This window comes from uncultured Alcanivorax sp. (assembly GCF_947258575.1).
Classification (GTDB): domain Bacteria; phylum Pseudomonadota; class Gammaproteobacteria; order Pseudomonadales; family Alcanivoracaceae; genus Alcanivorax.
This window is the reverse complement of the sequence record NZ_CAMYIV010000005.1, coordinates 226,862-283,214: the sequence shown is the minus strand read 5'-3', so window position 1 is coordinate 283,214 and position 56,353 is coordinate 226,862. Positions and strand designations below refer to the sequence as shown.

At 59.3% G+C, this 56,353-nt stretch carries 51 protein-coding genes (1 of these 51 only partly in view); 28 read left to right on the top strand and 23 right to left on the bottom strand.

From position 1 onward, the window contains the following. Window positions 1-349, bottom strand: the 5' portion of a protein-coding gene (locus Q0Y02_RS06325; protein ID WP_272961611.1) for a VOC family protein. It extends 68 nt beyond the left edge of the window; 349 of the gene's 417 nt are visible here — the first part of the coding sequence; the start codon lies at window positions 347-349; its stop codon lies off the left edge, out of view. Between the two features lie 93 nt (window positions 350-442). Between Q0Y02_RS06325 and Q0Y02_RS06320 the strand changes: the two genes are divergently transcribed. Continuing rightward, window positions 443-1,027: a TetR family transcriptional regulator gene (locus Q0Y02_RS06320; RefSeq protein WP_297765984.1), complete on the top strand. Its 585-nt coding sequence runs from the start codon at window positions 443-445 to the stop codon at window positions 1,025-1,027. Further along, window positions 1,024-1,464, top strand: a complete 441-nt coding sequence (locus tag Q0Y02_RS06315) for a YchJ family protein (protein WP_297765982.1) — start codon at window positions 1,024-1,026, stop codon at window positions 1,462-1,464. The genes Q0Y02_RS06320 and Q0Y02_RS06315 overlap by 4 nt, the downstream gene beginning before the upstream one ends. Window positions 1,465-1,639: 175 nt before the next feature. Here the strand turns inward: Q0Y02_RS06315 and Q0Y02_RS06310 are convergent, their stop codons facing one another. After that, window positions 1,640-3,106 (bottom strand): NAD(P)/FAD-dependent oxidoreductase, encoded by a 1,467-nt coding sequence (locus tag Q0Y02_RS06310; protein ID WP_297765980.1) that lies wholly within the window; start codon window positions 3,104-3,106, stop codon window positions 1,640-1,642. Window positions 3,107-3,431: 325 nt separating this feature from the next. Here Q0Y02_RS06310 and Q0Y02_RS16270 point away from each other — a divergent pair, with 325 nt between their 5' ends. Next, on the top strand, window positions 3,432-4,853 hold the full coding sequence (locus tag Q0Y02_RS16270) for a fatty acid desaturase (RefSeq protein WP_366516908.1): 1,422 nt from the start codon (window positions 3,432-3,434) through the stop codon (window positions 4,851-4,853). 50 nt (window positions 4,854-4,903) lie between these two features. Here the strand turns inward: Q0Y02_RS16270 and Q0Y02_RS06295 are convergent, their stop codons facing one another. Then, window positions 4,904-5,932: an AraC family transcriptional regulator gene (locus Q0Y02_RS06295; protein ID WP_297765977.1), complete on the bottom strand. Its 1,029-nt coding sequence runs from the start codon at window positions 5,930-5,932 to the stop codon at window positions 4,904-4,906. A 165-nt stretch (window positions 5,933-6,097) separates the two neighbouring features. Between Q0Y02_RS06295 and Q0Y02_RS06290 the strand changes: the two genes are divergently transcribed. After that, complete coding sequence (locus Q0Y02_RS06290; protein WP_297765974.1) at window positions 6,098-7,279, top strand: alkane 1-monooxygenase; 1,182 nt, start codon at window positions 6,098-6,100, stop codon at window positions 7,277-7,279. A gap of 315 nt (window positions 7,280-7,594) precedes the next feature. Next, entirely contained in the window at window positions 7,595-8,824 is a 1,230-nt protein-coding gene (locus Q0Y02_RS06285) for a saccharopine dehydrogenase NADP-binding domain-containing protein (RefSeq protein ID WP_297765972.1), read from the top strand. A 193-nt stretch (window positions 8,825-9,017) separates the two neighbouring features. Here the strand turns inward: Q0Y02_RS06285 and Q0Y02_RS06280 are convergent, their stop codons facing one another. Together Q0Y02_RS06280 and Q0Y02_RS06275 are read right to left on the bottom strand one after the other, a co-directional pair. After that, window positions 9,018-9,779 carry an ABC transporter permease gene (locus tag Q0Y02_RS06280; RefSeq protein ID WP_297766145.1) on the bottom strand — a complete coding sequence of 254 codons (762 nt, stop codon included), beginning with the start codon at window positions 9,777-9,779 and terminating at the stop codon, window positions 9,018-9,020. A gap of 5 nt (window positions 9,780-9,784) precedes the next feature. Then, on the bottom strand, window positions 9,785-10,747 hold the full coding sequence (locus tag Q0Y02_RS06275) for an ABC transporter ATP-binding protein (RefSeq protein ID WP_297765969.1): 963 nt from the start codon (window positions 10,745-10,747) through the stop codon (window positions 9,785-9,787). Window positions 10,748-10,889: 142 nt separating this feature from the next. Here Q0Y02_RS06275 and soxR point away from each other — a divergent pair, with 142 nt between their 5' ends. Together soxR and Q0Y02_RS06265 are read left to right on the top strand one after the other, a co-directional pair. Further along, window positions 10,890-11,339: a redox-sensitive transcriptional activator SoxR gene (gene soxR, locus Q0Y02_RS06270; protein ID WP_297765964.1), complete on the top strand. Its 450-nt coding sequence runs from the start codon at window positions 10,890-10,892 to the stop codon at window positions 11,337-11,339. A 123-nt stretch (window positions 11,340-11,462) separates the two neighbouring features. Beyond that, window positions 11,463-12,482: an isocitrate dehydrogenase gene (locus tag Q0Y02_RS06265; RefSeq protein WP_297765962.1), complete on the top strand. Its 1,020-nt coding sequence runs from the start codon at window positions 11,463-11,465 to the stop codon at window positions 12,480-12,482. 100 nt (window positions 12,483-12,582) lie between these two features. Here the strand turns inward: Q0Y02_RS06265 and hemH are convergent, their stop codons facing one another. The 3 genes from hemH to Q0Y02_RS06250 all read right to left on the bottom strand — a co-directional run bounded on the left by hemH (window position 12,583) and on the right by Q0Y02_RS06250 (window position 15,059). After that, a complete protein-coding gene (gene hemH, locus Q0Y02_RS06260; RefSeq protein ID WP_297765960.1) occupies window positions 12,583-13,674 on the bottom strand; it encodes a ferrochelatase in 1,092 nt (363 codons plus the stop codon). Between the two features lie 108 nt (window positions 13,675-13,782). After that, the gene (locus tag Q0Y02_RS06255; RefSeq protein ID WP_297765956.1) at window positions 13,783-14,190 is read right to left on the bottom strand and encodes a thioesterase family protein; all 408 of its coding nucleotides are present in this window, start codon (window positions 14,188-14,190) and stop codon (window positions 13,783-13,785) included. 98 nt (window positions 14,191-14,288) lie between these two features. After that, complete coding sequence (locus Q0Y02_RS06250; protein WP_297765953.1) at window positions 14,289-15,059, bottom strand: hypothetical protein; 771 nt, start codon at window positions 15,057-15,059, stop codon at window positions 14,289-14,291. 130 nt (window positions 15,060-15,189) lie between these two features. Between Q0Y02_RS06250 and Q0Y02_RS06245 the strand changes: the two genes are divergently transcribed. After that, the gene (locus Q0Y02_RS06245) at window positions 15,190-15,492 is read left to right on the top strand and encodes a DUF1244 domain-containing protein (RefSeq protein ID WP_297765950.1); all 303 of its coding nucleotides are present in this window, start codon (window positions 15,190-15,192) and stop codon (window positions 15,490-15,492) included. 178 nt (window positions 15,493-15,670) lie between these two features. On the opposite strand, the gene Q0Y02_RS06240 is transcribed toward Q0Y02_RS06245, so the two are convergent. The 3 genes from Q0Y02_RS06240 to Q0Y02_RS06230 all read right to left on the bottom strand — a co-directional run bounded on the left by Q0Y02_RS06240 (window position 15,671) and on the right by Q0Y02_RS06230 (window position 20,336). Beyond that, window positions 15,671-17,599, bottom strand: a complete 1,929-nt coding sequence (locus Q0Y02_RS06240; protein WP_297765947.1) for a choice-of-anchor I family protein — start codon at window positions 17,597-17,599, stop codon at window positions 15,671-15,673. 186 nt (window positions 17,600-17,785) lie between these two features. Next, window positions 17,786-19,339: an NAD(P)/FAD-dependent oxidoreductase gene (locus tag Q0Y02_RS06235; protein WP_297765944.1), complete on the bottom strand. Its 1,554-nt coding sequence runs from the start codon at window positions 19,337-19,339 to the stop codon at window positions 17,786-17,788. A 70-nt stretch (window positions 19,340-19,409) separates the two neighbouring features. After that, window positions 19,410-20,336: a ferritin-like domain-containing protein gene (locus tag Q0Y02_RS06230; RefSeq protein WP_297765941.1), complete on the bottom strand. Its 927-nt coding sequence runs from the start codon at window positions 20,334-20,336 to the stop codon at window positions 19,410-19,412. Between the two features lie 146 nt (window positions 20,337-20,482). On the opposite strand from Q0Y02_RS06230, the gene Q0Y02_RS06225 reads away from it, so the two are divergent. Next, window positions 20,483-21,094, top strand: coding sequence for a TetR/AcrR family transcriptional regulator (locus tag Q0Y02_RS06225; RefSeq protein WP_035246220.1), 612 nt, complete (start codon window positions 20,483-20,485; stop codon window positions 21,092-21,094). Between the two features lie 94 nt (window positions 21,095-21,188). On the opposite strand, the gene Q0Y02_RS06220 is transcribed toward Q0Y02_RS06225, so the two are convergent. From Q0Y02_RS06220 to Q0Y02_RS06210, 3 genes are read right to left on the bottom strand one after another with little or no spacing between them, the layout of a single operon-like run. Further along, a complete protein-coding gene (locus tag Q0Y02_RS06220) occupies window positions 21,189-22,700 on the bottom strand; it encodes an NAD(P)/FAD-dependent oxidoreductase (RefSeq protein WP_297765933.1) in 1,512 nt (503 codons plus the stop codon). A 15-nt stretch (window positions 22,701-22,715) separates the two neighbouring features. Continuing rightward, a complete protein-coding gene (locus Q0Y02_RS06215; RefSeq protein WP_297765930.1) occupies window positions 22,716-23,555 on the bottom strand; it encodes an SDR family NAD(P)-dependent oxidoreductase in 840 nt (279 codons plus the stop codon). Between the two features lie 38 nt (window positions 23,556-23,593). Further along, the gene (locus Q0Y02_RS06210; RefSeq protein WP_035246213.1) at window positions 23,594-24,523 is read right to left on the bottom strand and encodes a metal-dependent hydrolase; all 930 of its coding nucleotides are present in this window, start codon (window positions 24,521-24,523) and stop codon (window positions 23,594-23,596) included. Between the two features lie 494 nt (window positions 24,524-25,017). Here Q0Y02_RS06210 and Q0Y02_RS06205 point away from each other — a divergent pair, with 494 nt between their 5' ends. Together Q0Y02_RS06205 and Q0Y02_RS06200 are read left to right on the top strand one after the other, a co-directional pair. Then, entirely contained in the window at window positions 25,018-25,509 is a 492-nt protein-coding gene (locus Q0Y02_RS06205) for a DUF4282 domain-containing protein (protein WP_232222025.1), read from the top strand. 115 nt (window positions 25,510-25,624) lie between these two features. Further along, window positions 25,625-26,590, top strand: coding sequence for a nitronate monooxygenase family protein (locus Q0Y02_RS06200; RefSeq protein WP_035246212.1), 966 nt, complete (start codon window positions 25,625-25,627; stop codon window positions 26,588-26,590). A 133-nt stretch (window positions 26,591-26,723) separates the two neighbouring features. Here the strand turns inward: Q0Y02_RS06200 and Q0Y02_RS06195 are convergent, their stop codons facing one another. Beyond that, window positions 26,724-28,232 carry an NAD(P)/FAD-dependent oxidoreductase gene (locus Q0Y02_RS06195; protein ID WP_297765923.1) on the bottom strand — a complete coding sequence of 503 codons (1,509 nt, stop codon included), beginning with the start codon at window positions 28,230-28,232 and terminating at the stop codon, window positions 26,724-26,726. 437 nt (window positions 28,233-28,669) lie between these two features. Here Q0Y02_RS06195 and Q0Y02_RS06190 point away from each other — a divergent pair, with 437 nt between their 5' ends. Further along, a complete protein-coding gene (locus Q0Y02_RS06190; protein WP_297765920.1) occupies window positions 28,670-28,912 on the top strand; it encodes a hypothetical protein in 243 nt (80 codons plus the stop codon). Between the two features lie 159 nt (window positions 28,913-29,071). On the opposite strand, the gene Q0Y02_RS06185 is transcribed toward Q0Y02_RS06190, so the two are convergent. The 3 genes from Q0Y02_RS06185 to nudE form a co-directional block, all read right to left on the bottom strand. Then, window positions 29,072-29,956 carry an alpha/beta fold hydrolase gene (locus tag Q0Y02_RS06185; protein ID WP_297765917.1) on the bottom strand — a complete coding sequence of 295 codons (885 nt, stop codon included), beginning with the start codon at window positions 29,954-29,956 and terminating at the stop codon, window positions 29,072-29,074. 112 nt (window positions 29,957-30,068) lie between these two features. Beyond that, window positions 30,069-30,884, bottom strand: a complete 816-nt coding sequence (gene cysQ, locus Q0Y02_RS06180) for a 3'(2'),5'-bisphosphate nucleotidase CysQ (RefSeq protein ID WP_297765914.1) — start codon at window positions 30,882-30,884, stop codon at window positions 30,069-30,071. A 62-nt stretch (window positions 30,885-30,946) separates the two neighbouring features. Then, the gene (gene nudE, locus Q0Y02_RS06175) at window positions 30,947-31,492 is read right to left on the bottom strand and encodes an ADP compounds hydrolase NudE (RefSeq protein WP_297765912.1); all 546 of its coding nucleotides are present in this window, start codon (window positions 31,490-31,492) and stop codon (window positions 30,947-30,949) included. 65 nt (window positions 31,493-31,557) lie between these two features. Between nudE and yrfG the strand changes: the two genes are divergently transcribed. The 8 genes from yrfG to Q0Y02_RS06135 all read left to right on the top strand — a co-directional run bounded on the left by yrfG (window position 31,558) and on the right by Q0Y02_RS06135 (window position 40,026). Further along, the gene (gene yrfG, locus Q0Y02_RS06170) at window positions 31,558-32,211 is read left to right on the top strand and encodes a GMP/IMP nucleotidase (RefSeq protein ID WP_297765909.1); all 654 of its coding nucleotides are present in this window, start codon (window positions 31,558-31,560) and stop codon (window positions 32,209-32,211) included. Window positions 32,212-32,221: 10 nt separating this feature from the next. Next, entirely contained in the window at window positions 32,222-32,611 is a 390-nt protein-coding gene (locus Q0Y02_RS06165; protein ID WP_297765906.1) for a S4 domain-containing protein, read from the top strand. A gap of 72 nt (window positions 32,612-32,683) precedes the next feature. Then, window positions 32,684-33,538, top strand: a complete 855-nt coding sequence (hslO, locus tag Q0Y02_RS06160; RefSeq protein WP_297765903.1) for an Hsp33 family molecular chaperone HslO — start codon at window positions 32,684-32,686, stop codon at window positions 33,536-33,538. 372 nt (window positions 33,539-33,910) lie between these two features. Further along, window positions 33,911-35,455, top strand: a complete 1,545-nt coding sequence (locus tag Q0Y02_RS06155; protein WP_297765900.1) for a phosphoenolpyruvate carboxykinase — start codon at window positions 33,911-33,913, stop codon at window positions 35,453-35,455. A 308-nt stretch (window positions 35,456-35,763) separates the two neighbouring features. Further along, entirely contained in the window at window positions 35,764-37,056 is a 1,293-nt protein-coding gene (locus tag Q0Y02_RS06150; protein ID WP_297765897.1) for an NAD(P)/FAD-dependent oxidoreductase, read from the top strand. Between the two features lie 292 nt (window positions 37,057-37,348). Beyond that, window positions 37,349-38,257, top strand: a complete 909-nt coding sequence (locus Q0Y02_RS06145) for a YihY/virulence factor BrkB family protein (protein ID WP_297765895.1) — start codon at window positions 37,349-37,351, stop codon at window positions 38,255-38,257. Window positions 38,258-38,334: 77 nt separating this feature from the next. Further along, on the top strand, window positions 38,335-38,739 hold the full coding sequence (locus Q0Y02_RS06140; RefSeq protein WP_297765892.1) for a 3D domain-containing protein: 405 nt from the start codon (window positions 38,335-38,337) through the stop codon (window positions 38,737-38,739). Window positions 38,740-38,835: 96 nt separating this feature from the next. Beyond that, window positions 38,836-40,026 carry a lytic murein transglycosylase gene (locus Q0Y02_RS06135; protein ID WP_297765888.1) on the top strand — a complete coding sequence of 397 codons (1,191 nt, stop codon included), beginning with the start codon at window positions 38,836-38,838 and terminating at the stop codon, window positions 40,024-40,026. Between the two features lie 44 nt (window positions 40,027-40,070). Here the strand turns inward: Q0Y02_RS06135 and Q0Y02_RS06130 are convergent, their stop codons facing one another. Then, window positions 40,071-40,982: a LysR family transcriptional regulator gene (locus Q0Y02_RS06130; RefSeq protein ID WP_297765885.1), complete on the bottom strand. Its 912-nt coding sequence runs from the start codon at window positions 40,980-40,982 to the stop codon at window positions 40,071-40,073. A 110-nt stretch (window positions 40,983-41,092) separates the two neighbouring features. Here Q0Y02_RS06130 and Q0Y02_RS06125 point away from each other — a divergent pair, with 110 nt between their 5' ends. The 4 genes from Q0Y02_RS06125 (at window position 41,093) to Q0Y02_RS06110 (ending at window position 45,467) form a co-directional block, all read left to right on the top strand. Continuing rightward, window positions 41,093-41,848 (top strand): SDR family oxidoreductase, encoded by a 756-nt coding sequence (locus Q0Y02_RS06125; RefSeq protein ID WP_272962599.1) that lies wholly within the window; start codon window positions 41,093-41,095, stop codon window positions 41,846-41,848. A 54-nt stretch (window positions 41,849-41,902) separates the two neighbouring features. Next, a complete protein-coding gene (locus Q0Y02_RS06120; RefSeq protein WP_272962598.1) occupies window positions 41,903-42,160 on the top strand; it encodes a hypothetical protein in 258 nt (85 codons plus the stop codon). A gap of 66 nt (window positions 42,161-42,226) precedes the next feature. Continuing rightward, window positions 42,227-43,348 (top strand): PQQ-dependent sugar dehydrogenase, encoded by a 1,122-nt coding sequence (locus Q0Y02_RS06115; RefSeq protein WP_297765880.1) that lies wholly within the window; start codon window positions 42,227-42,229, stop codon window positions 43,346-43,348. A 151-nt stretch (window positions 43,349-43,499) separates the two neighbouring features. After that, the gene (locus Q0Y02_RS06110; protein ID WP_297765876.1) at window positions 43,500-45,467 is read left to right on the top strand and encodes a CocE/NonD family hydrolase; all 1,968 of its coding nucleotides are present in this window, start codon (window positions 43,500-43,502) and stop codon (window positions 45,465-45,467) included. 38 nt (window positions 45,468-45,505) lie between these two features. On the opposite strand, the gene Q0Y02_RS06105 is transcribed toward Q0Y02_RS06110, so the two are convergent. After that, window positions 45,506-45,856: a VOC family protein gene (locus Q0Y02_RS06105; protein WP_297765874.1), complete on the bottom strand. Its 351-nt coding sequence runs from the start codon at window positions 45,854-45,856 to the stop codon at window positions 45,506-45,508. 161 nt (window positions 45,857-46,017) lie between these two features. Here Q0Y02_RS06105 and Q0Y02_RS06100 point away from each other — a divergent pair, with 161 nt between their 5' ends. Next, window positions 46,018-47,238: an MFS transporter gene (locus Q0Y02_RS06100; RefSeq protein ID WP_297765871.1), complete on the top strand. Its 1,221-nt coding sequence runs from the start codon at window positions 46,018-46,020 to the stop codon at window positions 47,236-47,238. Here the strand turns inward: Q0Y02_RS06100 and Q0Y02_RS06095 are convergent. The 3 genes from Q0Y02_RS06095 to ompR form a co-directional block, all read right to left on the bottom strand. Next, window positions 47,210-47,761 (bottom strand): porin family protein, encoded by a 552-nt coding sequence (locus tag Q0Y02_RS06095; protein WP_297765868.1) that lies wholly within the window; start codon window positions 47,759-47,761, stop codon window positions 47,210-47,212. The genes Q0Y02_RS06100 and Q0Y02_RS06095 overlap by 29 nt on opposite strands. A gap of 456 nt (window positions 47,762-48,217) precedes the next feature. Further along, window positions 48,218-49,534, bottom strand: coding sequence for an ATP-binding protein (locus Q0Y02_RS06090; protein ID WP_297765865.1), 1,317 nt, complete (start codon window positions 49,532-49,534; stop codon window positions 48,218-48,220). Between the two features lie 73 nt (window positions 49,535-49,607). After that, complete coding sequence (ompR, locus tag Q0Y02_RS06085; protein WP_272962591.1) at window positions 49,608-50,318, bottom strand: two-component system response regulator OmpR; 711 nt, start codon at window positions 50,316-50,318, stop codon at window positions 49,608-49,610. A gap of 207 nt (window positions 50,319-50,525) precedes the next feature. Between ompR and Q0Y02_RS06080 the strand changes: the two genes are divergently transcribed. From Q0Y02_RS06080 to Q0Y02_RS06070, 3 genes are all read left to right on the top strand, one after another. Continuing rightward, window positions 50,526-51,860, top strand: a complete 1,335-nt coding sequence (locus Q0Y02_RS06080; protein WP_272962590.1) for an HlyD family efflux transporter periplasmic adaptor subunit — start codon at window positions 50,526-50,528, stop codon at window positions 51,858-51,860. Then, window positions 51,853-55,464 carry an efflux RND transporter permease subunit gene (locus Q0Y02_RS06075; protein WP_297765859.1) on the top strand — a complete coding sequence of 1,204 codons (3,612 nt, stop codon included), beginning with the start codon at window positions 51,853-51,855 and terminating at the stop codon, window positions 55,462-55,464. Before Q0Y02_RS06080 ends, Q0Y02_RS06075 begins: the two co-directional genes overlap by 8 nt. 419 nt (window positions 55,465-55,883) lie before the next feature. After that, on the top strand, window positions 55,884-56,246 hold the full coding sequence (locus Q0Y02_RS06070) for a response regulator (protein WP_035246181.1): 363 nt from the start codon (window positions 55,884-55,886) through the stop codon (window positions 56,244-56,246). Window positions 56,247-56,353 lie beyond the last annotated feature (107 nt).

Genomic DNA, 56,353 nt, shown 5'->3' with positions numbered 1-56,353 from the left:
ATAACCCGGACGGGTCACGCAGGCCGAAGCGGCGCTGACCGAAAGGCTCGTCGCTGAGCGGGTAATCCACCTGGCCGTCACTGGCCTGGAAATCCGCCAGCGCCTGACGGGCATCCTCCACTTCGATCTCCAGGCACAGTCCCTGCCCGCCAAAGGTCTCCGGGCCCGGTGGGGCTGAGGGATGATCCGGGCTCATGAACGCCACCACGCTGCCCTGCTGCTCGTCACCCAGCAGCACAAACCAGTCGCTGTCGAACAGCACATCCAGGCCGAAATGCTGTTGCCAGAAATCCCGGCAGGCCACTTTATGCTCGGTGACCACGATGGGGTAACGGTCGCTGATCTTCATCTGATACCTCCTTGTGAATAAAACAGACAATCAGTCTGTTTTGAGTAAATAAAAACAAACTGGTAGTCTGTTTGTCAACCAGAAGAGGACATCATGGCCACCAATGCCCAACGTCGCGCCCAGACCCGCGGCTGTCTGATCAATGCCGCCCGCCACCTGTTTGCCGAGCAGGGCTACGCAGACACCAGCACGGAGACGATTCTGTCCGGTGCCGGGGTGACCCGGGGCGCCATGTATCACCACTTTCGCAACAAGGCGGAGCTGTTCGAAGCGGTTTGCGATCTGCTCAGCCGGGAAGCCATGGCCGCCATCGAGAAAGCCGTGGCCGGGCAGCGCGGCAGCCTGGCCACCCTGAAGGCCGGCAGCCTGGCCTGGGTGGATTTCATGGCCCGGGATGATGTGCGACGCATCCTGGTCGTCGAGGCGCCCTCGGTGCTGGGTCAGGAGCGTTGGCGGGCCCTGGACGAGCGTTACAGCTTCCCGCTGTTGCGTGAGGGCATCCGTGAAGCCATGGAAGAAGGCGCCCTGCACTTTTCCGGCAGCGCCGAAGGACTGGCCGTGTTGCTCAACGGCGCCATGAATGCACTGGTACTGAATGACCCCTGGGCCGAGAATCTGCCCCGCTTGCGCCGGGATCTGCTGGCGCTGTTCGATTGCTTTAGTGGAGAGACCCCATGAGCGCCTGCCCCTGCCAGTCCGGACTGGACTACGCACACTGTTGCCAGCCCCTGCACCAGGGCAAACCGGCGGGCTCGCCGGAAGCGCTGATGCGCTCGCGGTTTTGCGCCTTTGCGTTGAAAAATACCGACTACATCGCCCGGAGTTGGCACCTGAGCCAGCGCCCTGTCGGGCTGGACCTGGATAACCACCAGCAGTGGCTGGCTCTGGAGATCATTGCCAGTGGCGAAGAGGGAGATACTGGCTGGGTACACTTTCGCGCCACCAGCAAGGACCGCCAGGGCTTGAGCGTACTCGAAGAGCGCTCGCGCTTCGTGCGCGAAAACGGCCACTGGTATTACCTGGACGGCACACCCTCGGTGAGCACGATAAAGCTGGGCAGAAACGATCCCTGCCCCTGTGGAAGCGGCAAGAAATTCAAAAAGTGTTGTGGGTGAAGGAAGTAGTTGAAAGTTCAAAGTGTAAAGTTAAAAAGCGCGGACTGAATGGTCGGGAAACGGGCAGGGCGTGCCCGCGATTCATCCTCAAAGCTCGGGCAAGGCCTTTCCGGCTAGCCCCGACCAATTCGCGCTTTTTAACTTTGAACTTTCAACTTTTAACTTACCTCCCCAGTTACTGAAACGACAGCAGCCCATCTTCCACCGGCTCTTCCAGCAGGATGTGCTTGTCCTTGCCGTAATGGTTCACCACCTTCCACGGGTGATGTCGCCCCTGGCGCGGCAGTTTATGGCTTGAACGTTTCACGTACCCGGAGGCCAGGGCATCCATGATGGATCTGTCTGCCAGGGTCAGATCGCTGTCCCCTTCCGGGGTGACGACCGTCAGCCCTTCCGCGTCCATGTAATTGAGCAAGCGGCAAATATAGGCCGAGGCGATGTCCGCTTTCAGGGTCCAGGATGCATTGGTATACCCGAATATCCAGGCCATGTTCGGCACACCTTCCATCAGTACGCCCTTGTACGTCATCCGCTCACTCACATCCAGAGGCTCGCCATCCAGGGACAGGCTCATTCCCCCCAGCACCTGCAGGTTCAGACCAGTGGCGGCAATGATGATATCCGCATCCAGCTCCCGGCCGGATTTGAGACGAATCCCCTTTTCCGTAAAGGTATCGATATGGTCGGTCACAATATCGGCTTTGCCTTCGCGCAAGTCCTTGAACAGATCCGCATCCGGCACTGCGCAGAGTCGTTCATCCCAGGGCTGATAAACGGGCTGGAAATGCGTCATGTCGAAATCCTTCCCCACATGACGTTTCACGTTGGATAACAGCATCTTGCGGGTAAAGTCGGGGTACTTTTTCGCGATCACATAGATCAGCCGCTGCAACTTGATATTGCGCCAGCGGGCCATGCGGTAGACCCAGCCGGACGGCAGCACACGATCCAGCAATTCAGAAAATTTGTCGTAGGCGGGAACAGAAAAGATATAGGACGGTGATCGCTGCAGCATGGTGATGTGGGATGTGTCCTCCGCCATGGCCGGCACCAGTGTCACTGCAGTGGCACCGCTGCCAATCACCACCACTTTCTTGTCTCGGTAATCCAGGTCTTGCGGCCATTGCTGTGGATGCACGCAGGTTCCCTGAAACCGCTCCATGCCGGGAAAATCAGGCAGATAACCCTGATCATAATTATAGTAACCGGTGCAGCCGATCAGAAAGCGGGACACAAAGGTTTCCGTTTCTCCGCTGTCTTCGCGCTCCGCCGTCACGGTCCAGTGTTTCTCTGTAGAGGACCATGCCGCCCCGGTGACTTTGAGACCATAATGAATATGTTGGCTGACGCGATATTCATCGGCGGTCTCGTGAATATAGTTGCGAATAGATGGCCCATCCGCCAGCACCTGCAGTTCATTCCAGGGGCGAAAACCGTAGCCGAAGCTGAACATGTCCGAGTCGGAGCGTATGCCGGGATAACGAAACAGGTCCCAGGTGCCACCCATGGCCTGACGCCGCTCCAGAATGGCAAACGTCTTGCCGGCGCATTCTTTCTGCAGGTGACAGGCGGCTCCGATTCCGGAAAGCCCGGCACCAATGATCAGCACATCAAATTCCTGCTGGCTGCTTTTTTTATTCATCCGCTGTCTCCCGAAAAATTCGCAAAACCCGGCCCTGCGGCTTCTGCAGGGGCAACAGTAACGCTTACGCTTCCTCCCTATCCCAACGTAATTTATCGCTGTTAACAATCCTTTTTATTCACACCACCGCACTGCAAATTCTTTCCGCGAAAAGATCCGCAAGGTTGCCAAGTTAATACAAACCATCGCTTGGCCACTCGCAACATTGGGTATAGCTTGAAACTGAAACCGCGATTTCATCGCGGCGCATGACGTGAGCCTTTGCCGCCACGCTGAAATCAGCGATTCAGGTTCAAAGTGATAACTTTGCATGCAGGGTGGAGACATGAAATCAGCAGAACAAACCACCGCGTTTACAGACTGGCATGATGGTAAACGTTACCTCTGGTTACTCAGCCCCGCCATTCCAGTGCTGGCTGTGTCGTTTCTACTCATCTACATGTTTATTTGGGACTGGCCCGGCCTGCTCTGGGGTGGCCCCTTGCTGGTGTACGGTCTCATTCCCCTCGCCGATTGGGTCATCGGCACCGACACCAACAACCCGCCTGAATCCGCCGTCCCGCAACTGGAAGACGACAAGTATTATCGCTTGATCGTCTATGCCTATATTCCCACGCAATATCTTGCCACCATCATGGGGGCCTGGCTGGTCGCCCAGGGGCAAACGCCGTTATGGGGATTGGTGGGTCTTGTCTTCAGTGTCGGCGCAGTTAACGGCATTGCTATCAACACCGCCCATGAACTCGGCCACAAGAAGGGCAAAACGGAGCGCTGGCTGGCCAAGATCACCCTGGCGCCGGTGGCTTACGGCCATTTCTTTGTGGAACACAACAAGGGCCACCACAAAAACGTGGCCACCCCGGAAGACCCGGCCAGTGCCCGCATGGGCGAATCCTTCTGGCGGTTCCTGCCGCGCACCATGATCGGCAGCGTCAAATCGGCATGGAGCATCGAAGCCCAACGGCTGGAGCGTTGTGAAGACCCGCTATGGTCCCTGAAAAACGAAAACCTGCAGGCCTGGTTGATGACAGTGGTGCTGTTCGGGCTGCTGACCCTGTGGCTGGGCTGGATCGTGCTGCCTTTCCTGCTGCTGCAGGCGTTCTACGGGGCATCTCTGCTGGAAGTGATCAACTACATGGAACACTACGGTCTGCTGCGCCAGAAGAAAGCCGACGGCCGTTATGAACGCTGCGAACCGAAACACTCCTGGAACAGCAACCACATCGTCACCAACCTGTTCCTCTATCAGCTGCAGCGTCACTCTGATCACCACGCCAACCCTACCCGGCGTTTCCAGGCCCTGCGCCATTTCGATGACAGCCCACAGCTGCCCTCCGGTTACGCCTCCATGCTGATGCCGGCCTACTTTCCCTTCGTCTGGTTCCAGAAGATGGACCCGCTGGTGTACCAGCACTACAAGGGTGACCTGACCCTGGCCAACCTGCAGCCGGACAAGCGGGAAAAGCTGCTAAAAAAATGGCAACAGCCGGCGGTTACCTATCACAGCGCCGACTCGGAACCGGATGTGGCCGAAGGCGCCGTGGCCGAAGCCCGCCAGGCGGAACAGGAAATCGATACTCCGCACCAGTTCCAGTGCCCCAATTGCGGCTATGTGTATGACGAGAGTCGCGGCGAAGAAAAAGAAGGGTTCCCGCCGGGCACCCGCTGGCTGCAGATTCCCAACGACTGGCCGTGCCCGGATTGCGCGGTGCGCGAAAAAGTGGATTTTGTCCTCAGGAAACACTGAGAGGACAACCCCGGCGAACCTATATCCCCCCCCGTGTACGCCGGGGTCTTTTACAGCGCCCCCTCCTTGCGCATGGCGAGAGGGGGCATTCCAAACCAGCGTCGAAAGGTTCGGCTGAAGTTGGATGTATCCTGGTAGCCAAGCTTCTCGGCGATACGTTCTATGGGCAACTGGGTTTCTGTCAGCCACCAGGCTGCCAACTCGCTACGCACATCATCCAGCAATTGCTGATAACGGGTGTCTTCCGCTTTCAACTTGCGGATCAGCGTGCGTGGCGACATGGCAAACTTTTCCGCCATGACTTCCAGAGAAGGGAACTCTCCCTGACAATCCAGTAGCACCAGGCTGACCTGCTGACTGAACGGCCCGCCCTTTTCCAGCTGTTTGAGCTGGTGCTCACAATCACGGATGGCATTGCGGTGCATGGCCGGGTCTGCGGTCAGGCAAGGGGATGCCAGTTGCTCTGGTGGCACCTCAATCAGAAAGCACTCCGCATCAAACGCCACTGGACAACCGAGCAAACGCTCATAGTGCTCCGCCCAGGAGGGGCGCTCAAAAGGCAGGTGAACCCGCGCGTCGCGGGAGCGCCCGGCGGACACCGCATCCGTCATCTGGAAGTAACTGCCCAGTAGAGCGCCGAGCAAAAATTCCCGGCAATCCCCCAGATCCGTTTGCTCCTTCAACTGTAGACGGCCCCAGCCATCCTGCTCTTCAAACGTTAGCTGGATCAGCTGCAGGCGCACTCCCACATAGCGGGCCACCACTGACAACAGGGTGCGTATATCCGGAGCCGACACCACCGCATAACCCAGAGCGCCGTGGGATGATACCGGCGTATTACCGCCAATCTTCACTCCGATCCAGGGTTCCCGGGTCAACCGCAAGGCCCGACGGATCAACCGTGACAGCTGCTCCAGGCTGAGGTAGCGGTGCTCGCTCAACAATTCCTGCCAGGCCAGCCGGGTACCGGAAAAGATATCCCCGTCACTGAAACCTTCCTGTTTCAGGTGCGCACAGAGCACACGGCTATAGGTCGGATGAATGGCCGGTTTCAACCGGTCCATTTCCCCAAGCGCCATCAGATCCTCTCCCGTCAGTGAGTGAGCCCCTAGCCTACCCCTAAACGCCCTGTTTAATCTGTCACTTTATGACGATTTTTTGCCACCTCAAGGGGTGCTCGGCCACGCCTTTCGAGAACACTATGAAGGAACTCAGATACCACCAATAACCAATGAGGTCATACCATGAGTCAAGCTGGCGTATTTGTCGGCCCCTCCGGCGTTGAGTACCGCGATCGCAAGCGGCACCTCTGGATTGTGTCTCTTTTTGTTCCGGGCACCGTTTTCCTCGGCCCGCTATTGGTGATGGCAACCGGCGAGCCCTTGCTGCTGTGGTTGCCACTGGCATTTTATTATCTGGCCATCCCGCTGCTTGATATGCTGATTGGCCAGGATCGCAGCAACCCGCCGGAAGAGGTGGTGCCACAGCTCGAAGCAGATATGTTCTATCGGCGCATGACCTATGCCCTGGTGCCGATTCTGCTGAGCGCCTATCTGTTCGGCATGTGGTTTGTTGGCACCTACTCACTGCCACTGCACGGCATCATTGCCATGGTACTGCTCACCGGCACCATCTGCGGCGCAGCCGGTATCAACCTGGGCCATGAACTGGGCCACAAGAAAACGCGCACCGAGCGCTGGCTGGCCAAACTGGTACTGGCACCGCTGGGTTACGGCCACTTCCCTATCGAGCACAACAAGGGCCACCATCGTGATGTGGCCACACCGGAAGATCCGGCCTCCTCCCGGCTGGGTGAAACCATCTGGAAGTTCGCCCTGCGGGAAATTCCCGGCACCATGAAACGAGCCTGGCAGCTGGAAAAAGCGCGACTGCAGAAAGAAGGCAAAGCAGTCTGGTCCCTGCACAATGAGATCCTGCAACCGGGGCTGCTCAGTGTGATTATCTGGGGCAGCATCATCGCCCTGTTTGGCTGGAAAATGCTGCCCTTCATTGCCGCCGTTACCCTGTGGTCCTATCTGCAGCTGACGTCCGCCAACTACGTGGAACACTACGGTCTGCTCCGCCACAAGGATGCCAATGGTCGCTACGAGCGTACCCAGCCGCACCACAGCTGGAACAGTAATCACATGTTCTCCAACTGGGCGTCCTTCCACCTGCAGCGTCACTCTGATCATCACGCTCATCCCGCACGCCGCTACCAGAGCCTGCGCCATTTCGACGGCCTGCCGACGCTGCCCAACGGCTATTTCGGCATGTTCCTGATCAGCTATGTACCGCCTCTGTGGTTCAAGGTTATGGACCGACGGATGCTGGAACACGCCGGTTATGACGCCGCCAACATCAATTTTGATCCGGCACGGCGCGATGCACTGATTCGTAAATACCAGATCAAACAAGCCTCTTAGTCAGCACCAGGTATGGCATTTGCCCCATCCTCCTTGGTGGGGCTTTTTTATTCGCAAACCCCCTCTCAATTACAAAGTGTAGGGTGCACTGAGCCTAAGGCGAACTGCACCAATCCAGCGTTTGATGGTGCAGTTCGCCCTAGCTCAGTGCACCCAACGCAATCATTGGCCGCGGTCAGGCATTCAGAAGCAAGGCCTCGCGAATCCGCGATGAGCCTTTTGCCGGTTACGCTTACCCCTCTCAATCCCTTAGGATAGGTCCATCATTGGACAATCGTTCCGATTTCGCTTTGCGTTCATTTCCAAGGAGCTCCCATGAGTGATGCACAGTTTGACGTGGTGGTGTTCGGCGCCACCAGTTTTGTCGGCCAGATTCTCTGCCAATACCTCACTGACACTTATGGGGTGGATGGCGACCTGAAATGGGCGGCAGCCGGCCGCTCCAAAGACAAACTGGAACAGGTAAAAGCGCAACTGGGCCAGGCCGGCAGCGCGCTGCCATTGCTCAGCGCCGATGCCAACGACGCTGCCAGCCTGGATACCCTCTGCGCCCAGACCCGAGTGGTGGTGTCCACCGTGGGCCCTTACGCGCTCTATGGTGAACCCATGATTCGTGCCTGTGTAACCAGCGGCACCGATTACTGCGACCTGACCGGAGAAGTGCAGTGGATTGCCGCCATGCTGGAAAAATACGAAGACCAGGCCAAACAGAGTGGCGCGCGCATCGTGCATTGCTGCGGCTTCGATTCCATTCCCTCCGACATGGGCACCTACTTCCTCCAGCAGCAGGCCCAGGCCCGCTTCAAGGCCCCCGCCACCCGCGTGAAAATGCGCGTAAAAGTGGCCAAGGGCGGCGTGTCCGGCGGCACCGTAGCGAGCATGATGAACATCGCCGAAGAAGCCGGCAAAGATCCCGCCCTGCGCAAGAAACTGGCCAACCCCTATCTGATATGTCCGCCGGACCATGGCTTCAGCGCCCGCCAGGACAGCATCAGCATGCCGCGCAAGGATGAGGACTTCGATGCATGGGCAGCACCGTTCGTGATGGATGCCATTAACAGCCGCATCGTGCATCGCTCCAACGCCCTTAACGGCAAGGCCTACGGCAACAACTTCACCTACAACGAAGCCATGCTGGCCGGCCCTGGCATGGGCGGGCGCATGAAGGCCCTGGGTATCGGCACCGGTACCGGCCTGTTCTTCGCCGCCGCCGCCCTCAAACCGACCCGCTGGTTGCTGAACAAGTTCGTGGTGCCACAACCAGGCGAAGGCCCCAGCCCGGAAGCCCAGAAAGCCGGCTTCTATGACATCCGCTTTTTCGGCGTTACCGACAACAACGACAGCATCCGCGTGAAAGTCACCGGCGATGCGGACCCGGGCTACGGCTCCACCGCCAAACTGCTGGGCCAGGCTGCAGCCTGTCTGGCGCAGGATCTGCCTGCGGATGCCCCCGGCGGCTTCTGGACCACCGCGTCACTGCTCGGCGATTCACTGCTGAAACGCCTGCAGGAAAAAGCCGGCATGACCTTCACCGTGATCGATTGATATCGGCCCGGCAAATGCTTCGGAGCCACTGGGCACCCCCGTAACGCCCAAGCACTGATGGCATTACGTGGCTATCAAGAAAAAAGGATAAATAAGAAAGCACAGAGGCCGCGACCACAAATTGGGCGCGGCCTCTGTCGTCTGGATCTAAAAAGGAGATTTTCGCGAGCTGTCAACTATTCACTGTTAGCTGTTAACTCTTCAACCGGTACCCCGTCCGAAAGATCCACCACACCAGAGCGATGCAGATGGCCAGGAAAAACAAGGTCATGCCGATGCTGATGGCGATATGGACGTCCGCGGTGCCGAAGAAGCTGTAGCGGAAGCCACTGATCAGGTAAACCACCGGATTGAACAGGGTCACGGTTTGCCAGAACGGTGGCAGCATGTCGATGGAATAGAAGCTGCCGCCCAGAAAGGTCAGCGGGGTAATGATCATCAGGGGAATGATCTGCAATTTCTCGAAGGTATCCGCCCAGATGCCGATAATGAACCCGAACAGGCTGAAGGTAATCGCGGTAAGCAGCAGGAAGCCGAACATCATGAAGGGATGCTGAACCTCATAGTCCACAAAGAAGCGCGCCGTGATCAATATCAAAACGCCCAGTATCGATGACTTGGTCGCAGCAGCTCCCACATAACCGATGACGATCTCCACATAGGAGACCGGCGCCGACAGCACTTCATAGATGGTTCCCGAAAACGTGGGCATATAGATACCGAACGAGGCATTGGAAATGCTCTGTGTCATCAGGGTAAGCATGATCAGGCCGGGAATAATAAAGGCCCCGTAACTGACGCCACCAATTTCCACCATGCGCGAACCGATGGCAGACCCGAACACCACAAAATACAGGGAGGTGGAAATCACCGGCGACGCCACGCTCTGCATCAAGGTGCGCCAGGTTCGCGCCATTTCAAATTTGTAGATGGCACGAATGGAGTACATGTTCAATTTCATCAGACCTCTCCGGCTGAGCTAGCGTTTGCAGCGGCAGGCTGGCCGTTGTGGACCAGATCCACAAAAATATCCTCCAGTGAGCTCTGCCGGGAATGCAGATCCTTGAACTCGATACCGGCAGCATTCAGCGCTCGCAGCAACTCGGCAATCCCGGTGGTTTCCTGGTTGGCGTCGTAGGTATAAACCAGCCCGTAGCCATCTTCCGACAGCGCCAGAGCGTCGTCATCCAGCGTGGCCGGCAGGCTTTGTAGTGGCTCGGCCAGGTGGACCGTGAGCTGCTTGCGACCCAGCTTCTGCATCAGACGGGCCTTGTCATCCACCAGGATAATTTCCCCTTGACGAATAATACCCACCCGGTCTGCCATCTCCTCGGCTTCCTCGATGTAGTGGGTAGTCAGGATAACGGTTACCCCCTGCTCGCGGAGCTGGCGCACCATCTCCCACATTTCCCGGCGCAATTCCACATCCACGCCGGCGGTGGGTTCATCCAGAAACAGGATCTTGGGCTCGTGAGAGAGCGCCTTGGCAATCATCACCCGCCGCTTCATGCCGCCGGACAACATCATGATTTTGTTGTCCTTCTTGTCCCACAGGGACAGCACCTTCAGCACTTTCTCGATATGGGCATCGTTGCGGGGTTTGCCGAACAGACCACGGCTGAAGCTCACCGTATCCCAGACCGTCTCGAAGGCATCAGTGGACAGTTCCTGGGGCACCAACCCGATGGCGCTGCGTGCTTCGCGGTAATCGCGAACAATGTCGTAACCGTCCGCCAGCACGGTGCCGCTGGAAGGATTGACGATGCCGCAGATAATGCTGATCAGGGTGGTCTTGCCGGCACCGTTGGGGCCCAGCAGAGCAAAGATCTCTCCGGCGTGAATATCCAGATTGATGTTCTTCAAGGCCTGAAAGCCACCCTGATAGATCTTGTTCAGGTCTTTCACGGAAATGACAGCACTCACCACTTTCTCCTTCGTTGGACCTGTTACGGCCGCCTCATTATGCCCGAAATAACGCCCATCCGCTGGCAACGCTGATCACGATTTGGCAGCATAAAACCTAAACCTTAGTTAAGGTAAAAGCGCATAAACAAAGGATTTCACCATGACCCTGTCCTCTACAGACGATATTCACAAGGCGCTTACCGTTGGCGAGGTGGCCGAACGCAGCGGGGTGGCCGTTTCCGCCCTCCACTTCTATGAAAAAAAAGGCCTGATCCAGAGCTCGCGCAGCGCTGGCAATCAGCGCCGCTATCACCGTGATGTCCTGCGCCGGGTCGCCGTTATCAAGGTCGCCCAGCGCATCGGCATTCCGCTGGCGGAAATTGCCGAAGCCCTGGGCGAACTGCCCGATGGCCGCACCCCCACCGCCCGGGACTGGAAGCGCATGTCGGCCAAATGGCGCGGCCACCTGGACGAGCGCATCAATGACCTGACCGTGCTGCGCGACCAGCTCAATGAGTGTATCGGCTGTGGCTGCCTGTCCATCAAGGCCTGCCGGCTGCGCAACCCCTTTGACTCCCTGTCCGAGGAAGGCCCGGGGCCACATTTCTAGAGGCTTTTCGCGTTTTCATAGCCGCTGCCGCCAACCCTTCCGACCTTGGTCGGCATTCATTTTGCCATCTGCAGCGGGCACAATGAGATTCCTGCAACACCCTTTCCGCAATCAGGAGGCAGTATGAACAAGAACACCGTAACCGTTATCCCCGGCGATGGAATCGGACCGGACATCGTGGATGCCACGGTACGGGTACTGAAAGCTCTGGATTGCGGACTCGAATTCGAATATGCCATTGCCGGCCAGGCAGCGCTGGACAAAGGACTGGATCTGGTACCGGAAGAGACCCTGGCGGTGCTCCGGCGCAATCGCCTGGCCCTTAAAGGCCCCATCACCACGCCAGTGGGGGGTGGCTTCACCTCGGTAAACGTGACCCTGCGCAAGACCTTCGACCTGTTCGCCAACGTGCGCCCGGCCCTGTCCATTCCCGGGGTCAAATCCCGCTACGACAACGTGGACATCATGACCGTGCGGGAAAATATCGAAGGCATCTATTCCGGCCTGGGGCAGACCGTCAGTGAGGACGGCGAAACCGCCGAGCTGCGCAGCCGTATTACCCGCACGGAATCCGAGCGCCTGCTGCGCTTTGCCTACGAAACGGCGGTGAAGCAGGGCCGCAAGAAGGTCACGGTGGTGCACAAGGCCAATATCATGAAGTCCACCTCGGGGCTGTTTCTCGACGTGGCCCGTAAGGTGCGTGAAGACTATCCGCAGCTGGAGCATGAAGAAATGATCGTGGACGCCTGCGCCATGCAGCTGGCCATGAACCCGCACCGCTTCGATGTAATCGTCACCACCAACCTGTTCGGCGACATCCTCTCCGACCTGTGTGCCGGCCTGATCGGTGGCCTGGGCGTGGCTCCCGGCGCCAACATCGGCGAGCACGGCGGCCTGTTCGAAGCGGTCCACGGCAGCGCCCCGGATATTGCCGGCCAGGGCATCGCCAACCCCACCGCCATCATGCTGGCCGGGGCATTGATGCTCGATTACATCGAACTGCACGACAAGGCCAAACAACTGCGCCGAACCGTGCGTCAGGTAGTGGGCGAAGGCGAGATCGTCACCCCGGACCTGGGCGGGCGCGCCAGCACCAGTGAGTTTACCGATGAGCTGGTTCGCAGGCTGGAACAAAACAGTTAACTGTGAATAGTGAACAGTTCGCGGAGCGGGCTTTCCTGTCCTGAAATGCAAGAGGCCGCGCCCATGTGAGGGAGCGGCCTCTTACGTTATGGATCATGAACTAGCGATCAGCACCTTGTTGGCGGGCTCGTTGGTGGCGTTCGTTCAGGCCCACGGCATCATTTTCCGGTAACTCCCAGCCCTGCAGGTTCTCTTCGATGAGCTGGGTGAGGGCGTCCAGGTGGCCGGGCTCGGCATTCAGTGCCGGGATGTAGCCGAAGGCCTGGCCGCCGGCTTCCTCGAAATAGCCGCGGTTTTCCACGTCGATTTCTTCCAGGGTTTCCAGGCAGTCGGAGGAGAAGCCCGGACAGAATACCTGCACGGATTTCACGCCCTGCTCCGGCAGCGCCATCAGGGTGTGGTCTGTGTAGGGCTTGAGCCATTCCTCACGGCCGAAGCGGGACTGGAAGGTGGTGAGCCAGTCGTCGTCGCCCAGGCCCAGCCGCTCAGCCAGCAGGCGCGAGGTCTTGTGGCATTCACAGAAGTAGGGGTCGCCATTGAGCAGGTATTTTTTCGGCACCCCGTGGTAGCTGAAGATCAGCTTGTCCGCCGTACCATGTTCCGCGCGAAAGGCTTCAATGTGGTTGGCCATGGCCTCGATGTAGGGCGGGTAATCCGGATAGTGGCTGATAAAGCGCAGGTCCGGTAGCCAGCGGCGTTGCATGAAGTCCTTGGCAATGGCGTCGAAGGTAGAGGCATTGGTGGACGCGGAATACTGCGGATACAGGGGCAGCACCAGCAGCTTGCGCACGCCTGCCTCTTCCATGGCCTGCAACTGGCTGGCGATGGAGGGATTGCCGTAGCGCATGGCAAAGCGCACATCGATATCATCACCAAATTTATTCTGCAGACGCTCGCGAATGCCGGCGCACTGCGCCTCGGTGTGAACCAGCAGCGGTGAGCCCGCATCCGTCCAGACACTTTTATAGGCATGGGCAGAACGCGGCGGGCGGATCACCAGAATCACCATGTGCAGGATGAAAAACCAGATCAGCCGGGGCACTTCCACCACTCGCGGGTCGGACAGAAATTCGCGCAGATAGCGGCGCAGGGCGCCGGTCTCCGGTGCATCCGGAGTCCCCAGGTTGGTGACCAACACCCCCAGTTTCTGCGCCTGGCGGTGATCAAAATTCTGTTGCCCCTGATAAGCCATCCGTTCCTCGCTGCCATTACGTTGAGCGATCAGTGTGGCCGATAGTGTAGCGTCACGACGTCAAGGTGACATGCCGACCATGACTATCGGTCTGATCGAATAGGGGAGTTACTGGTCTTCCGGCAGGGAGCCCTGATGCTCGGCGAGCACCTGACGGAATGTATCGGGGATCGGCGCTGAGGCCTGCTTGTCGTGCTCGAAGTAGACCTGCACGGCCTTGCCCCGGGCCACCAGCTTGCCGTTTTGCCAGGCCTGTTGGGCTACCACGAAGGAGCTGTTGCCGATTTTCTCGATGCCAGTACGCAGCTGCACATCACTGCCGTAATAAATCTGGCCGACGAAATCCACCTCCACCCGGGCCAGAATCAGTGGCAGCGCTGACGGATCACTGCCGCCTCCGAACAACTGGAACAGGGGCGCCCGCCCGGTTTCAAACCAGCCGGTGACCACGGTGTTGTTCACATGACCAAAGGCATCGGTTTCGTAAAAGCGGGGCGTGACGGTGAGTTCAAACATGGAGACGCTCTCATGGGGACTGTGCGGGGACAACATGATACCCGAGACGCCCCCCGGCCTGAATCTTTCAGCAGCATCCAGGCCGGCAAGCCGCCCTCTTATTCCCCGCGCAAACTGGCCAGGGCCTTTTTGCGTCGCTCCACTTGTTCGCCGAGACTGTCGCGGGATGCTTCCTGCTCTTGCACCCGCTCGATCAGGGCTTCTACCTCCTGGCTGGCCTTCTCCATGGGCTCACCAAGCCCACCGACGGCTTCGGCGTTTTCTTCCAGCACTGCCAATTCAGCGCGCGCTGCCATCAACTGCACCTGTATCTGGCGCAGGGTGTGATCTGCCTCGGCCATGGCGGACAGGCTGTCATCCAGTTTGCCCTGCAGTTCCTCTTCCAGATCAGCAAATTCATCGCTGTCTTCAGCAATCACCTGCCAGCCTTCAAAGCGTTGCTCAAAGTCTTCCGCCACCATGCCGCGGGGCAAGGCCTGTTCATCCAGGGTGGTCACCACGTTCTCTTGATCATTGCCACGAATGATCTGCACCGACGCACTCAGATCGCGCTCCTCTCCTTGCGCCAGTGCCGTACGAGTCACCACGCGCTTGCCGATGTCATCTACATAACGTACCTCACGCAGTGGTTTCTCCAAGGCCAGCACTGCCTCCACCTTGTAGGTCGTAATTTCTTCCGGGCCGGTGCTGTCCTGACGCTGATCCTGGATATCCAGATCGTCTACCTGCCAATAGCCCAGATCGCGAGTCTGCAAGGCCTGATTGATGGCTGCCGCCAGACGCTTTTCTTCACTGTTCATACCGCAGCTGACCAGCCATGCCGCCGCCAAAAACAGACCGATAACCGCTACGCCTCGTTTCAATGACATCGCCCTTCCTCCTTGCGCGTTTCAATATGGGAGTCCCAATCTGCCCTATAGTATGCACGGTAAGAGCCCGGCGTCGACGCCCGCCATTGACAGCCCGTATCATGATTGCACCCATTTGCAGGAGAAGCCCATGACCACACTGGATACCGCGACACGCACCGAACTGGAAGCTGCCGCCTTTCGCCGCTTGCTGCAGCATCTTGACGAACACAAGGAAGTGCAAAATATTGACCTGATGATTCTGGCGGACTTCTGCCGTAACTGTCTGTCCAAATGGCTGGTGGCCGCTGCGGATGAGCGCCAGGTGGCACTGGATTATGACGCCGCCAGGGAATGGGTGTACGGCATGCCCTTCGCCGACTGGAAAGCGCAATACCAGACTCCGGCAACCCCGCAACAGCTGGCCGCGTTCGAAGCGAAACAGAACAAATAGCTTGTTCTGGCGTTTACAGGCGTCGCCCTGGAAGAAAGGCTCTAACGCGGTGCTGCATTTGTCCTGGAAGCCCGGCTGTCAGCACAATGGCTCAACACCCTGATACTGATTTCCCGCCAGTCTACGGTGCACCATAAAAAAGGCGGCCCACAGGCCGCCTCGATATGGCTTACGAGAATTACTCCTCGTCGAATAGCGTTTCCACCCGGTAGATAGCGGTGGTACCACTGACTTCGTTACCCACCACCAGCAACGGCATGCCATTGGGTGAATCGGCGGCGGCGATGAACACCAGCCCTTCCGGTCCCAGATCCCCCACCACGGCACCCACATCGCTTTCTGCCAGCAGGCCATCATCGATCAGGTCTTCGATGTCCTCGCCATCACCGCCGCCGCCCCAGAAGTTGCGGCTGTTCAGGTAATCCAGCCGCTGGGGCTGCTGCGGATCGGTAATGTCATAGACCAGAATGCCGCCCATGCGCTCCAGGGCCAGGAACAGGAAAGTCTTGTCGCCAATGGCGCCGATGGTCAGGCCTTCCGGCTCCGGGCCCTTGGCATCACTGCGGCTGTCCATGGCGTTTATTTCATCATGGCCACTGTTGAAGTAATCCTGGCAGGCAATGCTGCGGTTGGTACCCAGCCGGCATTCGTCGCTGGCCAGGAACTGTTCGATGGCATCGCCGCTGTCGAATACCAGGTTGCCGTTTTCGTCCCGGATGGAGAAGGAGCGACCCCCATAGCTGTACAGGGTGTCATACATGATGCGAGTGCCAGCCGGATCCAGCTGCCCCGCATCGTTGTACATTACCGGGGCGCCGGCGGCGTCGGTCTTGTAGCCCATGGTCCAGGTAATGTTGAGACGGCCCAGCACATCGTCTTCGCGGCAATCACCGGGATCACCGGCGCTGGCACCGCAGTAATCGAACACCGCGGGGTCCAGCAGCGCACCGGCAGCCAGTTCACGCAGCTGCGGGGGCAGATCGTCGCCGCAGCGCCGATCGAAGCCGCTGGCATGCACCAGATGCTTGACGCGGAATTCTTCCACGAACCCCTGGCTGGCATCGCCAACACAACCCTCACCTTCGCTGCCCCAGTAGGCATCGTTGTCCTCACCCCAGGCACGGGCGTCGCCTTCGTTGGCGGTAACCAGATAGGTACTGCCGCCAGCGCTATAAGCATGAATGGCGTCAGGCAGGTACAGGCCCACTACCCCGTCCCAGGTCTGGATGTTGATCTCTTCATCGTCATCACTGGCATCAATGCCGAAACCTTCCACGCTGCGATCGATTTCTCCCAGCGGCAGGATATCGGTAACGGTGGCGGTATCGATATTGACCTTGGCCAGGGCATTATTTTCCTGCAGGGTCACCCAGGCGGTTTTTCCATCGGCAGACAGCGCGATATATTCCGGCTCCAGATCCATGGCCACGTCCGCGCCCGGCCCATAGATGCGCACACCCATGCTGCGTAGCGTATCGGCATCAAAGGCACTGAAACCCGCCGTGCTGACCTGAGGGTCTTGCGGATTGCTGATATCGATAATGCTGATAGAGCCCGGCGGGTCAATCTGATAATCGTCACTGGGCTCACCCTCGTTAGCAGTGAGCACCTTGCTGCTATCCGGGGTAAAGATGATCATGTCCGGCTGGGCGCCCACTTCTACACTACCCAGCAGGCTGAGGTCATCAGCACGGTAGAGGGCCGCAAAGCCGTTGTCGGTCTTCGTGGCGGCTTGAACCGCAATCGCGACCAACCCATTTTTCACCGCCACACTGTTCACGACGGCCCCGGCAGCGATCTCTTCAACACCCATCGACCCGATCAATAAGGGCTTGGCGGGGTCGCTCATATCCAGCACATCAAGCACGCCCTGCTCTGCGTTGACCACAAACAGGCGCTGACTGGCAGCGTCATAGGCAGGAATTTCAGCGGCAGACGTATCAAAACTGCCAGACTCGTAGCGACTCAGAAAAGACAGACGCAGGCTATCCGGCGTTTTTACTTGCTCGCCACCGGCAGCAGGATTGTCGTCGCTGCTGTCTCCGCCACAGGCGGTCAAGGCAGCGGCCAGCAGTACGCCGGCCCCCAGGCTATACCAGGATGTCATTGTGAACTCCCCAACGGTTCGTGTTATTTCATGATCCTGAGGTTATAGCCGTGCGGGATGAAGCCACTGCGACAAAGGCGTGATGCTTTTATGGCAAACGCAGGAAGCTGCGTGAGAACATGAGCCTTGCCGCAAAAAAAACGCGGCCAGGAGCCGCGTTCACCGGAAGAAACCAGACCGAGGAGGTCAAACGGTTTCGTAATCGCGCTCTTCAAACTCTGCCATCTGGGCCGCGTACTGGGTGGCGAAACCCGGGTACATGGTGGCGTTGAAGCCATCATCGGTCAGATACCAGCTTTTGCAGCCGGAATTCCAGTTGGTCCGGGCCAGGCGCTTTTGTATTGCCTTGTTATGCCGACGCTGCACGTCTTCTTTCACGTCCAGCATTTTCAGATCGTCCTTGAGAATCTTTTCGATCCCTTTCACCGCATAGTCGAGCTGGGATTCCATGTACACCAGCGCCGAGTTGTGGCCGGGCCCGGAGTTGGGCCCGAAGGTCATGAACAGGTTCGGGTAGCCGGACACATTGATGCTCTTGTAGGCCTGGGCGCCGCCCTGCCATTCCTCCCCCAGCACCCGACCGTCACGGCCTTTCACCGGGAATGGCGTGCCGGAATGACTGACGTCGAAACCGGTGGCAAAGACGATACAGTCCACCTGATGCTCGATACCTTCCACGGTGCGAACCCCCTTTTCGCTGAGGCGGGCAATGGGCCAGGTAATCAGCTTGGCATTGTCTTTCTGCAGTGCCGGGTAGTAATCATTGGAGACCAGCACCCGCTTGCAGCCGATGGTGAAGTCCGGTGTCAGCTGACGGCGCAGCCAGCGATCTTTCACCTGACGGCGCAGGTGCAGCCGCGCCACCCGTTCGGCAATACGCGTCAGCGGCGACTTCCAGATAACCGCCAGCGCCATGCTCTCATGGCTCCAGTAGAGCAGATTGCGCATGGCCTGCTGACTGGCTGGCAGTTTTTCAAACAACTTCTTGTTCCAGGCCGGCGTGGCAAAATCCGGGCGCGGCATCACCCAGCCCGGCGTGCGCTGGAACACTTTCACGTGACCCGCCTGTTTGACCAGTTCGGGAATAATCTGGATGCCGCTTGCGCCGGTACCAATCACGGCCACTTTCTTGCCAGTGAAATCGTACTCATGATCCCAGCGGGCACTGTGGATCTTGTGGCCCGTGAAATCCTCGATACCGGTAATGGCCGGGAAGCTGCAGTTGGACAACGGCCCCTGAGCCATCACCGCAGCCCGCCCGGCAAACTGTTCCCCCTTGTCGGTCGTGGCGGTCCAGATCCCTTTCTTTTCATCGAAGGACAGGTCTTCCACGTTCTTCTCGAAACGAATGTAGGGTTCCAGCTCAAACTCGGCCACCAGATGGTGGATATAGCCGAGAATTTCCTCGCTGCCCGAGAAGCTTCGTGACCAGTTCGGGTTGGGAGCAAACGAATACGAATACAGATTGGAGGGAATATCGCAGGCGGCACCAGGATATTGATTGTCTCGCCAGGTGCCGCCCACCGCACTGGCTCGCTCCAGAATCACGATATCCTTAATGCCGGCCTGCTTGAGGCGAATGGCCATCCCCAGGCCGGCAAAGCCCGCACCCACGATCAACACGGCTGCCGGTTTTACGGCGGGGGTTTTCTTTACCGTCGCGCGCTTGCCCGTGGTGGGCCGCTTCCGGGTCGCCGCCTTTCCTGGGGCCTTTTTCGGGGAGGCAGAGGATGTAGTCATAACAGGATCTCTTCAGCAATCAGGTGGCCGCGCCATGCAACAGGCACATGGCGCGCCGTCATGGGGTCTCTCAGGCAGTGGGCTGGTAGGTCAGCTCTCTCACCCAGGAAGGCACTGCAGGCAGTGCCCGGCGCGGGATCAGACCGGTCAGTTTGACCATGCCATCCACGGGCACGTGATAGACATGATTGCGCCGATTCACCACAAGCTTGGCGTGCTGACGAATCACCTGGAACCAGGGGTTGCGACGGCCATCTTCCGTGCGGCCGCCAATTTTTTCGAATTTGGCCATGGCGGCATACAGGCGCTCTTCCGGCAGACCCATGGTAATAATGTTATCGCGCATTTTATTGAGCAGCGGCACATAGGAGGCAATGCCCAGCATCAGGCGCGGGTCCAGCAACGGTGCCAGCATTTTTGTAGCACCAATGAAGGTTTTCCCGCGGCCCTGCATTTCCATTACGCTAAAGCCGACGCCCAGATGACGGGACTCATCGTCGTTGATCTTTTCGAACGCCTGGTGGCAAACCGGATCTTTCACCGTCTCCAGCAGGAAGGTACACAAGGCACCGTCCAGGGCAATTTCCAGCATCGGCACCACTGTGCCCAGCACATACACCGGCATGTCATCGCTGTAACGATCCAGCCATTCAATCACCAGCCGCAGGTTGATGTTGGGCTCGGGAATCTCATCTCCCTCAAGCATGCCCCAGCGCTTCATCAGTGCCATTTCGGCATTGGCATGGCGCTGCTCTTCGGCATGGAAGTAGGTATAAATCTGGCGCAGGGTATCGGTGGGGGCTTTCTTGGCCATGGCAGCAAATGCGCGGGCGCCCACGTGCTCAATCCACATCAGGTCGGCCATGAAATCTTTCAGCTTGGGCCACTGCTCTTCGGTAATCAGCTCGGCACCCGGAGCGTCCCAGTCGATATCCGACAGGGCCCACTGGGTGCTTTTGATTTTGGTCAGCATTTTGTCCAGATCGATGGAAGCCATGATGCACTCCTTACGGATTATTCTGCGAGTTGTGGCGGAAGACCCGAGGGTCCGACGCTCCGTACAGGTGACAAAAACGTTTACTGTCACATTGGTTGATGTAACAATAAAGCGAATGCTCGTTCGGATTCAACTCGGATAACCTGATGGCACGCAAACCCAAACAACAACGCTCCAGGGCCACCGTAGACGCCATTGTCCAGGCTGCCCTGATATCCATCGCCAACTACGGCCCAAGCGCTATTACCGCCAGACAGATCGCGGAAAAAGCCGGTATCGGCGTGGGTTCACTGTATGAGTATTTTGAAGACAAGGACGCCATCATTGATGCGGCCAGCAAACGCTTTGTCAGTGACACCGTGGATCTGATCAAACCACTGATCCCGGAACTGGTGCGTCTGGACATTCGCCAGGCGATTGAGAAATTGTTGTTCAGTTTTCGCGACTTTCTGGAAGAGAACAACCAGCTCTACCTGCGTTGCGCTCGCCACGCCTTCAGCATGGACATGGTGATCTACCAGTCACCGATCAACAGCGCCCTCATGGAGCTATTCACCCAGTATCTGATGCATCACCCGGAGCTTCTGAAACTGCCGAATATTCCCACCGTGGCCTATTTCTATATCAACGGCGGCATTTTCACCGTGGTCAGGCATCTGTCCGAGGACAACCCGATACAAAGCTTCGAGGAGCTGGCGACGGTGTTCGGGGACATTCTCGCCAGCTATGTGGACAAGAAAGTGGAATTGGCGGGCTGACAGCCCGCTCGGTGCTCGTCTGCCAAGCGCACAACGCATGAGGGGGAAGCCTTTCGCTTCCCCCTCAGTCAACAGACCTAGCGTCTGATGATCGTCAGGCGGCCTTCTTTTTCTCCGCGCTCTGGTAGACCACTTCGTAGTCTCCTACCTTGAAATCGCTCAGGCGTCTCTTAAGCTCTTTCAGCGACCAGGGCCAGGCGGCGAAGTTGCGGCCGTTCTGATCCAGGTAGTAGCTCTTGCAGCCACCACTGTTGAACACCGTGGTTTTCAGGTGCTTCTGGACTTTGTCATTGTGGGCTTTCAGCACCGGGGGCTTGATGGCAAAGCGGGTAATCCCCTTCTGCTTAACCTTCTTCAGACCATCAATGATGTAGTCCAGTTGGGCTTCGGCCAGACCGATAAAGGAATCGTACACCAGCACGTTGGGACCCAGCACCAGGAAGGCATTGGGCACATCCTTCATGGTGGCGCCAAGATAAGCTTCCGGTGAGGTGTCTTTCCACAGGTCAGAGAGGCGATCACCGTTGGCATCAATCACCTTTCTGCCAATCGGCGGGTGAGACACTTCAAAGCCGGTCCCCCAGATAATCACGTCTACCTCGTGGCGTTCACCGTTGGCGGCAATCACGGTATTGCCTTCCACTTCCACCAGACCATGGGGAATCAGGTTAGCATTGTCTGCCTGCAGGGCCGGGTAATAGTTGTTGGCAAACAGGATACGCTTGCAGCCCAGGGTAAAGTCCGGGGTCACCGCCTTGCGCAGGGTCTTGTCTTTCACCTGCACGCGCAGCAGCTGTTTGGCCGCCGTGCTCACCGGCTTCAGGGCTGCCGGGTTACGCAGCCCGAAGTTGATCACATTCAGGGAGGTGGCCACGGCCTTACGCCAGCTTTTCTGGATGATAGGCAGCTTGTTGATCAGCTGCTTGCTGGTGTCACCCAGATCCATGTCCGGCTTGGGCAGCACCCAGGGGGCAGTACGCTGGAAGACGTGCAGCTCTTTCACCTTGGGCTGAATCTGCGGCACAAACTGGATGGCCGAGGCGCCAGTACCGATCACCGCCACCCGCTTGCCAGTCAGATCATAGTCATGGTTCCACTTGGCGGAGTGGAACATCTCACCCTTGAAGCTATCCAGGCCCGGCAACGACGGAATCTGGGCTTCGGTGATCGGCCCGGTGGCAAAGACAACCGTACGCGCCAGGGTCTGGCCTTTATTGGTATCCAGCACCCAAAGGTGGCGACTTTCGTCCCACTCGGCATGCTCCAGTTCTGTACCGAATTCGATCAGCTCATTAATGCCAAAGTCTTCGCTAACCTCTTCCAGGTAGCTGAGAATTTCCGGCTGACGAGCAAACAGGTGGCTCCATTTGCTGCTAAGCGCAAAGGAAAAAGAGTACAGGGAAGAAGGCACATCACAGCCACAGCCTGGGTAGGTATTTTCCCGCCAGGTGCCGCCGACGCGGGTGGCTTTCTCGATGATCTTGAAATCGTGATAGCCCTCTTTCTTCATCTTGATCGCAGCGCACAAACCGGAAATACCGGCGCCAACGATAAAGGTGTCGTAAATCCTGGCCTCAGGGGTTTTGCGTTTCTTTGCTGCAGCCATGATGAAATTCCTCGATCAATTCTTAACAAAGCGGTAAGAGAACCCAAGCAGGTTCGCGTACAAATTGGGAGTGGCCCGCTTCATCATCCAGAACAGCTTGGCGTCCACCTGTGGCGTGGTGTACAGCTCTCCCTTATCAAGACGATTCAGGGTCAGTTTGGCCACGGAATCACTGGTGGTCATGGCGTAGTTCATCAACGCATGATCGGCCAGTTTGGAATAACGCGCAGGAATGCGGCCATCCTTGATGATGTTGGTGGGAACCAGAGTCGGACACAGCACGTTGACGTTAATATTGTCGCGCTTGAGTTCCGCGTACAGGGTTTCGGACAACGCCCGCACCCCGGCCTTGGTAACGTTATAGGCACTCATTTCCGGCGCAGCCGTATAGGACGCGGCAGACGCCACGTTGATGATGGCACCACGACCTTGCTTCTTGAACCCGGGCACGAAGTAGTGGCAACCGTGCACTACGCCCCACAGGTTCACATCCATCGCCCATTTCCAGTCTTCCAGGCTCAGCTCTTCGAACTTGCCACCAATACCCACACCGGCATTGTTGATGACCATGGTGACCGGATGGCCCAACAGTTTTTCAGACTGCTCGGACAGCTTCTTTACCTGAGCTGCCTTACCCACATCACAAGCCACCGCAAAAGCCTTGCCGCCGGCCTTCTTGATCAGCGCCACGGTTTCCTCGGCACTTTCCAGCTTCAGATCCGCGCAGACGACCGCACTGTTTCGTCTGGCCAACTCCAGGGCAAAACTGCGACCAATACCACTGCCGCCACCGGTGACGACAGCGTAGCCGTTATAGCTCGGCTTGCTGGAACGAAACTTGAGAATATTCAGCATTACCTTCTACCTTTTCAGGTTGAGTATTCAGTGTTCGTTCAGGCACGCTTGCCCGGCACGAATTCCTTGGTCAGATACGGCGTCAACAACCCGGTCTTCGGGTGCAGCAGCTTTTCCTTGTAGTACTCCAGATAGGCGCTGGTATCGTGGTCGCTGGGGTGAAAATCACGACGGGTGTAATCCAGAATATGCTTGATGGTGCTGCCGAAGACACCCTCTTCAGGCCCGGCCAGCACCGCCAGGCTACGCTTCACATCCTTCCAGTAACTGGGGCTCAGCAAGTTACGCGGTTTGCGCATTACCGGGATCAACGACGCCGCAACCGGAATCAGGAAAGTAAGAGTGAAGGCCGCCAGAGCAAAACCACGCATGCGCAGGTAATAGTCACCGGACAATTCCTGGAACACGTCGTAGGCAACATCCTTATGCTCAGACTCTTCCAGCATGTGCCACATCCACAGGGCCCGCTGCTTCTCGTCCAGGGACTCGTAGAAGATGTCTTCGTTCTTCATCATGTATTCCGCCAGCACCGCGGTGAAATGCTCAATGCCCGCCATCAATGACAGCTGCATGCGGTTGGACAGTTTCTTGAAGCCGTGCTCGAACACCTTGTCGGCAAGGAAACGATACAGACCGACAGGGTAACGGTGCTGTGCCAACACATCGTTGAACTCGTTGTGCATCTTGGAGTGGATGGCTTCCTGACCGATCAGGGCAGTTACCAGACGCTTGAGCTCCGGATCTTTCACAAACTGACGATGGTAACGGGCTGTGTCGATCACCAGATCTTCGCCGAAGGTCAGAAAGATGGACAGGGCCTCGAAATACGCCGACGCCAGCTCCGTGTTTCTGAAGAAGGTATCGTCCAGTTGCTCGGCGTCGAACTGAAAATCCATGTGGCGAATCGGCATCTCAGGCCGTTTCTGGGCGGTTTTCGACACGTATTGATGAATCGTTGCAGTCGTCATTAGGTCACCTGTCCAATGAGGGCAAAGCCGATAATGTTGCGCGCCATGGACGTTAGTTGGGCGCGCACTACTGTTACATTGACGAGTGACACAATAAAGCGAATGCTTGTTCGGATTCAATTCGGTTCAACATGGCTTATTCAGCCCGGCCTCCACAGCTCAGAATGCCGATAGAACGGCGCCTCGGCATGCCAGAAACAAACGCCATGAAAACATTAAATTACTGAAATAAAAGGAAATATTAATTTCCGCTTTGTCTGAAAGGCCTGACACCCTGCTTCCATGCCATAGTCACTTTTCTGCATCATGGGCAGCCCGGTTAGTGTTAATCACCAAAAACGAACACAGCGTTCGGATTTTTTCAGCCTCATAGGGCACTATTTGCCTAGGGTTTCCACCCATCGCATGCAGCAAGTGGCCCCTGGGCATATAACAGAGCATTACAATCTATGGGTAGGAAAAGCCCGGACACCCGGCAACAATGAAGCAAATCAATGGCCATCGGGGTGCCCATGCTCAACAAGGAAAAACTGAATCAGTCAAAAGTCCTGCAGCTGGTGGACTGGCAGTTCAATCGCTACCTGTCCATGCAGTTGCTGCCGTTGCTCTACCTGCTAATGATCATTGGCGCGGTATTGTTGGTGGGCTTTTTTGTGGCTGCCAGCTTTTCCAGTTCGCTGTGGTTTGGCCTGGCCACCGCCACCCTGTCGCCGCTGATCCTGCTGGTGATGGTTGCCATCGTCCGGGCCGCCCTGGAGTACCTGGTGATGGCACATCGCACCATGAGCATCGTGGAAAGCATGCGCACCTTGCCCGAGCGCGTGGAAAGCCTGGATAACAAAGTGGATGCCCTCAACGAGCACGTTATCGACCTGCATGAAATGCTGATGCAACTGCGTCCACTGCTGCGTTCTGCAGGCCTGCCCGGACGTTTTATCGAATCACTGCGCAAGGGGGACAGCAAGGAAAACGGCGGCGATAAATAGCGCCGCCTGACACGCGACGCTTTCAGCCATCGCAATTACCGGCTTTTTAAGGTGTAATTTCTCTCCTGCGGACACCCGCCTGGGCGTCCACACCCTGTTTTCGCAAGGAGTCACCATGTCGTTACCCGCGTCCCTGCAAGACCGGCTGCGCCTGCCCGCCGTCGCGTCCCCCATGTTTATTGTCTCCAACCCGGATCTGGTCATCGCCCAGTGCAAGGCCGGTATCGTCGGCTCTTTTCCGGCGCTGAACGCCCGGCCGGCGGAAGAGCTGGAAGTATGGCTCAAGCGGATCACCGAAGAACTGGACGCCTGGAACCAGGCCAATCCGGACCAGCCGGCAGCGCCCTTTGCGGTCAACCAGATCGTGCACAAGTCCAACAACCGGCTGGAACACGATCTGGAAATGTGCGTGAAGTACAAGGTGCCCATCGTGATCACGTCGCTGGGCGCCCGGGTGGACGTGAACGAGGCGATTCACAGCTATGGCGGCCTGGTATTTCACGACATCATCAACAATTTCTTCGCCAAGAAGGCCATCGAAAAAGGCGCCGACGGCCTGATCGCTGTGGCGGCCGGTGCCGGTGGCCACGCTGGCACCCAGTCGCCGTTTGCGTTGGTCCAGGAAATTCGCGAATGGTTTGACGGCCCGGTGCTGCTGTCCGGCTCCATCGCCAAAGGCGATGCCATTCTCGGCGCCCAGGCCATGGGTGCAGACCTGGCCTATATCGGCTCCGCCTTTATTGCCACCGACGAAGCCAACGCGGACGAACGCTACAAGCAGTCCATCGTCGACAGCAGTGCCAGCGACATCATCTATTCCAACCTGTTCACCGGCGTCCACGGCAACTACCTGCGCAGCTCCATCGAAGCGGCCGGGCTGGATCCGAACGACCTGCCAGAAAGCGACCCGTCGAAGATGGATTTCGGCGATGGCAGCTCCAAAGCCTGGAAAGATATCTGGGGTAGCGGCCAGGGCATCGGCGCCATCAAGAAAATCGGCCCGGCCAGCGAGTTGATCGAGCGACTCAAGCAGGAATACAGCAGCGCGCGCCAGCGGATGGATCAACTGCCCTGGAAATAAAGCGGCCAACTGCAACGCGTCAGAAACAGCAGTGAGTCACAAGGCAAGAGGCCGCGCCCGGGGATCGGGCACGGCCTCTTGCACTTCATAACCGGAACAAACCGCTTGCGGCTTGCGGCTTGCGGCTTGCGCTTCAGCCTGTCACGGAACCAAGCACCGACGCCACCAACCCTTTCTTCTTCACCGGCTGGTAATTGCTGAACTCCAGTACACCATCATCGATGGCGCCGAAACGCAGCTTCGGCAGATCCACCAGGTAATTCTGCACCACCATCCATGGCTGCTTGGAACCCTGGCGAGGTAGACGATCATCCGCACGCATGACATAGCCGGACTGCAGACCCAGGAAGTTCTCATCGGTAATGCAGTCTTCCTTGTCACGGGGGATCACGGTCTGGGCACCGGTTTTTTCCATGTGATTAAGCAGGCGACACACATACTCGCAGACCAGATCCGCTTTCAGGGTCCAGGAGGAATTGGTGTAGCCGAAAACCAGCGCCATGTTTGGCACATCACGCAGCATCATGCCTTTGTAGACCAGCGACTCGCGGGGCTCTACGGCCTTGCCGTCGATAGTGCCTTCCACACCGCCAAGCATCTGAACATTGAGACCGGTGGCAGTGATAATAATATCTGCCTCCAGCTCCTGACCTGACTTGAGCAGAATACCGTTCTCGGTGAAACGCTCGATATGGTCGGTAACGATATCGGCCTCACCCCGGCGAACGGTCTTGAACAGGTCACCGTTGGGCACCGCACACAGACGCTGATCCCAGGGGTTATAGCTGGGACGGAAATGGGTCATGTCCACATCATCACCAAGCTGACGCTTCGCCGCCGCCAACAGGGCACGACGCACCAGTTTCGGGCGCTGCTTGGACAGCTTGTACACCAGGCGCTGGATACCAATGTTACGGGCGCGGGCCAAACGGTAGACCATCATCTCGGGCATGAAGCGGCGCATGCCCACGGAGATCGGATCCACTTCCGGCACCGTGGCAATATAGGTCGGGGAACGCTGCAGCATGGTGACCTTGGCCCCTTCGCGAGCCATGGCAGGCACCAGAGTGACGGCGGTAGCACCGGAGCCGATCACCACGACTTTCTTGCCTTCATATTGCAGGTTTTCCGGCCAATGCTGGGGATGAACCACCTGGCCCTTGAAGTCTTTTTCACCGGGGAAATCCGGTTTGTAGCCTTCGTCGTAGTTGTAGTAACCACTGCAGGAGAACAGGAAGTTGGCGGTAAAGGTTTCCTGCTCGCCGGTCTTCTCATTGGTGGTTTCCACTGCCCACTGATTGTCCTCACTGGACCAGTTTGCCTTGATCACCTTACGCCCGAAGCGGATGTGCTTCTTGACGTTATATTCGTCTGCGGTGTCTTCCACGTACTGGCGGATGGAGTTGCCATCGGCCAATACCTTGGGCTCGGTCCAGGGACGGAAGCTGTAGCCCAGGGTGAACATGTCGGAGTCGGAGCGGATGCCCGGATACTTGAACAGGTCCCAGGTGCCGCCAATGCGTTCGCGACGCTCGATAATGGCATAGCTACGATTCGGGCTCTTGCGGGTCAGGTGGCAAGCTGCCCCGATACCGGAAAGGCCGGCACCAATAATCAATACATCAACGTGGTTATTAGACATTCTCTTTTACCTCCAGCCCTTGGGCCGCCTGGTCTCGGCAGTGCAAAACATTGACATCATTCAATGGCACCGTTAACTGGCAGACAGAATAGCCGTACTGGCGGGTATGAGAAAAGGCCAAAACAGGCCGTTAATTGGCCCTGGAGACGGGAAAAAGTGCCGCTAGGGACGGCAGGTGTGGCGCAGCCGGCATAAACACTGGGTCTACTTTCCCTGACCGCCTGTCTACCCGCATGGCGGCCACAGGATCCGCGGCCGACTATTACTCGCTGATTTTCATAATAAAGTGGTACGGGAGATCCAATATCATCGTGCCATCACCGATTTGTGATCTCATACACATTGCTGCCCTGCCCACTTCTGCATACTGCCTGCGCGCCACAGGGGAAAGGCGCGTACGGGGATAGATAACACACTATAATTATAAGGGTACCGGCATGTTCGATCTGACTGCCTTCGGGGATACGTTCGCCTCTCACTCCTGGCTATGGATACCGATGTCCTGCGCCGTCATTATCAGCCTGCTGTTATGGAGCGGTCGCATCCGCCAGCCCGGCATGGTCAACCTGTTCGCCGTTGGCCTGATCCTGCCCTGCATCAACCTGAGCATGATCGCCACCGGCGCACTGGTGGCTGCAGATCAACTGACTCTGGATCTGATGGCCTTGCTGCCGTTCTGAGAGTCGCAAGTTACAAGTTGAAAGTTTCAACGCGGATCAGCGCTGCTGTCAGCCGCTACGCATGAGGCCGCGCCCAATGACTGGAGCGCGGCCTCATGCGTTTGAAATCAAGGGCAAACGTATGGCGTGTTGCAACTTGAAACTTGAAACTTGCCCACGCTACAAACCCTGAAGAAATTCCAGCTGATCCGCCACACTGATATCCCGGGCCTCACCCTGATAGATATCAAAATGCCCAATGGGGTAGCGTTTCACGGTGGGCTTCGCCATCATCGCGGCGGCTTTTTCTGCGGCGGACGCGGGCGCCACGGTATCGGTTTCACAGATCAGCACCAGCGCCGGGCAAGTCACCTTGGCCGCCTGCGTCACGGGCCGGAACATTGGCAGCACCAGACCAATACGGGCGGCGACTTCATTTGGCACCCCTTCAGGCATCAGGGCGGTATAACCGTCGTAGGCATCATGGCTGGACATGGCCGCCAGCTCCCCGGGCTTGCCTGCAGATGGCAGCATGCGCGGCCCCAGCCCCAGCAGGCTGCTGATCACATCCCAGAGGCCCAGCCCCGTCATCTTGATGGCCTGGCCAATGCCTGCATAGCGCACCACTTCCAGCACTGACGACAGCCCATCCATCATCGGGCACTGGGCAATGATGCCGGCCACATCCGGCTCACGGGCTGCCACTGCAGTCACCAGGCCGCCACCAAAGGACGTTCCCCACAGCACAATGCGCTGGTTGTCCACTTGCTCTTGCTTGCGCACACAAGCCAGCGCCGCCTGCCAGTCTGCCACCTCCCGGTTGGGCAACAACACCTGACGGGGCATGCCTTCGCTTTCACCGAAGTGCCGGTAGTCGAACAGGAATACCGCATAGCCGGCCTTTAAAAAAGCATCACGAAACGGCTCCAGCCCACAGGCCTTGGTCAGACCAAAACCGTGGCCCATGACCACGGTCAGGAAAGAGCCGTCACCCTCGGGGAGATACAGATCCCCCCGGCAGGACTGGCCATCACTGACAAATCGCAGTTCACGCATTGTGCTCATGGATGACTCCTTGGTTGTTTTTTACCACAGAGGGCACGGAGAACACTGAGCCAAGACCTATTACAGGTCTGTTTTCTCTGTGAACTCCGTGTCCTCTGTGGTGAATACGCCTTTACCCTGCAATCGCCGGGGCGATAAAGCGCCATTCGTCGATGCTCTGCCCCAGCACCAGGAAGTGCGGATTGAGGATGTCTTCCTTGTTGTACTGCAGCGGTTCAAAGGCGGTATTCACCACGACCCCGCCGGCGGCGGTGACCACCGCGTGGGCCGCAGCCGTATCCCATTCGCTGGTGGGCGCCAGGCGCGGATAAATGTCCGCGCTGCCTTCAGCAACCAGACACAACTTCAGGGACGAGCCCATGGAGGCCCGCTCTACCTCACCCACTTCCTCGCGGATAAAGGCTTCCAGCTTTTCCACCGCTTCGCCGCCGTGGCTGCGACTGGCTACCATCACCACCGGGGTGGTGCGGGCGCGGCACTGGATCGGCTTGCGCTCACCGCCTTCCTCTTTATAGGCACCCACACCATGGCCACCCAGGTAGGTCACTGCCGTTACCGGTACATGCACGACGCCCAACACCGGGGTATCGCCTTCCACCAGAGCGATGTTCACGGTGAACTCGCCATTGCGCTTGATGAACTCCTTGGTGCCATCCAGCGGATCCACCAGCCAGAAACGGGGCCAGTCCTTGCGATCCGCGTAGGCAATACCGCCGGACTCTTCGGAAAACACCGGGATATCCGGCGTCAGCGCCTGCAGCCGCGCTTCGATAATCTTGTGTGCTGCCATATCCGCTTCGGTGATCGGCGATTTGTCGTCCTTGGTTTCCACCCCCAGGTCGTCACGCTCGTACACCGTCAGAATGGCATCACCCGCTTCACGGGCAATCTCGGCGAGCGGTTCCAGCAGGGTATTAAAGTCGGTCATTTCTGTTTTCCTGTGATTCAGATTTTGGCACCTGTAGGAGCGCCACTCCTACGGCGTAATTATCAGCGTTGTTCCAGCAACCGCTTGGCCATCAGCAGCGCCGCGATCACCCGGGCTTCCGTCACGTCATCCCGCTCGATCAGGCGATCCAGATCGGACAGTTTCCAGGTGAGTACTTCCAGCTCTTCCGGTTCGTCCCCGGGCAGGGATTCTTCATACAGGTCTTCGGCCAGCACCACCTTGATGCGGTGGCCCATATAACCCGGCGACAGGGTCATGTCCTTCATCAGGGTGAGGCGGCGGGCACCATAACCGGCTTCTTCCTTCAATTCCCGGTTGGCCGCATCGCGCCAGTCCTCGCCGTGTTCGTAGGCCCCCTTGGGCAGGGTCAGCTCGTAACTTTCGGTACCGGCGCCATACTCGCGGATCATTACCACGGTGTCGTCATCCAGCAGCGGCACCATCATTACCGCCGCGATGGGCGGGGTGCGCAGGCGCTCATAGGTACGTTCCACCCCGTTACGGAAACGCAGGTGCAGCTCTTCGATTCCGAACAGGCGGCTTTTTGCCACCAGTCGGGTGTCGAGAATCTCCGGTTTCTCATCCATAATCAGCGTCAGATCTCGCGGCAATCATTTAAGGCCGAAGACTAACCCGAATACGCAGGAAATTCATGATTGACTGGCAATCCGTCGACACCGTGCTACTGGATATGGACGGCACCCTGCTCGACCTGGAGTTCGATAACTGGTTCTGGCAGAAACATGTCCCCGAGTGCTACGCCCGCCAGCAGGGGCTGGACCGGGCCGAGGCCGACCGCATCATCCACGACTGGATCACCAGTCATCTGGGCACCCTGAACTGGTACTGCCTGGATTTCTGGACCGCGGAGCTGGGCCTGGAAATCGCCCGCCTGAAACGCGAAGCCGGCGATCGCATCGCTGTGCGCCCCGGGGCGGACACGTTTCTGCAGGCACTGAAGGAGTCCGACAAACAGGTCATCATGGTCACCAACGCCCATCGTGATGCCCTGGACTTGAAGGTAGAGCGTACCGGCATCGACCGCTATTTCGATGAAATCGTCTCCAGCCACGATTATGGCCACGCCAAGGAAGCCCAGTCCTTCTGGCAGCACCTGCAACGCCACCTGCCCTTCGACCCGGCCCGCGCTCTGCTGGTGGATGACTCCCTGCCGGTACTTCACAGCGCCCAGCTTTACGGCATCGGCCAGCCGGTGAGTATCCTGCACCCGGATTCCAGCCTGCCCAGGCGGGACCATACCGACCCGTTCCCGGCCATCGACGATTTTCTGCAGGTCTTACCATGAGAGAAATGCCGTGAGCGAGACCGTTCGTATCGACTCCTGGCTGTGGGCGGCGCGTTTCTTCAAGACCCGCAGCCTGGCCAAGGCCGCCATCGAAGGCGGCAAGGTGCAGATTGATGGCAGCAAGGCCAAACCCAGCAAGAATGTGCAGCCCGGGCAGACCATTGCCATTACCAAGGGCACCGAACATTTCGAGGTAATAGTAGAAGGCCTGAGCAGCAAGCGCGGCCCCGCCAGCGTGGCCCAGACTCTCTACCAGGAAACCGAACAAAGCCGCAGCCGCCGGGAACAGAGCAGCGAGCAACGCAAGCTGGCACGGGCCGCCGCCGCAGCACCGGACCACAAGCCCAGCAAGAAGGAACGCCGGGATATCCAGCGCTTCAAGAGAGACAACCTGGAATAACCGCTATCGTGCCCCCATTAAAGGCAGCTGAAAGACATAGCGAACCACAGTGACAGCCCTCAGGACACAACCATGCAAGATCACAAACAACGCTTCCTGTTCCCCGACTCCGATATCCGCGGCGAACTGGTGCAGGTGGAAAGCAGCGTCACCCGTATTATTGAAGGGCATAACTACCCACTGGCAGTACAGGGATTGATCGGCGAGGCGGTGGCCGCTGTGGCATTACTGGCCAGCACCCTGAAATTCAAGGGCCGCCTGGCACTGCAGGCCCAGGGCAAGGGCCCGGTATCCCTGCTGCTGGCCGAGTGCACCAACGAGGGCGAGTTGCGTGCCCTGGCCCGCCACAGCGACGGCCAGGACTGGAGCCACGGCGACATCCAGACCCTCATTGGCGATGGCAACATGGTCATCACCATCACCCCGGACCAGGGCAAGCAATATCAGGGCATCGTGCCCCTGGCCGGCAACTCCCTGGCCCAGTGCCTGGAAGCCTACTTCCGCCAGTCCGAACAACTCCCTACCCGCCTGTGGCTGGCCAGCGGCAACAACCGGGCCGCCGGCCTGCTGCTGCAGCGGTTGCCCAACCAGCTGGCCAGCAGCGACGCCAACACACAGATGTGGGAGCACCTGGAAGCCCTCGCCGGCACCCTGAAAATGGAAGAGCTGCTCAACCTGGACGACCAGACCATCCTCCACCGCTTGTTCCACGACACCCCGCCACAGCTGCCCGACGCCCAGGCCCTGCAGTTCGGCTGCACCTGCTCCCGGGACCGCAACCGCAATGCCTTGCTGTCCCTGGGCAGCAATGAATTGCAGACCCTGCTGGACGAAGACGGCGAAGTGACCCTGACCTGCGACTTCTGCCGCAACCAGGAACGCTTTGATGCGGTGGATCTGGCGGCGATGATCCGGGAAAGCAGTTAATAGTGAACAGTTAACAGCGACGCGAAACAGGCCCTCAGGGGCTGAAACGCAAGAGGCCGCGCCCGAGCCATGGACGCGGCCTCTTGCGTTTCAGGCGACCCCGGGCCGGATCGCGCAACTATTCACTGTTAACTATTAACTGTTCACTGACTGCCGCGCCGTGACCACCCGGTCCAAGGGGGAATCGCCACTGATTTCCTTTTCTGGCATAATCGCGCGCCTGTGCTGACTGGAGGCTTTGTCCCCCGGTCCCCTTTGGTCTTGCCCGGTGGCAGTAACGGGCACGAGACCGGCACTGTTATCCGCAATGCGAACCAGAGTTTCGGCGCCCATACACGCTGAAACGGCACGGCCACAAGCCCAGGAATGACCATGACCGACCCGATTGTTTATAACGACCTCAGCCCGGCCCAGCTGGTAGAACTGGCTGTTCAACGCAACGAAGGCCGCCTGTCCGATACCGGCGCCCTGGTAGTGGAAACCGGTCACCGCACCGGCCGTTCCCCCATGGACCGCTACATCGTTGAAGAGCCCAGCACCAGCGAGCACATCCACTGGGGTGCTATTAACCGTGCCTTCCCCGCCGACAAGTTCGATGCCCTGTGGGATCGTGTCAGCGTTGCCGTTGCCGACGCTGATGCCTTTGTTTCCCACCTGCACGTAGGTGCCGATGCGGATCATTACCTGGCAGTAAAAGTGACCGCGCAGACCGCGTGGCACAACCTGTTCGCCAACACCATGTTCATCCGCCCGGAAAAATACAATCCGCGCAGCAAGGAAGAATGGCAGATTCTGCACGCCCCGCACTTCCAGTGTGAGCCGGAGCGTGACGGCACCAATTCCGATGGCTGTGTGATCCTCAACTTTGCCCAGCGCAAGGTACTGATCGCCGGCATGCGTTACGCCGGTGAAATGAAGAAAGCCATGTTCTCCGTGCAGAACTTCCTGCTGCCGGAAAAAGACGTGCTGCCCATGCACTGCTCCGCCAACGTTGGCGAAGACGGCGACGTGGCCCTGTTCTTCGGCCTGTCCGGCACCGGTAAAACCACCCTGTCCGCCGACCCGAACCGTTACCTGATCGGTGACGACGAGCACGGCTGGGGCAAGGATGTGGTGTTCAACATCGAAGGCGGCTGCTACGCCAAGTGCATCGACCTGAGCCAGAAGAACGAGCCGGTTATCTGGGACGCCATCAAATTCGGCGCAGTACTGGAAAACGTCATCATCAATGACGAAAGCCGCACCGCCGACTACACCGACGTGTCCCTGACCCAGAACACCCGTGCCGCCTACCCGCTGGAAAACATCGACAAGAAAGTCGACGCCAACCGTGCCGGTGAGCCCAAACACATCATCTTCCTGACCTGCGACCTGACCGGTGTTCTTCCGCCGGTATCCAAGCTGTCCAAGGAAGCGGCGGCCTACCACTTCCTGAGCGGCTACACCGCGCTGGTCGGCTCCACCGAAATGGGTTCCGGTGGCGGCATCAAGAGCACCTTCTCCACCTGCTTCGGCGCCCCCTTCTTCCCCCGTCGCGCCGGCGAATACGCCGAGCTGCTGATCAAACGGATGGAAGATTTCGGCTCCACCGTGTTCCTGGTGAACACCGGCTGGACCGGTGGCCCCTTCGGCGAAGGCGAGCGTTTCAGCATCCCCACCACCCGTGGTGTGGTGAACGCCATCCTCTCCGGCGACCTGGACAACGCGGAAACCGAGCACCTGGACATCATCAACCTGGACGTGCCCAAAGCCGTTCCCGGTGTGGACAGCCAGCTGCTGCAGCCCAAGAACACCTGGGCCAACCCGGAAAACTACGAAGCCCGCGCCCGCGATCTGGCAGAGCAGTTCGAAAAGAACTTTGCCGAGAAGTATGCGGACGTGTCTGAAGAGATCCGCGCCGCCGGCCCCAAGGCCTGATCCGCACGAATCACTGAAAAAGCCCGCCACCGGCGGGCTTTTTCATTGCCGCCCGGCGGGCAGACCCGCCCGCCCGGGAAGGCAAAAAGGAAACACCTGGTCTGGACTTGTTTACCACACACGCTAGACTGCACCTCCGGAATGATGACAGCCGTCATCGCTCCCTGCCCCACAAGGGCTCTGCCTCATTGATGAGCCACTGAGTACGCCAGGCGTTATTCAGAGGCTCCTTTAACCCGGACCTGTTCACCGCCAAGGTGGATATGATTGACTGGCAACCCATGAGGGTTAGCCCGACAGGAGCCCCAATGAGCAAACCCAGAATTGTTGTTGTCGGCGGTGGTGCCGGCGGCTTGCCGCTGGTGACCCGCCTGGGTCGCAAGCTTGGCAAATACGGCCACGCAGACGTGACCCTGGTGGATTCCTCCAGCATCCATGTGTGGAAACCGCGCTTTCATGAAGTGGCCACCGGCGCCATCGACGCGGACCTGGATGCGGTGGACTACCGCGCTCACGCCCAGCTGAACCATTACCGCTTTGAGCCGGGCACCATGACCCAGGTAAACGTGGAGGACCAGACCCTGACGCTGGCGCCACTCCATGACAACCACGGCTCGGAAGTGCTACCGGAACGGCAACTGCCCTACGATTACCTGGTGCTGGCCACCGGCAGCCAGAGCAACGATTTCGGCACCCCCGGGGTTCGTGAAAACTGCCTGTTCATGGACAGCCGCGCCCAGGCGGAACGCTTTCGCGAGCGCTTCCTGAACGCCTGCCTGCACGCCAACTACGAAGGCAAGCCGGTCTCCGTGGCCATCGTCGGCGGCGGCGCCACCGGCGTGGAGCTGGCAGCGGAACTGCACCATGCGGTATCCATGCTCAACTTCTACGGCCACGAAAAGCTGGATCGCAAACACCTGCAGGTGGACGTGATCGAAGCCGCCCCGCGCATCCTCCCGGTACTCAGCGAACGGGTTTCCGCTACCGCCACCAAGCGGCTGGAGGATCTCGGCGTGAAGGTGCGCACCGGTGTCATGGTGGCCGAAGCCACCCCGCAAGCCCTGGTACCCAAGGAAGGCGATCCCATCAATGCCGACCTGCTGGTGTGGGCGGCCGGGGTGAAGTGCCCGGACTGGCTGGGTCAGATCGACGGCCTGACCACCAACCGCATCAACCAGGTGGAAGTGGAGCCGACCCTGCAGGCCAAGGGCCACAAAAACATCTTCATCATCGGCGATGCCGCTTTCCTGATCCCGGAAGGCGAAGAGCGGCCCATCCCGCCGCGGGCCCAGTCTGCCCAGCAGATGGCCCAGCACACCGCTCGTAGCCTGCAGCAGCTGATCATGCAACGTGAACCGCGGCCGTTCCAGTACAAGGACCATGGCTCGCTGGTATCGCTGTCCAACTACAGCTCGGTGGGCATGCTGATGGGCAACCTGAAGGGCGGCAACTTCTTCGTGGAAGGCTGGCTGGCACGGATGATGTACATCAGTCTGTATCGCATGCATCAGGCCGCCCTGTACGGCTGGCCGCGCACGATCATGCTGCTGATCGCCGGCCGCTTCAACAAGCTGGTGCGGCCGAGACTGAAACTGCATTAAGGCAACACGACGCACCACCTGTAGGAGCGGCGCTTGAGCCGCGAATTGCTTGCGATACGCTTTCCCAAGTATTTCGCGGCTCAAGCGCCGCTCCTACAGCTGCGTTGATCTCAGTTGCAAGTCGCAAGGCTCAAGCAAAACGGAACAGCCTTGCCCGCACCCTGCCTCCTTGCGCGGGGCACCCGGACCGCCCGTTTGGCAACGCCACATCCCCGCGCGTTGCAACTTTAAACTTTCAACTTGCAACTCCCCCCCGCTACACTGCCTGAACACTCGCTGATGACAGGCAACGATGAAAGATACCTTTCTCTACTGGTTCGGCATTCTCAAGAACACCATACGCCTGTGGCTGGAAGGTAATGCCGCCAGCTACGCCGGGTCGTTGGCGTTCTTTACGCTTTTCTCCATTGCCCCGGTCATCATCCTCGCCGTGAAGGTAATCTCACTGGTGATGAGCAGCGAAGCCGCCATGGCGGAAATTCTTGGCCAGCTGGAAGCGACGGTGGGGCCCGCCGCCACCGAAGAAATTCGCAATGCCATCATGAATACCCGCGCCCCCAGTCAAGGAATTCTGGCCGGACTGCTTAGCCTGGCGGTCATGATTATCGGCGCCACCACGGTCTTCGCCCAGATGCAGCGCTCCATGAATGCCATCTGGGAAGTGGTGCCACGTCCGTCACGCAATACCGTGGTCGCACTCATCAAAAGCCGCCTGTTGTCGCTGACCGTGGTGGTATCACTGGGCTTTGTGCTACTGGTCTCCCTGCTGCTGAACGTGGCAGTACAAACCCTGCTGGTCTACGCGGAAAACTGGATCCCCTTCCATGGTGGCATCGCCCTGGCACTGGAAGTGCTGGTCTCCATCATCGTCATCGCGCTCTTGTTCGGCATGATTTTTCGCCTGCTTCCCGACGTGGTGCTGAGCTGGAAAGACGTAGCCCCCGCCGCTCTGATCACCGCCATACTGTTTGCCATTGGCCGCGCCCTGATTGGCTTTTACCTGTCACACACGGCCACCGCTTCCACTTACGGGGCCGCCGGCTCGCTGGTGATTCTGCTCATGTGGGTGTACTACTCCTCCATGATCCTGCTACTCGGCGCCGCCTTCAGCCGCGCTCACAGTGAAGCCCGGGGGCGGGTTATCCGTGCCCGCTCCTCCGCGGTAAGGGTTCGCCGGGAAATTCACGAAACGCCTGGCTGAATCAGCAGCCCACCGGGTTCATGCCCCCTTCACGGTCAGATTGCCACGGTAAGGTGTCATTCAAAGAAGGGGATCTCATGACACTAAAAACACCGTTTTCCATAATCAGCCTCACCCTGGCGGCCCTGTTTTTGTCTGCCTGTAGCGACAGCGGCAACACCATCAGCCAGGAAGTCACCGCTACGGCATACACCCTGTCCGAAGCTGAAACCAAGAAAGGCAATGTGGGTCTTGCCGCCTGGGGCGACCAGCTGGAACCCGGCATGAAAGCCATCGCTGTGTCCCGCGACCTGATTCCCAAAGGGCTCACCCATCGCACGGAAGTGGAAGTGGAAGGCATGGGTACCTATGTGGTGCTCGACAAGATGAACAAACGCTGGACCGACAAAATCGACATCTTGATGGCGGATAGGGCCGAGGCTCGTGAGTGGGGCAAGCAAACCGTCACCATTCACTGGGAAGCGCCACAGGAAACCCCCTGAACGATCCGGCAATTTTGCAATTCTCCCGATGAAACCCTGGCGGGGCCGTCGTAAACTCCCTGTCATTGATGCCCCTGCCACGGTTTCGGAGTCCCCATGGCCACCCGCTTTTTATTGATTTCCCTGTTCCTGTTTTTCAGCCACCCGGCCCTCGCTCTGGACCAGGAAAGCTTTGCCATGTGCATCAGCAAACTGCGCCAGGCGGGGCTGGAAGCCGGCTTGCCTGCCCAGGTGATCAGCCAGCATCTGGATGATGCTAAACTGAATGAAAAGGTGGTGGAACTGGATCGCAGTCAGCCGGAGTTCACCAGCAGCTTTGCCGACTACTTCAACCGGCGCGTCAGCGAGCAACGGATTGAAAAAGGTCGCGAAAAATACCGCAGCCATCGTCAATTGCTCGACACCCTGACCCGGGAATATGGCATCCCCGGCCATTACCTGGTGGCCTTCTGGGGGCTGGAAACCAACTATGGCGGCTACCTGGGCAATATCCCTACCCTCGACGCCCTGGCCACGCTGACCTGCGAAGGCCGGCGCGGTGAGTATTTCCAGGGTGAACTGTTCAATGCCCTGCGTATTCTGCAGGCCGGCGATGTCAGCGCGTCACAGATGAAAGGCTCCTGGGCTGGCGCCATGGGGCAGACCCAGTTCATGCCCGCCGTGTTTCTCAAACACGCCCAGGATCACGACGGTGACGGTCGCCGCGACCTGTGGGGCAGCAGCGCCGACGCTCTGGCCTCCGGCGCGCACTTTCTGCAAGCCCTGGGCTGGGAACGGGAAGCTCGCTGGGGCCGGGAAGTCAGCCTGCCAACGGATTTCGACTACCAGCTCACCGGCTTCAGCAACAAACGCGCGCTCGCCGACTGGGCCGAACTGGGGCTGACATTGCCCAATGGCCAGCCCCTGCCATCCGCGGACATGGAGGCGGCCGTGATCGTGCCGTCTGGCCATGAAGGCCCCGCCTTTCTGGCCTATCACAACTTCCGGGTGATCATGGGCTGGAACCGCTCCGAATCCTACGCCATTACCGTGGGCCGCCTGGCCGACCGCATTGCCGGCGCCGGCCCCCTGTCCAAAACGCCACCACAGGCACCGCGCCTCAACCGGGATCAGGTGACCCGTCTGCAACAGATCCTCAATGAACAGGGCTTTGATGCCGGCGAAGAAGATGGCCTGATGGGCCCCGGCACCCGCAAGGCCATCGCCCGCTACCAGCAGGCCAACGACCTGGTCGCCGACGGTTTTCCGGGCAAAGACGTGCTTACTCGTATCGGCATTCTGCCGTAACCGGCAAGACAACAAACAGCAGAAATCCCAGGCGGCGCCGAGACTCACTGCGCCATGCCCAGCACCTTGTCTTCCAGCACAGGGATGACCCAGTCGATAAAGGCCTCCAGACGCCGGGTCATATGTTCGCGATGCGGATACAGCAGGGTGATGGGCATGGGGTGCGGCACGGTGTCAGGTAGCACGCTGACCAGCCGACCGGAATCCAGATGGTGGCGCACATCGTAGTGCGGCACCTGGATCATCCCCAGCCCCGCCAGGGCACAGGCGATCATCCCCTCCGCCGTATTCACAGTGACACGGGCGGGGAGCGCCAGGCTGTCCAGCTTGTCTCCCTGCCGGTATTCCCAGCTTTCCACCCTGCCCGTCATGGACGACGCAAACGCCACGATGCGATGGGATGACAGGTCCTTTAGCGTGTCAGGTCGACCATAACGGGTCAGATAGCCTGGGCTGGCACAATTACACAACGGCAAGCTTCCCAGCGACCGAGCGATCAGGTTGCTGTCTGCCAGCTCGCCCACCCGAATCACACAATCCACGCCTTCGCTCACCAGATCCACTGCCCGATCGGTGACACCCATCTGAATATCGATATCCGGGTAACGATCCAGGAAATCCGGCAACGCCGGTGCCAGCACACGCCGTCCCAGGCGCCCGGGCACATTGATGCGCAGCTTGCCTTGAGGGCGGCTATCGTTGACGGCAAACGCCCCTGCCAACTGTTCATAATCCTGCAACAGTGACTGGCTTTTCCGGTAGAGGAAGCGGCCCTCTTCGGTGACCTTGATAGCCCGGGTGGTGCGATTCAGCAGACGCGCGCCCATCTCGGACTCCAGTTCCTTGATCGCTGTGGACACCGTGGAACGGGGTATCTCCAGGCTTTCAGCGGCCCTGGTAAAGCTCAGGCAATCCACCACCCGGACGAAGATATGCATTCTTTCAAGACGATCCATGGCTTCTCATTGTTCGTTATTTTCGACAAGTGCTGTCAGCTTACACCGGTTTATGCCCATGCCAAGCCTGCCGACAATAGCTCCACCACAAACAACCTGGAGCAAGACTGATGACGGACTACGGATTCAAGGACAAGGTGGTACTGATTGCCGGCGGCGCCAAGAACCTGGGCGGCCTGTTGAGCCGGGAAGTCGGCCGCGAAGGCGCCAAAGTGGTGGTGCACTACAACAGCGATGCCAGCCGCGCCGATGCGCAAGACACGGTCAAGGCAGTGCAAGACCTGGGCGGCGAGGCCTACATGACTCAGGGCGACCTGACCCGGCCTGCCAATGTGGAAGCGCTTTTCCAGGAAGCCAAGGACAAATTCGGCGGCATCGATATCGCCATCAATACCGTGGGCAAGGTGTTGCGCAAACCGATCATGGAGACCAGTGAAGATGAATACGACTCCATGTTCGATATCAACGCCAAATCCGCCTACTTCTTCATCAAGGAAGCGGGCAAACACCTGAACGACAACGGCAAGATCGTCACCGTGCTCACCTCTCTGCTGGCTGCCTTTACCGATGGCTATTCCACCTATGCCGGCGGCAAATCACCGGTAGAGCACTTCACCCGTGCAGCCGCCAAGGAATTCGGAGGTCGCGGCATCTCGGTTTCCGCCGTGGCCCCCGGCCCCATGGACACGCCCTTCTTCTACGGCCAGGAAACCCCGGAACGGGTGGCCTTCCACAAGTCCCAGGCCATGAACGGGGACCTGACCAAAATCGAGGACATCTCCCCCATCATCAAATTCCTGGCCACCGAGGGTTGGTGGATCACCGGCCAGACAATCTTTGCCAACGGCGGTTACACTACCCGTTAGCGCCAACAGGCAGGCACGTACCGTGCCTGCCGCCCATCTCACTGGGAGCCGCACATGCATACGCTTATCGTCATTCTCGGTGGTCTTTTGCTGTTCGCCATACTGGCGCTAATCGGCCGCTCCATCCCCTGGCTGCGACACCATCTGCTCGCCGTCTTCACCCTGTTCTGGTTTATCGCCTCGGCCATCAACATGACCGTGGGCATTGTCCATGCCGGTTATTCCTTTATGGCCGAACTGCCTATTTTCTTTGTGGTATTTCTGGTTCCTGTTGCCCTGGCCTGGGCGGTGAATCGAAAACGCCAGCGTTAGTGACGATGGTTCACCCTTCACGCCGGGCATGGCATGCTCAAGCCAGTCCGAACAAGGGAGCTCCTCATGCGATCACTGATCACCGTCACACTCACGGCCCTGAGCCTGTGCGCCTGTGCCGACAACGCCGCCACCCTGGCGCCGCAAAGCAATGACACCGTTACCGCTACAACACTCACCGACGGCCTGCACCACCCCTGGTCCCTGACGTTTCTGCCCGGCAACGAATGGTTGATCACTGAACGGCGCGGCACCCTGCGCCGACTGGTGAATGGCAGCCTGCAGGAAGATCCGGTCAGCGGGGTACCAGAGGTGGTGGCCAGTGGCCAGGGCGGGCTATTCGATGTAATGCCACACCCGGATTTCGCCGACAACCAGCGCCTTTACCTGAGCTATGCCAAACCCTGTGGCGACAATGGCGGCACCACGGCGGTGGGCTACGGCACTTACCGGGATGGCGCCCTGAAAGACTTTCGCGATATCTACGTGGCGGAAAAAGCCTGCACCAACACCGCCAAACACTTCGGCGGCCGCATCCTCTTTGATAACGACGGCTACCTGTTTGTCACCGTGGGCGACCGGGGGGAGCGCGAGCGCGCCCAAGACACCACAGACCCGGCCGGCAGCGTGCTGCGTCTGCACGACGATGGCCGCATTCCCGATGACAATCCGCTGGCCGGTCAGTCTGGCAAAGCAGCGGCCATCTGGAGTTGGGGCCACCGCAACCCACAGGGGCTGGCCTTGCATCCCGACACCGGCAAACCCTGGCTCAATGAGCACGGCCCCCGCGGCGGGGACGAAATCAACGCTGTGGAAGCCGGCGTGAATTATGGCTGGCCGGAGATTACCTATGGCCGGGAGTATTATGGCCCCGGCATCGGTGACACCAAGCAGGAAGGCCTGGCCCAGCCGCTGCTCCACTGGACCCCGTCCATCGCTCCCTCCGGCATGGCCTTCGTGACCAGCGATCGCTACCCGGACTGGCAGGGCGATACCGTCCATGGCGCCCTGAAGCTGACCCATCTGAACAAGGTGGCCTTTGATGGCCGCAAACCGCTGTCGGAAGTCCGCCTGCTGGAAGAAAGGGGCGATCGCATCCGTGATGTTCGCCAGGGCCCGGATGGCTATCTTTACCTGCTCACCGACAGCAGCAATGGCGCCCTGCTGCGCGTCAAACCCTCTCTCTGATACACCGCCCCGGCGCCTGCCGGGGCCTTACAGTCCGACACAAAACCCGCCGGCTCATTCACTTTCTTGTACCAGTGTACCAACAGACCCGTCCCGGTTCCGCTTCTATCCTCATAGGCTAAAACATGTATAACAATTCGGGGATAGCACCATGCCTTCATCCTTTCTGCGGCCCGGGCCATGGCTCCTGGCCTCCCTGCTTTGCATCGCATTGCCCTTGACCGGTTGTGGCGGCGGAGGAGGCAGTGCGGCCACCGTCTCCAACAACAGCAACACCCCGGAAGCCAACGCCGGTAACGATACCAATGGCAGCAACGGGGACGGCAGCGGGTCGGCGGAAGATCCAGCGCCGCGGAACCTGAGCTGGGGTGAACCCTATCAACGCGACGAGCAGTACCCGAACACCGTCGACCTGCCCCAGCAGCTGATCACCATGCGCGACGGCATTCGCCTGGCCGCCACCGTGACCCTGCCAGCGGATGAAAACGGCAATGCCATCGACGGCCAGTTTCCGGTGATCGCCACCTTTACCGGCTATAACCAGGCGCTCGGCGCTATCGGTGCCGCCGACCCGGCGCTGGTGAAACGGGGCTACGCCTACATCATCGTCGATCTGCGCGGCACCGGTGCCTCGGAAGGCAGCTGGCAGGCGTTCAGCCAGATAGATCAGGATGACATCGGCGAACTGCTGAACCACATCAAGACCCAGCCCTGGAGCAACGGCAGCATCGGCATGAACGGCGCCTCCTATATGGGCATTACCGGCCTGCTCGCCGGCGCTCAGGAAGACCCGGCGGTGAAAGCCATTTTTGCCATTGTGCCCATGGGTGATGCCTACCGGGATATCGTCTTCAGCGGCGGCCAGATCAATGCGGGCTTTATTCCCCTGTGGGTCACCCTGGTCACCGGCCTCGGTCTCATCCCCACCCCGGCCGGGCTGGATAACAATGAACCGGGGTATTACCTCAACACCACACTGCAACACCTGCAGGGCGCCCTGACAGAATTCCAGGTGCCGGTAGTGGCTGGCGCCCTGATCGGCGATGAAAACAAATACGACACTGAATTCTGGCGTATCCGCTCACCGCTGGAGCAGATCGACAAGATCACCGCACCGACCTTTGTGGTGGGCGGGCTCAACGATATTTTTCAGCGCGGCGAGCCCTTGATTTACGAGGGCCTGAAAGATCACACCACCGCCAAGCTGCTGATTGGCCCCTGGGAACATCTGGACGGCTCTTCCGGCGCCGGACTGCCCGCCGACGGGGTGCCGGCGCTGTCGAATATTCGTCTCGCCTGGTTTGATCAGTACCTGAAAGGCATGGACAGCGGTGCCGGCGATTACCCGCCTGTCACCCAGTACTACACCGGCGAGGAGCGCTATGTGACCGCCGCCGACTGGCCGCACCCTGAGGCAAAAGCAGAAACCTTTTTCCTCCACGGCCAGCCCGGCGCCCCGCTGTTCGGCAGTATTTCACCGAGCGCCCCCGTCACCAACAAGCAGACCAGCCTGCTGCAGACCCCGGTGAATGGCCTGTGCTCCGCCAGTGCCAGCCAGTGGACCGCCGGCGTGCTCGGCCTGATCCTGCCGCCCTGCTCGGCCCAGGACAATGTGGTGAATTTGCTGGAGGCGGTGTACACCAGCGAGCCGCTGGAAGAAGACATGGTTATCAACGGGCCGATCACCGGGCAGATCTGGGCCTCCACCACCGCCCTGGATACCAACGTCACCGTCAGAGTGAGCGTGGTGGGTGAAAACGGCATTGCCCGGCCGCTGACCCACGGCATTCAGATGGCGTCCATGAGTGCCTTCGATGCCAGCAAATCGCGCTTTATGAACGGCAAACTGGTTCAACCCTGGCACCCGTTCACCGAAGCGTCGCAAAAGACCATCACGCCCCTGCAACCGTTCCGGGCCGATGTGGAAGTGTTCCCCACCAGCGCCCGGATCAAGGCCGGGGAAAAACTGCGTATCAGCGTGGGCACCAGCGACCTGCCCCACGGCCTGAGCCCGATCCCGGATCTGCTCACCAGCCTGCTGGGCGCCATGACCGTCTACAGCACCCCGGCCATGCCGTCACGGGTGAATATTCCGTTGGTGCCGGCCAGCGCACTCTAACCCGGTGGCCCTGCCTTAGCGGGCAGGGCCAGCACCCGTCACTGGTGCTGGAGAATATTCAGCAGCCGACCAAAGGGATCGCGCACGTAGAACCGTCGAACGCCCCAGGGCTCACTCACCGGGCCATATTCCACGGCCACGCCGGCCTGATGGATTCGTTCCAGCGCCGCCTCCAGGTCGTCCACCTCGATGGACAGGTCCGGTACCGCGGTACCCGAACCGCCTTCTGAACCCACACTCACCTGGACCCGCATGGTTTCCGCCGACCCATAGGTGCGAAACCAGCCGTGATCCATGATCCGTTCCAGCCCCAGAATGCCGCCATAAAAGGCCTCCGCCTTTTCCGGATCCGGGGTGGCCAGGTTGGCCATGATGCGTTTCACCTTCATGCTTTCTCCTGGTCTGCTTTCAGGGCGCCTTCGAACATGCCCGCCCTCTCATCAGCCACCCTAGGGCATTTTTCTCCGTGCTAGAATGAACTCTCTTCAATTCCGGTAATCCCATTCCCCCTCACCCCTAACGCAACTCGCAGCCCTGCGCAGGAGCCCCTATGTCCACCGACTCTGCTCGTCTGCTTCGCCTTTCCCTGGCCCTCGCTCTGGGCGGCTTCGGTATCGGCAGCGGCGAGTTTGTCATCATGGGCCTGATGCAACGGGTGGCCACCGACCTGCAGGTGCCGGTGCCAGATGTGGGCTACGCCATCAGCAGCTATGCACTGGGCGTGGTGGTGGGCGCGCCGCTGATTTCTTCCCTGGCAGCCCGGGTGCCACGCCGGGGTCTGCTGATTACCCTGATGCTGGTCTTTGCCGTGGGCAACATGGCCAGCGCCCTGGCCACGGACTTCTGGACCTTTGTTGGCCTGCGCTTTCTGGCCGGGCTGCCCCATGGTGCCTACTTCGGCGTAGCCGCTCTGGTGGCGGCATCGGCAGTGCCCTACCACATGCGTGCCCGGGCAGTGGCCCGGGTGATGAGCGGGCTGACCATTGCCATCGTGGTGGGCGCACCGCTGGCCACCTGGGCCGGCAACCTGTTCGGCTGGGAGGTGGCCTTTATCGGCGTCGGCGTCATTGCCCTGTGCACCGCCCTGCTGATACGCCTGTGGGTGCCCGCCCAATCCCCGGACCCGAACGCCAGCCCACGCCGCGAACTGTCTGCCCTGGTGAAACAGCGGGTGCTGTTCACCCTGGGCGTGGCCAGTATCGGTTTCGGCGGCATGTTTGCGGTATTCAGTTATGTGATGCCCACCCTCACCGAACAGGCCGGCATGGCGGAGCGCTGGGGGCCATTGGTGCTGATGGTGTTCGGCATTGGCACCATTATTGGCAACTTTGCCGGTGCCCGCGCTGCCGACGGCAATCTGCTGCGGGCCATTCCGTTGATTCTGATCTGGTGTGCGTTGATCCAGGCGGGCTTCTATTTTGCGGCGAACTGGACGGTGGCAGGCATCCTTTTCGTGGGGTTGGTGGGCACCAGCATGGCGCTGGGGCCAGCCCTGCAGACCCGCCTGATGGACGTGGCCGAGGACGCCCAGACCATGGCCGCCTCCATGAACCATGCCGCCTTCAACCTGGCCAATGCATTGGGCGCCTGGCTGGCAGGCATCACCGTCAAACAGGGACTGGCCTGGTCCAGCACCGGCCTGGTAGGCGCGGCACTGGCTATTGGCGGATTACTGATCTTTCTGTCCGGGCGGGCATTGGAGAAACGCAACAGAATGCCCGCAGGCACTTACCCGAAAAAAATCAGTACCGACGATGGAAACCCAGATTAAAGGCTGTCAGATCAAAGCCGTCGTCATCATCAAGCATCACCCACTCCCCATGGATGGAGACATCCGGCGACAAATTAAGGGCTACGCCCCCGCCATAGGAAGGATCACTGGCTGTCACCGTTTCTGAATCAGAAATACTACGGAAGAAGTTTACTTCCGTTTTTCGCTTTGCCGTTGCCGAGGAATGACCAACAAGAAGATAAGGACGAACAGGCAGCGAGTCATCCAGACCTACCTTGAGATAGGCTGCCAACAAAGTCACCGGCTGGATGGTATATTCCACATCATTGACTGTTTTTTCATCCTCACTCAGACGAAACCCCAGACGCCCCTCAATCGCCACGTACGGATTAAAGCGATGCCCCAGGTTGAACTGAACGGCGGTAGGCTCGAAATCCCCTAAATCACTTTCCTGGGTCAGTTTGCTGTACTGAAACCCGAAATAGTTTTTCTTCTCCAAATCGGATTCAGCAAACGACGTTACCGAACTCGCTAACAACATAGCGCCTAAAACTACCCTCATGAAATCACCCCGCTTACGAATAGCGCTTTAGCGTATTTATTTGACCACCATTCGGCAAGAATTTCCCAAATGGCCGACCACAAAAAAAAGGCCGCACAACAGTGCGGCCCAACGACCTGTTTCTGCTACTGCAGCGACAGGTTATCGGCATTCATAACACGGGTTTTCCCGGTCAGGAATCAGCGATCAGGTAGTAGAAAACGTTATCAGCACATCGGCATGATGCTGGTGCGGGGGATAAATCATGGCGGGCTCTCCCAAGTCCATTTGGCAATATTTTCGGAGCAGTATTATTGTTTCCCGACAGAGTATCTCTTTCATTTTTCCTGCCGTTTTTTGTTTTAGCACTACGCTCGGTGACGTGTTCAATAGAATGCGCTGCTCGGAAAAAACAGACTTTGCGCCAGCGCACATTCCCGACCCGAAAATGTGGCTTTTTTGTTATCGGCAGGTTCCTTAACGTACCCCGGCGGACAGTGATTCCGGCTGCACAAACTTGCCGGTAACCGGAAATCGGACTTCTACCAACAGGCCTCCATGTTCATGGTTCGCCAGACGAATCTCACCGTGGTGCATATCGACGATGCGCTTGACGATGGCCAGCCCCAGGCCGCTGCCACTGAGGGTGCGGGCTTTCTCGCCCCGCGAGAACGGCTGCAGCAACAGGGGAATATCCTCTTCGCGAACGCCCTTGCCATGATCACGGACGGTCAGGCACACCACGTTTTCCATCACAGCAGTACGCACCTCCACCGGTGGCGCGCCGTACTTGAGTGCATTGCCGATCAGGTTGGCGAGCATCCGTTTTACCGTTAGCCGCTTGAGCATCAGGCGCGGCAGATCCTGTAGCTCAAAACGGGTCTGCTCCGTGGGGTACTTGCCGGCCACTTCCTGTATCAGCTCGTTGAGATTTTCCAGGTCCGGCTGCTCATCGGCGCCATCGCGAATAAAGGAAATGAACTGATCAAGAATGGCATCCATGTCCTCGATATCTTCGATAATGCCGTGGGCCAGTTCCTCGTCCTGCATGAATTCCGCCGACAGACGCAATCGTGTCAGCGGCGTACGCAAGTCATGGGATACCCCCGCCAGCAGCAAGGCCCGATCCCGCTGGGCCTGTTGCAGATCGCTGGTCATACGGTTGAAGGCCGCATTCACCGCCTGAATTTCCTCCGGGCCGATACTGGTATTCAATACCGGCACCGCTTCGCCTCGCCCTACTTTCAAGGCCACCCGGGCCAAGCGGCGCAGCGGCAGGTTAAGACCCCGGGCAATCAGCAACCCACCGATAATGGCCAGCAGCGGCACCGTCACCCCCCAGCCGAGCAGCAGATAGCGGTCATAGTCGCGGAAGAATTCCATCGGCACCCGCAACCACTGCTTCTGAAAAGAAGGCGCACTGACCCACAGCACTGGCTGGCGACTGTCCTCCAGCCTTACCGTGACCGGTTCGCGCAGGCGTTCCTGCACCTCTTCCCGGAACCGGCTGACCACCGGCTGGGATAACAGCACGGTACCCTGATGCAGGTTGTCCGGGGTGGCCACTTCAATACCGGTGGCGCCGGCCAGTCGCTGGGCCAGGCGGGCGTCTTCCTCACCGGAAGAAGAAAACGCCAGCTCCGCTTGCAGCACCGTCAGGCGAGCGTATTCACGAATACCGGGCAGGTAGGCATTGCGGGCGAAGAACCACAGGGTCAGCGCCTGGCTGATACCGATGACCAGCCCCACCACGATGGCGGAACGGACAAAGGCAGTGCGAGGATAGAGTTTCATCGGCAAAGCTTACACGCTCCACGCCGCACGCAACACGCGCATGATGCCTGTTGCGTGCGGCCTGAAGCGTCTCTTAATCAGGCACAAACACATAGCCCACGCCCCACACGGTCTGGATATAGCGAGGCTTGGAGGGATCGTCTTCCAGCAGGCGGCGCAGGCGCGACACCTGCACGTCGATGGAGCGTTCCATGGCAGACCATTCGCGACCCCGGGCCAGGCTCATCAGCTTGTCGCGCGTCAGCGGCTCACGGGGATTCTGTATCAGCGCCTTGAGCACGGCGAATTCGCCGGTGGTCAGGTTCTGCGGGTCACCGTCGCGGAGCAGGGTGCGGTTACCCAGATCCAGCTCCCACGGCCCGAAGCTCACCTCGCCTTCTTCCTTGCTCGGCGCCCCCGGCAGTTCACGCACATGGCGACGCAACACCGCCCGGATGCGCGCATCCAGCTCACGGGGGTTGAACGGCTTGGGCAGGTAGTCATCCGCACCGGCATCCAGCCCTTCAATACGCTCCGCGTCATCGCCCTTGGCGGTGAGCATAATGATCGGCATACGGTTTTCTGCCTCCCGGAGCCGGCGGCAGATGGACAAGCCGTCCTCACCGGGCAGCATCAGGTCCAGCACCATCAACGAATAGAGCTCCCGGGACAGGGCCCGATCCATCTGTTCCGCATCACCTACTGCCTTCACGGCATAGCCTGCCTCTTCGAGAAAACGCTGCAGCAGACTGCGCAGACGGGCGTCATCATCGACGACGAGAATCTTGTCCTGTTGTTCTGTCACGGTGCCTCCACTTATCGCAGACTCTGATTTACGCGTTGTGGACCGAACGTGCAAGATAATGGCCTGAGCAGATTGTATAAAAACATTGCAGTCTGCGAATCTGGGTCATTGTGGTCGGTGCAGAAGCACCGCCAAAGTAGGCACGAGAAAAAGAAATCGCTAGAGCACGCGACAAATGAGAATGGCTATCAATAAAGGATTCCTCCCTTGCGAGACCGCCTGAAACAGCTTCCGCCCGTGGCCCTGGTCATCCTGGGGACGATTCTGGCCATTGTGCTGCTGGCCGTATTCAAACCCTCGGCCCCCACCCGCGATGTCAGTGAACGTCACGACCGGGTACGTTTTATACTGGCCGACCCCGGCGCCCATTCGCCCCAGATCCAGCTTTTTGGTCGGGTGCAGTCACCCCGTGCCGCCAGTCTGACCGCCGTGGTCACCGCTAACGTGGCAACGATCCCGGTGCGGGCCGGCAGCAAGGTCAGCGCCGGCCAGTTGCTGATCCAGCTGGACGACACCGAAGCCGCCCTGGCCAGAGACAGGGCCAGGGCCACCCGCGATGAAGCCGCCGCCCAGTTGCAGACCACCCGCTTGCGCTACCAGAGCGACAAGAAAAACCTGGCGCTGGAAAAAAAGCTGGCGCAACTGAGTGAAGATAATCTGCAACGGCTGCAATCCCTGCGTGGCAAGCAACTGGTGTCCCAGACCCAACTGGATCAGGCAGAAGAAGCCAAGGCACGCGCCGAGTTGTCGCTGGGTCAGCGCCAACTCAGTGTCAGCGATTTCAAGAATGAGCTGGCCCGCATGGAAGCCCGCCTAGCCAGCGCTGAAGCCCAGCTGCAGCAGGCCGAACTGGACCTGACCCGCACTCGCGTTGAAGCCCCCTTCGATGGCACCGTGACGCAAATCCCGGTGGCGCCCGGGGAACGGGTGCGCCCCGGCGACCCCTTGCTCAGTCTGTTCGCCGACGCCGAGCTGGAAGTGCGCGCGCAGATTCCCGAGCGTTACCTGGCCGCCGTGCGCGATGGTCTCGACCAGGGTGAGCTGGCCGCCAGCACCGACCTGGAAGGCCGCACCCTGGCGCTGAATCTGAAACGGCTGGCCGGCGAAGCCAGCGATGCCCGTGGCGGCATTGATGGGTTATTCGAATTTGTCGACGGCGTGCCCGCCGCGGCCCTGGGCCGCCCGCTGACCATTACCCTGACATTGCCGGCCCGGGACAACCTGATCGCCGTGCCCGCCACCGCCCTGCACGGACTCAACCGGCTCTACCTCATTGATGACGACAACCGTCTGCAGAGAACCGCAGCGGACATCGTCGGCGAAGCCATGACGCAGACGCAGTCGCAACTGTTGCTGCAGGTCCCCGACCTGCAGGGCGGCGAGCGCATCATGACCACCCAGCTCCCCCAGGCTATCGTCGGCCTGCCGGTGGACCCGCAACCGGTACCGGGAAGCAACGCCGATACCGACAAGGCGGATGTGAAAGACGCGCCGGCTACGCCTGCTATCAATAGTAAAAAAGAGGGTGATCAGGGTGAGTGAGCCACGGGGTCTGATTGCCAGCTTCACCCAGCACAAGGTTGCTTCCAACCTGCTGATGCTGCTGATGGTGATGCTCGGGTTTCTCGGCCTCAATCGGCTCAACACCCAGCTGTTCCCGAATTTCGATTTTGACTACATCACCGTCACTATCCCCTGGCGCGGCGCCAGCCCTGAGGATGTGCAGCGCTCCATCACCATTCCGGTGGAGCAGGCCATCAAGACCCTGCCCAACACCAAGAAACTGATCGCCCGCTCCCAGCAGGGTGCCTCGGCCATCTTTATCGAACTGGAGGACGGCACCGACCTGGGCCTGGCCCTGGATGAAGTGCGCCAGCGTATCGACTCCATCCGCAACCTGCCCCAGGACGCAGAACGACCGGTTATCCAGAAGATCACCAACTATTCGCTGGTCACCTCCATCATGGTGTCCACGCAAAACGGCTCCCTGGAGGAGCTGCGCCCGTTGGTGCGCAACATGGAGGACGAGATCCTTGCCCTGGGGGCCGGCAAGGTGGACTTCCTCGGCCTGCCGGAAGAGGAAATGGCCATCCAGGTGCCCGCCGCTGCCCTCCATGATCTGCGCATGAGCCTTGGCGAGATCGGTAATCGGGTGCGCAATTTCAGCCAGGACATTCCCGCCGGCACCGTTGGCCGGGATGACGCCGCCAAGCAATTGCGCGCCCTCGGTCAGCGCCGTGACGAACGGGCCTTCGCCGACCTGCCACTGATCACCACCGCCGACGGCCAGCAGCTGAGCCTGGGCGACGTGGCCATCATCGAACGGCGCCCCCGGGATGACCAACCCACCCTCACCTACCAGGGCAACCCGGCCATCGAGCTGCAGGTGATGCGCGGCGAAGACGGCGACATGCTGGAGCTGGCCGACAAGGTGCGCAGCTGGGGGGCCGACTACCGCGCCACCCTCCCGGAAGGCGTACAGATGACCTTCTACTTCGAGGCCTGGAAGCTGGTGCAAGAGCGTATTTCCACCCTGCTGTGGAACGGCATCACCGGTCTGCTGCTGGTCATCGCCACGCTCTACTTCTTCCTCAATGCCCGGGTGGCCTGGTGGGTCACCGTGGGCATCCCGGTGTCCTTCATGGCCACTCTGGGGCTGGTGTGGCTGTTCGGCGGCACCATCAACATGATCAGCCTGTTCGGTCTGATTCTGGCCCTGGGGATCATCGTCGACGATGCCATTGTGGTGGGCGAGGACACCCTCACCCATTTACAGCAGGGGGAATCCGCCCAGCGCGCTGCCCTGGGCGGTGCCCGACGCATGTTCTGGCCGGTGGTGGCCTCCAGCACCACCACCATTGCCGCCTTCCTGCCACTGGGCATGATGAGCGGCGCCATGGGCAAGATCGCCTTTGATATTCCTTTCGTGATGATCTGCGTGATCCTGGCATCGCTACTGGAATGTTTTCTGGTGCTGCCCGGCCATCTGCATCACAGCTTCCGGGGCATTCAGGTCAAGGCCTCCGGGCTACGCGAACGCATCGACGCGGGTTTCAACCGACTGCGCGAAGAACGCTTCCGGCCATTGGTGGCCTGGGCCATCCGCCACCGCCATCTGGTCAGCGTCTCCGCCGTGGCCGCTTTCATTCTGGCGCTGAGCCTGATCGCCACCGGCTGGCTCAAGTTCACCTTCTTCCCGCCGGTGGATGGCGACCAGCTGCGCGCGGTGGTGGAATTTTCCTCCGGCACCGACCGCAACCAGGTGGACCGCTTCCTGGCGCAACTGGAAACCGCCCTGAACGAGACCAATGAGGAACTGGGCGGCCATCTGGTCAAGACCGTGATCAGCCACCATGGCGCCGCCGCCGGCTTCCCCAACCCCGGCGGGCGGATGGAAAAATACGGCGACGAATACGGCACCCTGGTGGTGGAAGTCTATGTGGGCTCCGACAGACAGATCAGCAATGACGAACTGATCCAGAGTTGGCGGGACAAACTGACCCTGCCCGCCGGCCTCGACCAACTCACCATTTCCCAGCCGGAAGCTGGCCCGCCGGGCAAACCCATCGAGGTGAAGCTCACCGGCAGCGATGCGCCAACCCTGAAACAGGCCTCCCTGGCCTTGCAGGAACGGCTCAACGATTTCTCCGGGGTCAGCAACGTGGACGACGACCTGCCCTACGGCAAGGAACAGCTGACCTTTGAACTGACCGCCCGGGGCCGGGCCCTGGGGCTCACCCTCAATGAGGTGGCCAGCCAGTTGCGCGCTGCCTTCGACGGCAACCTGGCCCAGCTCTACAACGAGGAAGACGAGGAAATCGAAGTGCGAGTGATGCTGCCGGACAACGAGCGGCGGCAATTCAGCGCTCTGGAGCGTCTGCCCGTGATCACCCCCCAGGGTGAAGCCATCGCCCTGCGTGACGTGGTGAACTTCGACGCCCGCAAGGGCGTGGATTTGCTACGCCGGGTGAATGGCGAACTGGCCGTCACTGTCTACGCCGATCTGGACCCGGAGCAGGGCAACGCCAACGAAATCATCGCCAGCCTCAACGACAGCACCCTGCCCGACCTGAAAGCCAAATACGGTATCGGCGTCGGCTACGAGGGCAAGCTGCAGGAACAGGCCGACAACCTCAAGGACATGGCCACCGGCGCCCTGCTCGGCCTGGCGCTGATCTACGTGGTACTGGCCTGGGTATTCAGTTCCTACTCCTGGCCCCTGGCCATCATGACTGCCATTTTCTTCGGCCTCACCGGCGCCGTGATCGGGCATATCCTCACCGCACCGTTCGGCATCAAGTTCTCCATGTTCTCCGCCATGGGGCTGTTCGGCCTGTCCGGCATTATCGTCAACGATTCCATCGTGTTGGTGAGTTTCTACCAGCAACTGGTGGCCGAAGGCATGGAACGGTTCGAGGCCATCGTGGAGGCCTGTGTGCGGCGACTGCGGGCGGTGCTGCTGACCTCCATCACCACCATCGCCGGCCTTACTCCGATCCTGTTCGAAAGCTCCCTGCAGGCCCAGTTTCTCAAGCCCATGGCGGTGAGCATTGTCTTCGGGTTGCTGTTCGGCACCGTACTGATCCTGCTGGTGGTGCCGGCCATGCTGATGCTGATCGAGGAGCAGCGCGACCGTTTCCGCGGCCTGGGGCCGCATCTGGCGCCGGCCAACTGGGGCGAACTGGCCCGCCGCGCCTGGCGTTTCGACCCGATCCATTACCGCCAGCAAGCCGGTCCCCAGGGGCTGGGTGGGCACCTGTGGTGGGTGATGATTCTCGGTCCCTGGCTGTTACTGACAATACTGGGCAAACTACCGCTGCTGCAGCAGGCACTGAAAGCCGATGCCGGGCCGCTGCTGATAGCGCCTTCCGCGCTGCTGTGGCTGGTGATGATGGGGCTGGGTGCCGCCTTCCTGTGGCACCTGTTCCGCCGCCGTCAGCGGGCCACCAGGCTGGCTGTACACTGGTTGCTGGTGACAGGTTTCGGCAGTCTGCTGATAGCAGCACTGGCGCCACTGGCAGGCCTGCAGGGAGAGTTGCTGGCTGGCGCGTTCTGGTCACAGGCAGGCTGGAGCCTTTTCACTGCCGTGATCGTACTGCCCTTGCTGTTATGGAGTCGGCGCAGCGCCCATACCCTGACACGCTGACCGAAAACGGCATCACAGTGCCATAATTCGACAGCTTACCTTTTGACCAGTGACTGGTATTATTCGCGTCTGAAAGCTAGGGAGCCTCTGAATAACCCCTTGCATGCTCAGTCTTTCAGGCTGGTTCGCCCCCTCGGCCAAGGTAAAGAGGGGCGCGCTTTTGATGGCATGCTGGTTGCCTGTCGAAAAAGCGCAACAACGAGTGCGGGCCAGCCAGGAAGACCCGGAGGGCGCGGCCTGAAGGGCACATCTGCTGCGCTTTGTCGCTAGGAAAGGGCACCACCCTGACCGTCGCGACAAAACACAACAGCTGCACCCTTCAGGCCACGCTGAGTACGCAAGGAGTTATTCAGAGGCTCCCTAACAGACAAAAACAAAGTACCGCCGACGCACAGCAGGATCGGCGCGAGGAGAGCAACATGGCCAAAATTCTTGTGGTGGACGACTCGCCGACTCAACTGACCAATCTAGTCAAGATCGTTCAGGGCGAAGGCCATGAGGTCATCACCGCCACCAATGGTATGGAAGGTATCGAAAAAGCCCGTGAGGAAAAGCCTGACCTGATCCTCATGGATGTGGTGATGCCGGAACTGAATGGCTTCCAGGCCACCCGCAAAATCACCCGTGACCCGGCTACCGAACAAATTCCGGTGATCCTGGTGACGACCAAAGATCAGGAGACCGACAAGGTCTGGGGGCAACGCCAGGGCGCAGCCGGCTATATCATCAAGCCGCCCAAGGAAGCCGAGCTGATCGCCAAGATCAACGAAGTGCTGGGCTAGTCCAGCCCCGCAACATAGCCGCTTCGACAAGTCAATCTGTTAACGACCGGGATCATTGCCTATGATTTCGGTCGTTTTGTTTTACGCCTGCACGCAATACGTCGGCA

What these genes read in the sequence shown, in the direction of transcription:
- nudE (WP_297765912.1), bottom strand. Translation starts at nt 31,492, where the DNA reads ATGGATGAGAAACCGGAGATTCTCGACACCCGACTGGTGGCAAAAAGC.
- Q0Y02_RS06290 (WP_297765974.1), top strand. Translation starts at nt 6,098, where the DNA reads ATGAGTCAAGCTGGCGTATTTGTCGGCCCCTCCGGCGTTGAGTACCGC.
- Q0Y02_RS06310 (WP_297765980.1), bottom strand. Translation starts at nt 3,106, where the DNA reads ATGAATAAAAAAAGCAGCCAGCAGGAATTTGATGTGCTGATCATTGGT.
- Q0Y02_RS06200 (WP_035246212.1), top strand. Translation starts at nt 25,625, where the DNA reads ATGTCGTTACCCGCGTCCCTGCAAGACCGGCTGCGCCTGCCCGCCGTC.
- Q0Y02_RS06240 (WP_297765947.1), bottom strand. Translation starts at nt 17,599, where the DNA reads ATGACATCCTGGTATAGCCTGGGGGCCGGCGTACTGCTGGCCGCTGCC.
- Q0Y02_RS06220 (WP_297765933.1), bottom strand. Translation starts at nt 22,700, where the DNA reads ATGGCTGCAGCAAAGAAACGCAAAACCCCTGAGGCCAGGATTTACGAC.
- yrfG (WP_297765909.1), top strand. Translation starts at nt 31,558, where the DNA reads ATGATTGACTGGCAATCCGTCGACACCGTGCTACTGGATATGGACGGC.
- Q0Y02_RS06210 (WP_035246213.1), bottom strand. Translation starts at nt 24,523, where the DNA reads ATGACGACTGCAACGATTCATCAATACGTGTCGAAAACCGCCCAGAAA.
- Q0Y02_RS16270 (WP_366516908.1), top strand. Translation starts at nt 3,432, where the DNA reads ATGAAATCAGCAGAACAAACCACCGCGTTTACAGACTGGCATGATGGT.
- Q0Y02_RS06245 (WP_297765950.1), top strand. Translation starts at nt 15,190, where the DNA reads ATGACCACACTGGATACCGCGACACGCACCGAACTGGAAGCTGCCGCC.
- Q0Y02_RS06285 (WP_297765972.1), top strand. Translation starts at nt 7,595, where the DNA reads ATGAGTGATGCACAGTTTGACGTGGTGGTGTTCGGCGCCACCAGTTTT.
- Q0Y02_RS06115 (WP_297765880.1), top strand. Translation starts at nt 42,227, where the DNA reads ATGCGATCACTGATCACCGTCACACTCACGGCCCTGAGCCTGTGCGCC.
- cysQ (WP_297765914.1), bottom strand. Translation starts at nt 30,884, where the DNA reads ATGACCGACTTTAATACCCTGCTGGAACCGCTCGCCGAGATTGCCCGT.
- Q0Y02_RS06140 (WP_297765892.1), top strand. Translation starts at nt 38,335, where the DNA reads ATGACACTAAAAACACCGTTTTCCATAATCAGCCTCACCCTGGCGGCC.
- Q0Y02_RS06095 (WP_297765868.1), bottom strand. Translation starts at nt 47,761, where the DNA reads ATGAGGGTAGTTTTAGGCGCTATGTTGTTAGCGAGTTCGGTAACGTCG.
- Q0Y02_RS06230 (WP_297765941.1), bottom strand. Translation starts at nt 20,336, where the DNA reads ATGGCTTCCATCGATCTGGACAAAATGCTGACCAAAATCAAAAGCACC.
- Q0Y02_RS06205 (WP_232222025.1), top strand. Translation starts at nt 25,018, where the DNA reads ATGGCCATCGGGGTGCCCATGCTCAACAAGGAAAAACTGAATCAGTCA.
- Q0Y02_RS06135 (WP_297765888.1), top strand. Translation starts at nt 38,836, where the DNA reads ATGGCCACCCGCTTTTTATTGATTTCCCTGTTCCTGTTTTTCAGCCAC.
- Q0Y02_RS06225 (WP_035246220.1), top strand. Translation starts at nt 20,483, where the DNA reads ATGGCACGCAAACCCAAACAACAACGCTCCAGGGCCACCGTAGACGCC.
- Q0Y02_RS06120 (WP_272962598.1), top strand. Translation starts at nt 41,903, where the DNA reads ATGCATACGCTTATCGTCATTCTCGGTGGTCTTTTGCTGTTCGCCATA.
- Q0Y02_RS06315 (WP_297765982.1), top strand. Translation starts at nt 1,024, where the DNA reads ATGAGCGCCTGCCCCTGCCAGTCCGGACTGGACTACGCACACTGTTGC.
- Q0Y02_RS06195 (WP_297765923.1), bottom strand. Translation starts at nt 28,232, where the DNA reads ATGTCTAATAACCACGTTGATGTATTGATTATTGGTGCCGGCCTTTCC.
- Q0Y02_RS06155 (WP_297765900.1), top strand. Translation starts at nt 33,911, where the DNA reads ATGACCGACCCGATTGTTTATAACGACCTCAGCCCGGCCCAGCTGGTA.
- Q0Y02_RS06250 (WP_297765953.1), bottom strand. Translation starts at nt 15,059, where the DNA reads ATGTCATTGAAACGAGGCGTAGCGGTTATCGGTCTGTTTTTGGCGGCG.
- hemH (WP_297765960.1), bottom strand. Translation starts at nt 13,674, where the DNA reads ATGGCTTATCAGGGGCAACAGAATTTTGATCACCGCCAGGCGCAGAAA.
- Q0Y02_RS06150 (WP_297765897.1), top strand. Translation starts at nt 35,764, where the DNA reads ATGAGCAAACCCAGAATTGTTGTTGTCGGCGGTGGTGCCGGCGGCTTG.
- Q0Y02_RS06110 (WP_297765876.1), top strand. Translation starts at nt 43,500, where the DNA reads ATGCCTTCATCCTTTCTGCGGCCCGGGCCATGGCTCCTGGCCTCCCTG.
- Q0Y02_RS06185 (WP_297765917.1), bottom strand. Translation starts at nt 29,956, where the DNA reads ATGAGCACAATGCGTGAACTGCGATTTGTCAGTGATGGCCAGTCCTGC.
- Q0Y02_RS06215 (WP_297765930.1), bottom strand. Translation starts at nt 23,555, where the DNA reads ATGCTGAATATTCTCAAGTTTCGTTCCAGCAAGCCGAGCTATAACGGC.
- Q0Y02_RS06235 (WP_297765944.1), bottom strand. Translation starts at nt 19,339, where the DNA reads ATGACTACATCCTCTGCCTCCCCGAAAAAGGCCCCAGGAAAGGCGGCG.
- Q0Y02_RS06265 (WP_297765962.1), top strand. Translation starts at nt 11,463, where the DNA reads ATGAACAAGAACACCGTAACCGTTATCCCCGGCGATGGAATCGGACCG.
- Q0Y02_RS06145 (WP_297765895.1), top strand. Translation starts at nt 37,349, where the DNA reads ATGAAAGATACCTTTCTCTACTGGTTCGGCATTCTCAAGAACACCATA.
- hslO (WP_297765903.1), top strand. Translation starts at nt 32,684, where the DNA reads ATGCAAGATCACAAACAACGCTTCCTGTTCCCCGACTCCGATATCCGC.
- Q0Y02_RS06320 (WP_297765984.1), top strand. Translation starts at nt 443, where the DNA reads ATGGCCACCAATGCCCAACGTCGCGCCCAGACCCGCGGCTGTCTGATC.
- Q0Y02_RS06100 (WP_297765871.1), top strand. Translation starts at nt 46,018, where the DNA reads ATGTCCACCGACTCTGCTCGTCTGCTTCGCCTTTCCCTGGCCCTCGCT.
- Q0Y02_RS06255 (WP_297765956.1), bottom strand. Translation starts at nt 14,190, where the DNA reads ATGTTTGAACTCACCGTCACGCCCCGCTTTTACGAAACCGATGCCTTT.
- Q0Y02_RS06130 (WP_297765885.1), bottom strand. Translation starts at nt 40,982, where the DNA reads ATGGATCGTCTTGAAAGAATGCATATCTTCGTCCGGGTGGTGGATTGC.
- soxR (WP_297765964.1), top strand. Translation starts at nt 10,890, where the DNA reads ATGACCCTGTCCTCTACAGACGATATTCACAAGGCGCTTACCGTTGGC.
- Q0Y02_RS06105 (WP_297765874.1), bottom strand. Translation starts at nt 45,856, where the DNA reads ATGAAGGTGAAACGCATCATGGCCAACCTGGCCACCCCGGATCCGGAA.
- Q0Y02_RS06070 (WP_035246181.1), top strand. Translation starts at nt 55,884, where the DNA reads ATGGCCAAAATTCTTGTGGTGGACGACTCGCCGACTCAACTGACCAAT.
- Q0Y02_RS06190 (WP_297765920.1), top strand. Translation starts at nt 28,670, where the DNA reads ATGTTCGATCTGACTGCCTTCGGGGATACGTTCGCCTCTCACTCCTGG.
- Q0Y02_RS06125 (WP_272962599.1), top strand. Translation starts at nt 41,093, where the DNA reads ATGACGGACTACGGATTCAAGGACAAGGTGGTACTGATTGCCGGCGGC.
- Q0Y02_RS06295 (WP_297765977.1), bottom strand. Translation starts at nt 5,932, where the DNA reads ATGGCGCTTGGGGAAATGGACCGGTTGAAACCGGCCATTCATCCGACC.
- Q0Y02_RS06090 (WP_297765865.1), bottom strand. Translation starts at nt 49,534, where the DNA reads ATGAAACTCTATCCTCGCACTGCCTTTGTCCGTTCCGCCATCGTGGTG.